This is a genomic window from Streptomyces sp. NPDC048825, from assembly GCF_043198355.1.
Lineage (GTDB): Bacteria > Actinomycetota > Actinomycetes > Streptomycetales > Streptomycetaceae > Streptomyces > Streptomyces xiangluensis.
Genome location: NZ_JBICUR010000022.1, coordinates 57,672 through 113,886, shown reverse-complemented (window position 1 = coordinate 113,886; position 56,215 = coordinate 57,672). Strand labels below are relative to the sequence as shown.

Genomic DNA, 56,215 nt, shown 5'->3' with positions numbered 1-56,215 from the left:
GGATGCTGGAGGTGAACGTCCTCGGGACGGCGCTCGGCGTCAAGCACGCGTTCCGCGCGATGCGCCCCGACGGGCCGGCCGGCAGTGGCGGTGCGGTCGTCAACATCTCGTCGGTCGCGGCGACCATCCCGTTCCCCGGCATCGCGGGCTACGCCGCGACGAAGTCGGCGGTCGACCGGCTCACCCGGGTGGCCGCGCTGGAGTCCGGAAAGCTCGGCTACGGCGTACGCGTCAACTGCGTCTATCCCGGACTGGTACCGACCGACATGGGCGCCAAGCTCGCGGCCGACATGGTGACCCTCGGCCTGTGGCCCAGCGCGGAGGCGGCCGTCGGCGACGTCATCGGCCTCACCCCGCTCGGCCGGCTCGGCGAGGTCGCCGACATGGCCGACGCGGTGGTCTTCCTCGCCTCCGACGGCGCCCGCTTCATCACCGGCGCGGGCCTGCCGGTCGACGGCGGCATGGGCATGTGACGGGCCCCTCGTCCCCTTCCTCCTCCGAAAGGACGCATGACCATGAGCAATGACAAGCCCGTCGTCGTCTACGGTGCCTCCGGCTACACCGGCCGCCTCGTCTGCGAGTACCTCCGCGAGTACAACGTCCCCTTCATCGCTGCCGGACGCGACAAGGCGCGCATCCAGGAAGTCCTCGACAAGGTCCCCGGCATCGACACCGTGGACCACGAGGTCGTCGAGGTCGAGCACGCTGTCGGACCGCTGACCGAGCTCTTCCGCGGCGCCAAGGTCGTGAGCAACATGGTCGGCCCGTTCATCAAGTACGGGCCGGAGGTCGTGGAGGCCAGCCTCGCGGCCGGCTGCCACTACCTCGACACCACAGGGGAGCAGGACTGGGTCCTCGACGCCCAGGCGCGGTGGGGCGACCAGTACGCCGAGAAGGGCCTGCTGCTCTCGCCCGGCGTCGCGCAGATGTACACCACCGGGGAGATCGCGGCCAACATCTGCCTGGAGACCCCCGGACTGGACACCCTCGACATCCTCGTGCTGTGGAAGGGATTCCCGACCTACGCCTCCACGCAGACGATCTTCACCATCCTGAAGGCCGACTGGCACTACCTGGAGGAGAACCAGTACAAGAAGTGGGACCCGCTCACCGCCGTCGAAGTCGCCGTCCCCGGACAGCACGAAACGGCGCTGACCCTGCCGTGGGGCGGCACCAGCCACCCCGTGTGGTTCAAGAACGACCCGAGGGTGGCGACCTGCAGGGTGCTCGGCGGGGTCATGGACCGCGCCGTCATGCAGGGCGTCGTCGACACGGTGAAGATGGTCGAGTCGCAGATCAAGACCCTCCCGGCCGACCAACAGGACGCCGCCCTGGCCGAGGTGGCCGCCTCGGTCCAGGCCGGCATGCCACCCCGGGAGAACCCCCGGATCAACACCTCGGTGGACTCCGTCCACGCCTCGGGCCCGCTCGGCCGCGCCCACTGCGTGATCCACGGCAACAGCAACTACAAGCAGACCGGGCTGCTCCAGGCGTACGCCGCGTACTCACTGCTCCAGCAGCCGCCCCGGCGAGCCGGCCTGGCCTCGGCCTGCCAGGCCTTCGGCCACCGCGAACTGCTCGGCGTACTCAAGAGTTTCGGGCTCGTACTCGACCCGGTGCTCACCGTCCACAGCTGAAAGGTGCTGCCGTGCGTCTGACCGACTATCTCGACAAGGGCGCCTCCCTGGGCCCCGCAGCACCCTGCCTCACCACAGGGGACCGCACCCTCACCTATGGCGAGGTCCAGGAACTGTCATGGCGGGTGGCCCGAGCCCTGGACCGGTCAGGCGTACGGCCGGGGGACAAGGTGGCGGTCCTGTCCGCCAACGATCCCACCGCCTTTTCCTGCGTCTTCGGCATCTCCCGGGCGGGCGCCGTGTGGTGCCCGGTCAACCCCCGCAACGAAGCCGCCGAGAACCGGGAGCTGCTGGACCTCTTCGACTGCACCTGCCTGATCTTCCAGGAGGCGTACGCCCCTCTGATCGCGAAGATCCTCCCGGACCTGCCGAAGCTGACCACGCTGGTCTGCCTCGACGGATCCCCGGACGGATCCCCGGCCCCGGCCACGCCCTTCGCGCGCTGGCTGGAGGGCCTGCCCGCCGAGCCGTGGGAGGCTTCGCCGGCCGACGGCACCGTCATGCTCGTCGGTACCGGCGGCACCACCGGCAGCCCCAAAGGGGTCATGCTCACCGACCGGAACATCGAGACGATGTCGGCGCTGACACTGATGAGCTACCCCTTCGGTAGCCGCCCGGTCTACCTGGCGCTGGCCCCGCTGACCCACGCGGCCGGGGTGCTGTGCTTCCCCGTCATGACCCTCGGCGGCGAGATCGTCATCATGCCGGCCCCCGATCTCACCGACTTCCTCGCGCAGATCGAACGCCACCGCGTCACCCACACGTTCCTGCCCCCGACCCTGATCTACATGCTCCTCGGCCATCCCCACCTGGCATCCACCGACCTGACGTCGCTGCGCTGCCTCTGGTACGGCGCGGCCCCCATGTCGGCGGCCCGGCTGGCGGAGGCCATCGACCGGATCGGCCCGGTGATGGCACAGCTCTTCGGCCAGTCCGAGGCGCCGATGATGATCTCGACGATGGCACCCGAGGACCACTTCCACGCCGACGGCTCGCTCGCCGCCGAGCGCTTCACCTCCGCCGGGCGGCCTGCCCCGCTGGTGAGTGTCGCCATCATGGACAGCGAGGGTCGACTGCTGCCGCCCGGTGAGCGCGGCGAGATCGTGGTGCGCGGCTCCCTGGTGATGGCGGGCTACTACAAGAACCCGTCGGCCACCGATGAGGCCTCCCGGCACGGCTGGCACCACACCGGGGACATCGGCTACCTCGACGCCGACAACTACCTCTTCATCGTCGACCGCGCGAAGGACATGATCATCAGTGGCGGCTTCAACGTCTACTCCGCCGAAGTCGAGCAGGCGCTGATGGAGCACCCGGCAGTCCAGGACTGCGCGGTCGTAGGACTACCGGACGACAAGTGGGGCGAGCGGGTGACGGCGGTCGTGCAGCTCCACCCTGAACAGAGCGTCACCGACGGCGAGATGCGCGCCTTCGTGAAGACCCGCATCGGCGGCGTCAAGGCCCCCAAGCAGGTCGAGGTGTGGCCGGACCTCCCCCGGTCGAAGGTCGGCAAGGTCCTCAAGGGCGAGGTCAGATCCCGCTTGCTGCACAGGGGTTCGCATGGCTGACAAGGTGCGGGTGGCGGGGGTCGGCATGATCCCGTTCAGCAAGCCCGGCAGAAGCGCGAGTTACCCCGTCATGGCCGAGGATGCCGCCCGGGCAGCTCTGGACGACGCCGGGATTCCGTACGAAGCCGTACAGCAGGCCTACGCCGGATACGTCTACGGGGACTCCACAGCCGGCCAGTCGGCGCTCTACTCCCTCGGCCTGTCCGGAATCCCGGTCGTGAACGTGAACAACAACTGCGCCACCGGATCCTCCGCCCTCTGGCTCGCCCGTCAGGCCGTCGCCTCCGGCGCCGCCGACTGCGTGCTGGCCCTCGGCTTCGAGCAGATGCGTCCCGGTGCCCTGGGCCGCATCTGGGACGACCGTCCCGACCCCCTGCACCGCTTCCTCGACCGCATGACCGAACTGCAGGGTTTCGACGACCGGATACCGGTCGCAGCCCAGCTCTTCGGAGGCGCAGGTGCCGCCTACGCCGACACCTACGGCACCGCACCCGCCACCTTCGCCAAGATCGCGGTCAAGGCCCGCCGCCATGCGGCAGGCAATCCGTACGCGGTCTTCCGCACCCCCATCACCGAGGACGAGGTCCTCGCCTCACCGCCCATTTACGGACCCCTGACCCGGCTGCAGTGCTGCCCGCCCACCTGCGGGGCCGCGGCAGCCGTGCTCTGCAGCCAGGACTTCGCCCGGCGGCACGGTGTGCGAAGTCCCGTCGTCATACGCGCCCAGGCCATGACCAGCGATTCGCCGACCAGTTTCGGTACCTCCGGCTCGACGGACATGATGCGGGTGGTCGGCTACGACATGACCCGCGAGGCCGCCCGGCAGGTGTACGAAGCCGGCGGCTGCGGGCCGGAGGACATCGGTGTCGTCGAACTGCACGACTGCTTCACGGCCAACGAGCTGATCACGTACGAAGCCCTCGGCCTCACCCCCGAGGGCACCGGTGAGAAGTTCGTCCTCGATGGCGACAACACCTACGGCGGCCAGGTGGTCGTCAACCCCTCCGGAGGCCTGCTCTCCAAGGGACACCCCCTGGGCGCGACCGGCCTCGCCCAGTGCGCCGAACTCGTCTGGCAGTTGCGCGGCCAGGCAGGCTCCCGCCAGGTCGAGGATGCGACGACGGCACTCCAGCACAACATAGGACTGGGCGGGGCATGCGTAGTCACTCTCTATGAGAAAGCACTCTGACTTGAGGAGACTCCGCCACCGCGCCGAGCCCCTGCCCGACTGCATGCTGGGCGGCCCCCATGCGGGCCGCCCTCACACCCATCGCCTACCGGATCGTTGGCTCACGACCTTCAGGACCTGAGGCGGGCACCAGGTCCCAGCCGGGCGGTGACTTCGCGGGGAGTGAGGGTGGAGTGCTCCGCGGAGCACTCGACGACGACGCGGACCGGGGCGTCGCAGTCGGTGTGGCGGACGTCCAGTAGAGGTCCCTCGGAGCCGAGGGCGTACGTCTCGCCCCACTGGCTCAGTGCCATCAGGACGGGCCACAGGTCCCAGCCCTTGCGGGTCAGGCGGTACTCGTTGCGGGAGCGGCTGCCGGGCTCCTGGTAGGGGACGGTCTTCAGGATGCCGGCCGAGATCAGCTTTCGGAGGCGGTCGCTGAGGACGGCTTCCGACAGGCCGATGTGGCGGTGGAAGTCGTCGAAGCGGCGGACGCCGTTGACGGCGTCACGCAGGATCAGCAGCGTCCATTTCTCTCCGACCACGTCGAGCGTGCGCTGGACGGGGCAGTTCTCCGTGCTCGCCTCAAGCCACTCCATTCCGCCATAGTACGGCCCTGGCTTCGTCATTGACAGTCAGGTGGGACAGAGACTAGCTTCACTTGCAAAAGTCAGATGGGAAGGCCTCGGTCGTGGGACGAACACGTACGTACAACTGGGAAGACCCCGCGATCCTGGCGGAAGCCGCCGGACGCATGGCCGGCATCGACTTCCTGCGCGAGCTGCATGCGGGGCAACTGCCGGGGCCGCCCATCAGCTACACCCTCGACTTCGCCCTGGACGAGGTGGAGCCCGGCAGGGCGGTCTTCTCTCTGACACCGGGCGAGGAGCACTACAACCCGATCGGCAGCGTGCACGGCGGCATCTTCGCCACCCTGCTCGACTCGGCGGCGGGCTGCGCCGTCCAGTCCACCCTCCCGCAGGGCATGGCGTACACCTCACTCGATCTGACGGTGAAGTTCCTGCGGCGGATCACGGTGGACACGGGCACGGTGCGCGCCATCGGCACGGTCGTCAGCCAGGGCCGCCAAACCGCCCTGGCCCAAGCCCAGTTGGTCGACGCGAAGGATCGTCTCCTCGCCCACGCCACCAGTAGCTGCATGCTCTTTCCGGTCCCTCCCGCAAGGCAGTGAGTCAGCCGTTCACGGTGTGTGACCGGCGCGGCGGAGGAGAACAGGACGCAGGACCTGGATGACGCCGCGTGCCAGGCCCCGCCGGTCCAGGCGCCGGGGCCCGGGGCCACGGACGGCCTGCGCTACACCCCCGCCGCCGCGCTGTGCAGATTCTTCGCAGCCAGAGCCAGCCCCTCGGTCCGGGAGTACGCCGCGTCCTCGTGCTCGATGTTGACCGCCATGTCCGGGTCGATCTCGGCGAGGGCGCGCAGGAACTCGGTCCAGTAGGGGACGTCGTTGCCGAGGCCGACCGCGACGAACTTCCACGCGGGGTTCTCCGGCCATGCGTTGCACCAGAAGCCGTAGCCGGTGGGGACCTTGCCGGGTGCGTCCGCGGGCACGCGGGTGAACGACGTGTCCAGTACGCCGCGGATGTCGGCGCCGGGACAGAGCGTCGCGTCCTTCGCGGCGGCGTGGAACACCAGCGGGCCCAGCCACTTGATGGAGGCGACAACGTCCATGCCCTGCCACATCAGGTGGGAGGGATCCATCTCGGCGCCGATGTTCGTTGCGCTCGTCTCGTCGACGAGCCGCTTGAGTGTGACGGGGGAGAACACCAGGTTGTGCGGGTGCATCTCGATGGCGACCCGGACGTCGTTCTCCCGGGCCAGCGCGTCGATCTCCTTCCAGAACTCGACGGCCACGCCCCACTGGTAGTCGAGTACGTCCATGTAGACGCCGTCCCACGGGTTCACCACCCAGGAGGGGTACTTGGCGTCGGGGTCCGAGCCCGGGGTGCCGGACATGGTGACGACGTGCTTGACGCCGAGAAGGCCCGCGAGGCGGATCGTACGGCGCAGGTCGTCGGCGTGCTTCGGGCCGACGCCGGGGAGCGGGTTGAGGGGGTTGCCGTTGCAGTTGAGGCCGGTCGGTTCCATGCCGCGGTCGGCGAAGGTCGCCAGGTACTCCTCGCGCGCGGTGGCCGAGGACAGGAGGAGGTCGACCGGGCAGTGCGGGGCGGGGATGAAACCGCCGGTGTTGACCTCGACGGAGGTCAGACCGTTCTCCTTGAGGATGTCGAGGGCTTCGGTGAGCGTGCGGTCGTGCAGGCAGGCGGTGTAGGCGCCGAGCTTGAGGGCCATGTGCGTACTCCTTGGATACGGGGCGTCAGGCGGCGGGCGGAACCGAGGTGGCCGCGCCGCCGTTGCGGGAGGACTCGACGACCGCCTGGATGATCTCCATGGTCCGCAGCGCGTCGGCGAACGTGGCGCAGGCCGGCCGCGGATCGGCGACGCCCGCGACCTGGTCGAGGAAGGCACGGGCCTGGTACGTGAAGTTGTCGGCGTTGCTGGCGCCCACCCCCGGCGCCTCCATCGGGACGCCGCCCGCGAAGTACGGCAGCTGCGGGCCGGCGATGACCTGCCGGGCGCCGCGCGTACGGGCCTCGGGCTGGGCGTCGTCGAAGAGGTACTCGGCGGGCCGGTGCTGGTCGAACGCGGCCCGGCCGCCGAGGCCCAGGACATCGAAGGCGAGCCCGTTGGGCAGGCCATAGGCGGTGCGCGACATCGAGAACGTACCGACGAGCCCGGACTCGAAGCGGGCGGTGAAGGACGCGGTGTCCTCGTTCTCGACCTCGCCGACCTCGTCGGAGACGGGTGCCGCGTTGTGCCCGACGACCGCGCCCAGCGGCAGGGGCCGCTTGGGTATCTGCGTCGACAGCGTGGCTCCGGAGACCGCGGCGATCGGCCCGGCGACGTACTCGGCGACGTCGATGACGTGCGAGCCGACGTCCCCGAGCGCACCCGAGCCGGAGCCGCCCTTGAACCGCCAGGTCAGCGGGCCGTTCGGGTCGGTCGCGTAGTCGCACCAGTACCGGCCGCTGAACAGGGTCAGATCGCCCAGCTCACCGCGCTGGACGTGCTCGCGGATCGCCGCGATGCCGGGGGAGCGGCGGAAGGTGTACCCGACGGCGGTCACGACCTCGGCGCCACGCTCCAACTCCGCCATGGCACGGGCGTCTTCGAGCGATCCGGCCAGCGGCTTCTCGCACAGCACGTGCTTGCCCGCGGCGACGAGAGCTTCCGCGATGGGACGGTGCAGGTCATTGCCGACGACGATGCTGACCGCGTCGATCGTCGGGTCCTCGACGACGGCCTCCCAGCTCGGCAGCGCCTTCTCGTACCCGTAACGACGAGCGGCATCCTCGCCGAGTACGACATTGGCGTCGGCGATCGCGGCCAGCCGGACCGGTGGCAGACCGGCACCGAAGACCGTGTTGACGTTGCGGTAACCGGCCGCGTGGCTGCGGCCGGCCATGCCGGCCCCGATGACCGCGACGGAGAGGGGCTTGGCGGATGTGGCCATGGGGGGTGCCTTTCGGAAGGGCGGGGTGATCAGGCGAAGGGCGCAGTGAGCAGGCGGGGTGTTCAGACAGAGGGATCGCGCGGATCAGCGGGTGCCCTGCGTGGCGAACTTCTCCACCGTGTCGACGTTGGACTTGTCCACGAAGGCCGGGCCGGTCAGGACCGGCTGCTCGCTGCCGCCGGAGAAGTTGCCGTTGTTCTTGTAGAGCCAGAGGGAGTCGACCGCGAGGTAGCCCTGGAGGTACGGCTGCTGGTCGACGGCGAACTCGATGTCGCCGTCCTTGACGGAGCCGACCAGGTCCTTGTTGAGGTCGAAGGTGGCGACCTTCGCCTCGCTGCCCGCATCGGCGGCGGACTGCAGGGCCGTCAGCGCGAACGGGGCGCCGAGCGTGACCACTTGGTCGATGGAGCTCTCCTGCTTGAGCTTGGCGGTGATGGTCGACTTCACGGACGGCATGTCGGCGCCGTTGACGTAGAGGTTCTCCGTCTTGCCCTTGAAGGTCTTCTTCACCCCGGCACAACGCGCCTCAAGGCCCACGTGCCCCTGGACCTGGACCACGCAGACGGCGTGCTTGGCGCCGGTCTCGTTCAGCTTCCTGCCGAAGGCCTCGCCGGCGACGGACTCGTCCTGGCCGAAGAAAGACAGCAGGTTCTGTGCCTTCCATTCGTCCATTCCGGAGTTGAAGCCGACCACCGGGATGCCCGCCTTCACCGCCTTGGCCACCACACTCTTCATGGCGTCCGGCTTGGCCAGGGTGACCGCGATGCCGTCGACCTTCTGGTCGATCGCGTTCTGGACGAGGTTGGCCTGGTTGGCGGCGTTCTCGTCGTTGGAGTAGATGAGCTTGACGTTGTCCTTGGCGGCGGCGGCCTGGGCACCCTTGCGGATGATGTCCCAGAAGGTGTCGCCGGAGGGCGCGTGGGTGACCATCGCGATCGTCATACGGGGGGTGTCGGCCTTGCCCGCGGAGATGCCGCCGGCTTCCTCTTCGGACTTCTTCCCGCCGGAGCTGCTGGAACAGCCGGCGAGGGCCAGCGCGAGCGCGGCGCCGACGGCCACGACGGGGGTGACTCTGCGGGGGCGGGGAGAGTACGTGCGGTTCATGGTTCGTGCACCTCGCTGTGCAAGGGGGGCAGGGATAGTTGGGCCGGTGACCTGCGGCTTCTGGATGGAGTGGTCTTCCCGGCGACCAATGCTTAAAGCGCTTTAAGTCTTGGTACTATCGGCTCGTTTCGAGAAGGTGTCAAGGGTGTCGCGCCACGAGATGTTGCCGGTGGCAGAAGACCGTGCCCAGTGACGCACCAGGGTGGGGCCCTCCGTGTGGAGGGCCCCACCCTGGTGCTGCTCGCCGTGTCGTGTGCCGGCGGTGTCTACGGGGTCAGCGTCTGCCCCAGGTACCCGGCTCCGGGCGTACCCAGCCCGTCGCGGCCGTAGTACACGCCCTTCGTGGTGTCGACGCCGGTGCTGCCCGAGTCCAGTTGCAGGATCGTGCCGTCGTACCCGTTCTCGCCCTCGGCGCCGATCGCGAGGTCGCCGCGGCCCCAGCCGGAGAGGTCCTGGAGTACGACCGAGGAGCCGAGCTTGTCGTTGGGTTCGGTCCAGTCGGTGATGCCGGATGTGTCCTGGCTGAACGAGAGTGCGCCGGAGCCGGTCAGGCCGGTCGAGGTGCCCTTCAGGAGCAGGGTCGCGCCCGCGTTGGTCTGGTTGGCGCCGCTGCGGGTGATGTCCTCGTTCGGGAGGCCGGTGAGGACGTCCGCGTAGCCGTCGAGGTTTTGGTCGCCGACGGAGACGGAGGTGCCCATGGCGTCGCCGGACTCGTTGGCGCCGGGGACGCCCGTGGTGTCCTGGTGGACGGTGCGCATGCCCGTGGTGGTGAAGCCGGTGGACGTCCCGGGGACCACGGTGATCTGGCCGCCCGAGACCCCGCCGGACTCGCCGGCGTACGGCTGGCCGATGACGATGTCGTCATAGCCGTTGCCGTTCACGTCGCCCGCGGCGAGGGAGCGGCCGCCCTTGACGGACAGGACACTGACCTTGACCAGGCCGGTGGGCGATCCCTTGAACCAGGTGACGCGGCCGATGCCGGACGTGTCGCGGTAGTTGAGCGCCACGTCCGCGTAACCGTCGCGGTTGAAGTCGCCCGTGGCGGCGTCCAGGTAGCCGACGGAGCCGGTCGCGGTGGTCAGCGTGCCGTACTGGGTGCCGCCGCCGGTAAGGCGTGCGTTCCAGTTGCCGCCCTTGCCGGTGCCGGCCGCGAACACGTCGGCCTTGCCGTCAGCGTTGAAGTCGCCGACCGTAACGGCCGAGCCCAGCTTGGCACCGGCCGCTGTGACGCCCGAAGTGGCGTACGAGGAGCCGGAGTTCAGGCCGGGGCCGTACAGGACGGTGACGGAACCGCGGTCGGCGTTGCCGGAGGTGTCGTCCTCGCCCGGCGCACCGATGGCGAGGTCGGCGTGGCCGTCGCCGTTGATGTCGCCCCAGGCGGTCGACGCGCCCCAGCTGTCGCCCGACTCGGAGCCGCCGGGGACGCCCGGGCTGGACTGGGTGAGCTTCACCTTGGCGCTGCCCGCAGGCCCGTCGCTGCCGCCGGGGATGACGACGACGTTTCCGACGCTGCCCGAGGCCTTCGGCACTCCGGCCACCAGGTCGGTGATGCCGTCGCGGTTGAAGTCGGCGGTCGGGATGGCTGAGTTCTTGCCGGCGCTCGACGCGTACCGGCGGATCTCGGCGAGCTTGGAGTAGAGGTTGGCACCGGGGCATTCGGTGGCGAACGCGTCACGGTGGCCGGAGATCTGGTTGAGGGTGGCCGCCTGGCCGTTCTTCCACACGCCGGTGTCGCCCTTGGCGGTCAGTGTGACGGTGCCCTTCGGGTCGCCGCCGTACTGGCCCAGCTTCCAGGCCGCGACGCGGGCCACCGACTCCTGGGTGGCGCGGGTCGGCTTGCCGGCCGGGATGCCCTTGGCCGGGTCGCCCTCGAAGTCGCCGAGCACGGCGATGCCCGTGGAGTAGCTGTTGAAGCCGTAGGTGTGTGCGCCCAGCACAGGCAGGTCGATGCCGCCGGCACGGCCCTCGAAGATCTGGCCGCACTTGTCGACCAGGAAGTTGTAGCCCAGGTCGTTCCAGCCGTTGGCGTCGATGTGGTACGCCATGATGCCGCGCACCAGCGAGGCGGACTGGGCGCAGCTGTAACTGTTCGAGCCGACCGTGTGGTGCACGAAGACGGACTGCACCTTGTCGTTGTACGCGGGCGGGTCGTCGACCTTCGACTCGTCCGCGCCCCACCCGGCCCGGCTGATGACGGGCGGCTGGGTGACGGTGGACGGCGGGGCGGTCGGCTTGGTCTCGGTGGGCGGGGGAGGAGGCGCAGTGTCGGTGGCCGTGGCCGTGGCCGAGTCGGTGGGGGACGTGGAGGCGGGGTCCGTGGCGTCGGATGTGGTTTCCGTGGAGGCGGGGTCGGTGCTCTCGGACTCACTCGGCGCGGGAGCGGTGTTGGTCTCGGTGGGCTCTGTGGTCGCGGCGCCGGGAATCTCCTCGGCCACGTACGCGGCCGGTTCGATCTCGGTGCCGGTGGACTCGGACTCCGCGGCCGTCACCACACCGGGGTCGACGAGGTTGACTTCGAGTCCCTTGGGCAGCCCGGCACTTGTCGTGCCGTTCTCGCGCACGACCTGTACCTCGACGCCGTCGGACGGGCCCACCCACAGCGGCTCCGAGGCTCCGCGCGTCTTGGCGGTGGCGTCCTCCGGCGGGTCCAGACCGAGCTCCAGGTCCTGCCAGCCGGTCCACTCGCCGGTCTCCGTGCTGCGGGTACGCACCTGGGCGGTGCCCTGGATCTTCTTCGAAACCTCGGTCCAGGAGACACCGAGCATCGAGAACAGCTCGGTCTCCGTGCGCGGCAGCTCGCGCCTGCTGTTGCCGGTGCCCTTCAGAGCCAGCTCGTAGACCTTCGCCGGCCGCTTGGACCTGCCGGTCGCGGCGGGATCGTCGCCGGGGCCGGCGACTGCGTAGGTCACCACGCCCGCACCACCCACGAGGACAGCACCAATCGTCAGCCATGCTCTTCGCTTCAAACTCAGCGGTGTGTACGCATGGGTCTTGCGTGGACTCAACTTGCCCCACCCCTAGGAAAATGCCTCACAAAAGAACCACCTGTCACTCAGGTGGCGATGAACCAAGCGAGTCCCATCTGTGAAACATCACTGCCAGTCAGCGGGAAGTGGCGCAGATCACGCCGAGAGGGCTCTGCCCAGGTCGTACGGCCTCGGCAGAGCCCTCGTTCGTGCGGTTCGGTTCCCGCGGGCCGGGCGCTCCGTCACCAAGCGGCCTTCCTGAAGTCGGTGCGGTACCGCGCCCCTTCAGGGGCGCGGGGCTGTGACATATGCGGCTCCGCCGCGATGGGGGTCCCCCCGCTCATGGGGGTCCCCCCGCTCGAGCGAAGCCGAGAGTGGGGGAGAAGCCGAGAGTGGGGGAGCGGCCAGCCACGACGAACCCGCAGTTTCGAACCGGCCTTCCAGCGGAGCGCTCAGGCGTCGCGGTTCGCGCGGGCACGGCGCCGTAGGAGGAGCAGGCCGCCCGCGACGGCGGTGAGACCGGTGGCGGCGGTCCAGGCCGGGAGGTCCGAGGAGCCGGTGGCGGCCAGGTCGCCGTCCCTGCCGCCCTGAGGGCTGGACGAGGGGGAGGGTGTGGCGGGCGCGGCGCCGGAGCCGGACGTGGGGGAGGGCGACGCCGACGGGGAGGCCGGGGACTCCGGCTTGGTGGAGCGGTCGCGGGTGAACGCCAGGGTGCCGAAGCCGAGTTGGTCGTAGCCGCCGCTGTTGGGGCCGTAGTCGCCACCGCCGCCCTCCGCTGCCGACTTCGCCGCTATCCGGGTGAGGTAGGAGGCCGACAGGCCCTGGCGCTTGGTGTAGTGGTTGGCGATCATGGCCCAGACCGGGCGCGTCATGGCCGGGTCCACCGGGGCCTCCTCGCTCACGGTCTCCCTGCCCGACCAGCCGTTGATCGCACCCTTGTCGCGGGTGTTCGGCGTGAACGGCACATCCTCGCCCAGGTTCCACTTCGCCACGTACTGGGCGGCCTTGAGGAAGCGGCTGTCGTCGTAGCCGTACAGGTCGATTCCCTGGTTCCAGGCCATCTCGCAGAAGGTGCCCATCAGGCCGATGCCCAGCAGGGCATGGCCCTGGTCGCGGCCGGCCTCGACCCACTCGGCGAGCCCGTCGGGGTGCACCACGGGGCTGGCGTTCTTGATGGAGCCCAGGCCCTCGCCGTGCTTGAAGTACTCGACCGCGGTGTCGACCTTGGCCTTGTCGTCGCAGAGGATGCCGATGGCGAGGACGCAGCACATGGCCGTCAGGTCCCAGTTGGTCCAGTAGTTGGAGACGACGGCGCCGTTGTGGTTCTTGAGGAAGTCCTGCTGAGCGGGGCGAAGACGTTCAGCATCATCTTCTGGAAGCGGGGCAGGTCGAAGTCGTCGTGGTCGCGGACGAGTTCGGCGGCGTTGGCGAACTGGTAGCCGTAGAGACCCGCCGCGAGGAAGCGGTCCGCGGAGCCCTCGACGCTGGTCAGTTTCGCGGACCAGGCGTTGAGGATGGCGACGGCGGTGTCCAAGTGCGCGTCCTCGCCGGTGACATGGCCGCGCAGGGCGTTCTGGTAGGCCGCGTGGATGTCGTTGTAGAGGATCGTGTAGTTCTGCGGCGAGCCCACGCCCCGGTAGATCGTGGCCTGCGGGTTGGGCCTCCAGTCGGTCTGCGAGTGGCGGTTGGCGGTGAGCTTGGCGAAGCCCGCCGTGTACGGGGCCGCGCCCGCCTTCACCTTGGCCGCCATGCGGTCGAGGTCGGCTCGGGTGTGCAGCTGCCCGGGGTGCGCGAACGCCGTGCCTGCCGCTGACGCGGAGGTCGCGGGGACGGCGGCGCCGATGGCTGCCGCGCCCGCGGCCGTACCGGCGATCTTCAGCATGCTCCGGCGGTTGATCTCTGCTTTCACGGCTTCGGTCCTCAGGGGTGGGGTGCGTGCCGATGCGTAGGCGTACGGACAGGAGACGCTTGGGCCCGTGGTGGATAACAAAAACTGAGCCGTCACGCCCCAGAAAGCCGTCGCGCACCGGGAAGCCGTCACGCCTCGGAAAACTGATCGAAATCAAACCCGTCGCATCCATTGACGCTCCTTCCGCCCCACCCTTACCTTCTGGTCGAAGTTACGCACAGTGTTCGTGATCTCGAACGTACTGTAGTCCGGGCGGACGCCCAACCTGCCGCCCCCAGAAGGGACTTACCGTGTTCCGCACACGCCACTGGTTCATCCTCGGGGCGGCGCTACTGGCCCTGTTGGGGGCGCTCGTCACCGCTCAGCCCGGGGCCGCCGCCGAAGGCCGGCCGTACACCAACCCCGTCAAGGCGCAGAAAGGCGCCGATCCCTGGCTGGAGTACTACAACGGCAACTACTACCTGGTGACGACCTCGTTCACGGGTGAGCTGACCATGCGCAAGTCGCCGACGCTGGCGGGGCTGAGCACCGCCCCGAGCGTCCAGATCTGGTCGGACAGCACCTCCAGCCGCAACTGGAACATGTGGGCGCCGGAGATCCACTTCTTTGACGGCAAGTGGTACCTGTACTACTCCGCCGGGCCGCGCGGCTCCGCCTGCTGCGACGACCAGCGCACCCATGTGCTGGAGAGCGCGGGATCGGACCCGATGGGGCCGTACACGCACAAGAACACCCTCACCGGTTCCAACCTCAACCCCAACGGCTGGCTCATCGACGCCAGCGTGCTCAAGCACAACAACAAGCTGTATCTGGTGGGAAGCGGTTCGGCAGGCGGCAGCAAGCAGAGCCTTGTCATCGCGCCGCTCAGCAACCCGTACACACTCGCCAGCTCCACCTTCACCGTCATCTCCAGCCCGACGCTCAGCTGGGAGACGCAGAGCGGTGAGGTCAACGAAGGTCCCGAGCCGCTCTACCGCAACGGACGGACCTTCCTCGTCTACTCCGCCAGCGCCTGCTGGGGCCCCGACTACAAGCTCGGCCAGCTGGAGCTGACCGGTTCCGACCCGCTCCTCGCCTCCTCCTGGACGAAGAAGCAGACCCCGGTCTTCCAGCGCAGCGACGCGAACAGCGTGTACGCGCCGGGGCACAACGGGTTCTTCACCTCGCCCGACGGCACGGAGAACTGGATCGTCTACCACGCCAACGACGCGGCGGGCGACGGCTGCGACAACGGCCGTACGACCCGCGCCCAGAAGTTCACCTGGAACGCCGACGGCACCCCGAACTTCGGCACCCCGGTCGCCCTCGGTACGACGATGGCCGGCCCCTCCGGTGAGACGGCCACGACCCCGACCGCCTACACCCTCGTCAACCGCAACAGCGGCAAATGCCTCGACGTCAACGGTGGCAGCACCGCCGACGGCGCCAACATCTTCCAGTGGACCTGCAACGGCGGGGCCAACCAGAAGTGGCGCATCGAGGACCGCGCCGACGACACCAGCCGTCTCGTCAACGTCACCACCGGCAAGGTCGCCGACATCGCCGACTGCAGCACCGCCGACGGCGCCGACGTCCGGCAGTGGTCCTGGCTGAACAACAACTGCCAGAAGTTCCGCATGGTCTACCTCGGCGGTGACTACGTGCGGATCGTCAGCGCCGCCACCGGCAAGGTCATGGACGTCGCCAACTGCGGCACGGCCAACGGCACCGACGTACGCCAGTGGACCTGGCTCAACAACAACTGCCAGCAGTGGCGCATCCAGCCCACCACCGCCTGACCACCGCCTGACCACCGACTGATCGGGAGATCCTCATGAGACGCAGAACCTTCCTTGCCGGGGCGGCCACCGCGATGGCCGCCGGGCCGGCCGTACTCGCCGCGGGCGGACCCGCCCACGCCGCCGCCCCCGCCTCGCCCTCCGTGACCTTCACCAACCCGATCGCCCTCCAGCGCGCCGACCCGCACATCCACAAACACACCGACGGCTACTACTACTTCACCGCCACCGTGCCCGCGTACGACCGCATCGTGATGCGCCGCGCCACCACCCTCCAGGGCCTTTCCACCGCCCCGGAGACCACCATCTGGACCAAGCACTCGAGCGGTGAGATGGGCGCCCATATCTGGGCGCCGGAGATCCACTTCATCGACGGCAAGTGGTACGTCTACTTCGCCGCCGGTGCCTCCAACGACATCTGGAAGATCCGGCCGTACGTCCTGGAGAGCAGCTCCGCCAACCCGCTGACCGGGACCTGGACCGAGAAGGGGCGTATCGCCCTGCCGCTGGACACCTTCTCGCTCGACGCGACCACCTTCGTCGTCGGCGGCAGCCGCTATCTGAGCTGGGCGCAGAACGATCCGGCCGTGGGCAGCGGGACCAATCTCTATCTCGCGAAGCTGTCCAACCCGTGGACCATCTCCGGCACTCCGGTACGGATCTCCACGCCGACACACGCATGGGAGACCGTGGGCCACCGCGTCAACGAGGGCCCTGCCGTCATCCAGCGGGGCGGCAAGGTCTTCATGGCCTTCTCCGCCGCCGCCACCGACGCCAACTACTGCCTCGGCCTGCTGACCGCCTCCGCCTCGGCCGATCTGCTCAACCCGGCGTCCTGGACGAAGAGTTCGCAGCCTGTCTTCAGGAGCAACGACGCCACCGGGCAGTACGGGCCCGGCCACAACACCTTCACCGTCTCCGAGGACGGCAAGTCGGACGTACTCGTCTACCACGCCCGCAACTACAAGGACATCAGCGGCGATCCGCTCAACGACCCCAACCGGCGCACCCGTTACCAGAAGCTGTACTGGAACGCCGACGGCACACCCAACTTCGGCATCCCGGTCGCCGACGGTGTGACCCCGGTCCGCTTCTCCTCGTACAACTTCCCCGACCGCTTCATCCGCCACTGGGAGTACCGGGCGAAGCTCGAACCGAACGTCACCAACCTCGCCGACTCCCAGTTCCGCGTCGTCGCCGGCCTGTCCGGCAGCGGCACCGTCTCCCTGGAGTCGGCGAACTTCCCCGGCTACTACCTGCGCCACAAGAACTACGAGCTGTGGGTGGAGAAGAACGACGGCTCGACCACCTTCAGGAACGACGCCACCTTCTCGCGGCGCGCGGGCCTCGCCGACTCCGCGAGCGGTGTCTCCTTCGAGTCGTACAACTTCCCGGGCCGCTACATCCGCCATTACGAGAACCTGCTGTACATCCAGCCGATGAGCACCAGCCTCGACCGGCAGGACGCGACGTACTACGCCGAGTAGCTCCGCTGGAAGCACGGTGATGAACCTGCGGGCCGGTGGGGGCTGGTCGCTCTGCGGACCCGCAAATGTCACAGCCCCGCGCCCCTACGGGGCGCCATACGCCCCCCATGGGATCCAGCCCCGCCCGGAAGTCAAGAGCCGGGCGGGGCGAAGCCCGTCGTCGTGAAGGACGTCTGGTCCCGGGGCGTCGTGCCGTCGGTGATCCACCAGTGTGTGGGGTGCTCACCGTACGTCCCGAAGAGGCCGCCGGCCGCCCAGTTGAGGATCAGCTCGTCCTTGCCGTCGCCGTCGAAGTCGGCGGCTCCCGCGGGCCGGGCATGGCGCCACTTCGCCGGGATCTTCTTGCCGTCCGCCTTCGCCGGTCCTTCGCGCAGGACCGGGGTGCGCCGGTCGCCGTCGATGAGCGTGGCGTTCTCGTACGTGGCGACGAGGATGCCGTCGCGGCCGTCGCCGTCGGGGTCGGCGGCTGCGAAGTCTCCGGGGCCGTAGTCGGTCTTCCGGTCCTTGGGTGCCTCGGGCAGCCGGTGGGTGACCGGTGCGGCGCCGCTGCCGGGGTACACGGCGAGCGAGCCGTCGACCTCGGGGGCTTCCGTCTCGTAGCCGGGCTCGTCGTTGCGGCCGCCGTCGTCTCCGATGACCACATCACGCTGCCCGTCGCCGTCGAAGTCGCCGAAGGCGTGGGCGTTTCCGAGGCGCAGCTGCCTGCCGTTCGCGGACACGCCCTCGCCGCGGCGGGCGGGGTGGAGGGTGTTGGCGGACTGCTCACCGTCGTTTGCCCCCTGGATGAGCAGAGAGGTCGCGCGCGGCTTGCCCGTCGGGTCGATGTCGTCCGCGATGAGCCAGCCTTCCGACCAGGGCAGGCTGGTGTCGGTGCGCGCGGGCACCCCCGACCGGGTGAACGGGCCGTACAGCACCACGAGCGACGACTGGTTCCGCGCGAGTGCCGCGAGGTCGTGGTGCCCGTCGCCGTCGAAGTCGCCGCGCACCTCGGATTCCACGCCCTGTTCGGACACGCTCGGGGGCAGCCGCACCTCGGTTGCCCCGGCACCCGTCCTGGGCCCGGCAGGTCCGCCCCACGCCACGTACGGGAGGGAGCTGGGGGCGGAGACCTGCCCGTCCGTCACCCGCTCGCCCGCGACGCTGGTGACGAAGTCCGGGAAGCCGTCGCCGTCCAGATCGGCGGTGACCATGGCCTCCGCGAGGACACTGTCGGGACCCGCCCACCCCGGCGGCGGAGCGGGCAGGCCCAGATCGGCGCGGTCGTAGACCGTGCGGGTCGCCGGGTCGAGTCCCTTGGCCGATCCGTAGACCACACCGATCCGCTGCTCGCGGCCGGGGGCTTCCGGATTGCCGCGGACCTGGACGGGAACCAAGAGATCGCGATGCCCGTCGCCGTTGATGTCGTCGGGGTCCTTCGTTCCCTTCCCCGGCGTCGGCGCCCGGCTCTCGGCAGGCGCGCTGGGAACCGGCGCAGCCGACGTCCCACCGCCCGAGGGGGACGGCTCGCGGCCCGTTCCGTCGCTGCCGCATCCGGTGAGCGAGGCGAGCACGACGCTCACGGCGACGGCTGACAAGGCGATACGAGGCTTCATGCGCCTCACCGTCACATCCCGTGCCGAGCCGGCTCCAGCGGATGCGAGGACCGTTGCCCAGTCGTCGCTCAGCCGTTCTGGGAACGGGACCGGACAGCCGGAGAGGACCCGTCGCCGTCAGGCCAACAGCCCAGCCAGGCGGCGCCATTCGGGGCGAGGAAGGGCTGACCGATCCTGGTCGGTGACCAGTTGGAAGGCCACATGGTCGGCGCCGGCGGTGTAAAAGGCGTCGATCCGCTCGCGGATGCGATCGTCGTCGCCCCAGGCGAAGAGCGTGTCGATCAGTCGGTTACTGCCGCCGTCCGCGAAGTCGTCCTCGGAGAAGCCGAACCGCAGGAAGCTGTTCGTGTAGTTCGGCAGGGTGAGATACATGGCGAGAGTGTCGCGGGCGAGCGAGCGCGCGCGGTCCGGGTCCGTCTCCAGGACGACCTTCAACTCCGGCGCGAGCAGCGGGCCTTCGCCGAGGATCTCGCGGGCGTCCGCGGTGTGCTCGGGAGTGACCAGGTACGGGTGCGAGCCGGCGGCGCGATCGCGGGACAGCTTCAGCATCTTGGGTCCGAGGGCGGCCAGGACCCGGCGCTCGGCGGGCACTCCGGCGGCGTCCAAGGCGTCCAGATAGCCGACCATGGACGCATACGGGCGCCGGTACTGGTCCGCCAGCTTGGCGTGACTCACCCCGAGGCCCAGCAGGAACCGGCCGGGGTGAGCCGCGTCCAGCTCGGCGAAACGCGCGGCGGTGTCGGGGGCCTCGTACTGCCAGATGCTCTGGATGCCGGTCGCCACGGTCAGCCGCGAGGTCGCCTCGATGAGCGGCACGGCATGCTGCGTCGCGCTGTTGCCGCCCAACCAGACGGCGCCGAAGCCGAGTTGTTCGAGCTCGGCGGCGGTCTCGGCAAGCTCACCCCGTTGTGCCGGATCCTCCGAACGCAGCCCGACACTCCAGATGCCGTACCGTCCGACTGCCTCCTTGGGTGAACTGTGGCGAACCCCAGTCGTGACGTCGTCCGTCATCGGCTCCGACTCCTTCCGAAGGTTGTGCACTGTCGTACGAACCTGTCGCAGCAGCCCCAACCGGCGGCTCCTTCGGGATATTCCGTCGATCGGGAGCGCGACGACCAACTCCCGTCAGGCGGCGGACCGTTCGAAGATCCTCGGCGGCTACGCGAGCGCGGAGGTCACTTCCCGCGACGGCCCGCCGACCGGTCCCGCCAGTACAGGAACGTGCGCTTCGGATCCGCCAGCAGGTCCCACGGGTGGTTCGTCATATGGCGGCCGATGCGGTGGAAGACGGCGGCTGCCTCGGCCGGGCGGTAGGTGCGGGTCAGGGCGAAGGCAAGGAAGTTGAGGTCGGTGACCGCTTCCGCGTGTGGTGCGGCGGCGGTGTGGAACCAGCCGGTCAGGGCCCCGTCGATCTCCTTGGCCGCCCGTGGTTCGTTCCAGGACCCGCTCGCCCCCAGCGCGGCGAGCGGGTCCTGCCGCAGCCGGTGGGCGACGAGTTCCACGCGGGCCGCCACGGGCAGCAGGGCCAGGGGTGAGCCGTATGGTGCGTGGGCTGCGCACTGCTCGGCGAAGTCCAGCATGTCGGGGACGGTTCCGTGTGCGCGCGGGGACAGATAGTGCAGGAGCCGGTGATGGGCGGTTCTGTTCCACGGGGCGCGGTTGACGGCCTCCCTCCACACGGGCACGACGTCCCGGGCGGGAGCTGCGAAGGAGTGCAGGAGTGACAGCAACGCCAGCCAGGGGGTGGGGTCCTCGGGACAGGCTTGCGCGGCGTGCAGACACGCCTGCTCGGCCCGCCGGGCGGCGGCCGGCCCTTCGGCCGGGGCCCGCCCGGACAGGGTGAACGCCTGCAGGACCAAGGCGTCGCCGTCGCCCGGCCGGTCACCGATCCACCGTTGCGCCACCGCCGCCGGCAGGCTTCCCGCCAGTACGGAGATCCGGTGTACCCGGCGGTCCCAGTCGCGCCCGGTGGTGTGCAGCAGCTCGGCGACCGGCTCCCAGAACGGGCGGGTGCGGCCCGCGCCGAGGCCGTGGAGCTGCTGGGCGGGGCGGAGTTCGGCCAGGACGGCGTGCAGTGCGTCGTCGTCGAGTTCGGGCCGGATCAGCAGGGCGGGGCGGCGTCTCAGCATCTCGAATCTCGAGTCGAGTTGAATCTTGGGGTGCTACGTGGTGCGCGGGGCGGGCGTCGCGTCAGGGCTGATGGCGTGCCCGCCCCGCGGTCTGTTGGTGCGTGCCGTGCGTCAGCAGCAGCGGCTCTGCGGATGGTTCTCCCGGTGGTGCGTCCGCAGGACCTCGTACTCCCGTCGGCTGGGCAGCGGAGCGCCCGGGTGCAGGCGTCGGTGGTGCGCGCAGTAGCGGTCGTACTCCGCCTCGCCGGTCAGCTCGCGCAGATACCAGTGCACCCAGCGCACGCCCCTGGTCCAGCGCCGGACGTTCATGGACGGCATGCTCATGGACGGGCTCCCACCAGCGGTTCGCCCGCCTGCTCGGGGATGTCGATACGGGACTCGACGTACGGCGCCTCCGTCGTCGGCAGCGACCCCGGCGCGCGGATGGCCCGTACGCACACCACCGCCGCGTTGACGATCACCACGGCGACCAGCAGCAGGAACAGGGCGATCAGGACTCCGTCGACCGTGGAGTTGGTGACCACGGTGTGCATGTCGTCGAGGTTCTTGGCGGGCGCGATGACCTCGCCGGCGTCGATGCCGTCGGCGTACCGGTCGCGCTGGGCGAAGAAGCCGATGCGCGGGTCGTCGGAGAAGATCTTCTGCCAGCCGGCGGTGAAGGTGACCGCGACCACCCAGGCCAGCGGGATCGCGGTGACCCAGGCCCAGCGCAGCCGCCCGGACTTGACCAGCACGGTGGTGCAGACGGTGAGGGCGATGGCGGCGAGCAGCTGGTTGGCGATGCCGAAGAGCGGGAAGAGCTGGTTGATTCCGCCGAGGGGGTCGGTGGCGCCGGTGTAGAGGAAGTAGCCCCAGGCGGCCACGACGATTCCGCTGCACAGCCAGATGCCCGGCTTCCAGGTGACCCGGCCGATCGGCTTCCAGACGTTGCCGAGCATGTCCTGGAGCATGAAGCGTCCGACCCGGGTGCCCGCGTCGACCGTCGTCAGGATGAACAGTGCCTCGAACATGATCGCGAAGTGGTACCAGAAGGCCTTCATCCCGGCGCCGCCGAACACCCCGGAGAAGATCTCCGACATACCGACCGCGAGGGTGGGCGCACCGCCGGTGCGGGCGATGAGCGTCTGCTCCTCCACGGCCTTCGCCGCCTGAGTCAACTGGTCGGGGCTGATGGTGAAGCCGAGGCCCGCCACCGCCTGCGAGGCGGACTCGGCGGTCGTACCGAGGAGCCCTGCGGGCGCGTTCATCGCGTAGTACAGGCCGGGTTCGAGAGTGGCCGCGGCGATCAGCGCCATGATCGCGACGAACGACTCCATCAGCATGGCGCCGTAGCCGATCATCCGGACCTGCGACTCCTTCTGGATCAGCTTCGGAGTCGTACCGGAGGCGACCAGCGCATGGAAGCCGGACAGCGCGCCGCAGGCGATGGTGATGAACAGGAAGGGGAAGAGGGAACCCGCGAAGACCGGGCCCGCGCCCGAGGAGGCGAAGTCACTGACCGCCTCCGCACGCATGACGGGCGCGGCCATGACGACTCCGACCGCGAGCAGCGCGATGGTGCCGATCTTCATGAAGGTGGACAGGTAGTCGCGGGGCGCGAGCAGCATCCACACGGGGAGTACGGAGGCGACGAAGCCGTATCCGACCAGGCAGAAGACGAGGGTCGTCGGGCTCAGGGTGAAGGTGTCGGCCAGCGAGGAGTCCTGGATCCAGCTGCCGCCGATGATCGCGAGCAGCAGCAGCGCCACACCGATCAGGCTGGTCTCGACGACCCGGCCCGGCCGGATCCGGTGCAGCCAGAAGCCCATGAACAGCGCGATGGGGATGGTCATGGCGACGGAGAAAGTGCCCCAGGGGGAGTGGGCGAGGGCGTTGACGACGACGAGGGCCAGCACACCGAGCAGGATGATCATGATGGCGAAGACCGCGATCAGGGCCGCCGCCCCGCCCGCCCGGCCGATCTCGTCACGGGCCATCTGCCCGAGCGACTTCCCGTCCCGCCGCATCGACAGGAACAGCACCACCATGTCCTGCACCGCTCCGGCGAAGATCACGCCGGCCACGATCCAGATCGTGCCGGGCAGATACCCCATCTGCGCCGCGAGTACGGGCCCCACCAGCGGTCCGGCCCCGGCGATCGCCGCGAAGTGGTGGCCGAGCAGCACCCGGCGGTCGGTGGGCTGGAAGTCGACGCCGTCCTCGAGCCGTTCGGCGGGGGTGGCCCGGCGGTCGTCCGGCTTCAGTACGCGCCGGGCGACGAAGCGGCCGTAGAAGCGGTAGGCGATGGCGTACGAGCCGAGGGCGGCCAGCACCAGCCAGACCGCGGAGATCTCCTCGCCCCGGGAGAGCGCGAGGACACCCCAGCAGACGGCGCCCACCAGGGCGACGGTGGTCCACAGGAGGACGGACCGGGGGGTCATACGGGGCCGGGCGGATCCGGAGGGGGGCGGGCTTTCCGGTGCCGGGGGAGCGGATTCGGGCATGGCTGACGTAGGCATGGCGGCTCCTGGCCGTGGTGCTGGGTGATGGTGTGCGGCGCTACGGGGTGATCGTGTGCGGCGCTACTGGGTGGTGGTACCGGGCGGTACGCCGGTGGGGAAGTGGCGGGAAAGTGGCTCAGGGATCGGGCCGGTCGTGCCGGTCGTCGCGGTCATGCCTGGTCAGCGCGTACGCGGCGAGCAGGCACAGTGCGCATCCCGGCACCCAGGCGAGCTGGTACCAGTAGAAGAACGGCGTCCCGGCGAGCCGCGGGCCGGCGCCGGCGTACCAGGGGACCCACAGCAGTCCTGCGGCGGGCGCGAGAAGCAGTACGGCGACCGCGAGGCGCCGTAGCCGGTGGTGACCAGTGTCAGTCGATGTCATGACCTGCGCTCCCCTCCCGTTCCCTCTCCCGCTCTGTGTCGGTCTGTGCAAGAGTTGCCCGCCGGGCGGAACTGGTTGACAGGGAATTTCCAGAAGATTTCCCGCCGGTTTTCCATCAACCGTGTCAACCGGACGGTCTGCCCGCGCAACTCTCCGGCAAGGGCTCGGGCTGTGGCCTGTCCGGCGGACAGGCCACAGGACCTCAGGCACACCAAGGACGGTGACCCATGGCGGACGGCGCCATGACCGCGACGTTCCTCGCCGTGACCGGCGGAGCGTCGCTCCTCGCCGTCACCGCGCGCCGGCTGCGGCCCAGCGACCGGCTGCCGTCCCTGGAGGGCTGGGCACTGGCCGACCGCAGCCTCGGCCCCGTCTGGACCTGGATGCTGCTCGGCGGCACGATCTTCACCGCGTACACCTTCACCGCCGTACCGGGACTGGCGTACGGGAACGGGGCGCCCGCCTTCTTCGCCGTGCCGTACACGGTGATCGTCTGTCCGCTCGCCTTCGTCCTGCTGACCCGGCTGTGGACGGTGGCGCGCCGGCACGGCTACATCACCGTCGCCGACTTCGTGCGCGGGCGGTACGGTTCACCACCGCTCGCCCTGGTGGTGGCGCTGACCGGGATCCTCGCGACGATGCCCTACCTCGCGCTGCAACTGCTGGGCATCCGCGCGGTGCTCACCGCCGGGGGCGTCTACCCGCGGGGCGCGAGCGGCGATCTGGTGCTGATCGCGCTGTTCGCGGGCCTCGCGGCGGCGACGTACCGCCACGGGCTGCGGGCACCGACCGTCATCTCGGCGTTCAAGGCGGTGGCCGTCTTCGTCTCCCTCACCGCCGTGTGCTGGCTGGTCCTGGCCCGGCTCGGCGGACCCGGCGCGGTCTTCGACGGCGCGGCGCGACGGCTCGGCGGCACCGGAGTCGCGGACTCCGCCCTGCTGCTGTCCCCCGAGCAGCAGCCCGCCTACGCCACGCTCGCCCTGGGCTCGGCCCTGGCCCTGCTGATGTATCCGCACGTGCTCACCGCAGGGTTCGCCGCCGACGGCCCGCGCACCCTGCGCAAGGTCTCCGTGGCGCTGCCCGCCTGGACAGGACTGCTCGCCCTCTTCGGCCTCCTCGGCATCGCGGCACTCGCGGCGGGGGTACGGGCACCCGAGGGCGGCGCCGAGACCGCCGTGCCGATGCTGGTCGACCGGCTGATGCCGGGCCCGCTCGCCGGACTCGTCTTCGGAGCGATCACCGTGGGGGCGCTGGTCCCGGCAGCCGTGATGTCGATCGCGGCCGCCACCTGCTTCGTACGCAATGTGTACGTCGAGTACTTTCACCCCACCGCCACGCCCAAACGACAGGTCCGCATCGCCAAGGCGGTCTCGCTGACCGCGAAGGTGGGGGCGGTGGCGTTCGTGTTCGGGCTGCGCGACCAGGACGCCATCAACCTCCAGCTCCTCGGCGGCGTATGGATCCTGCAGATCTTCCCGGCGGTGGCCATAGGGCTCTTCACGGGCCGGCTGCATCCGCGGGCGCTGCTGGCCGGGTGGGCCGTGGGCATGGCGGCCGGCACCTTCCTGGTGGTCCGCGAGGGGTTCTCGTCCATCGTGCCGTTCGGCGGCGGCGACCAGCCGCTGGAGATCTACGCCGGGCTCGTCGCCCTGCTGCTCAACCTGACCGTCGCGGTGTCCGGCACCGCGGCCCTCGAACGCTTCGGCGTCCCGCGGGGCGCCGACCTCACCGACCTACCGTCCCGCCTGACCGTCAGGCGGCGCCCCGAGACGGGAGCGAGCAACCCGTGAGACGCAGACAGCACACGCGACTGCCGGTGCCGCAGGCCGCTCCGGCCGCCGTCACCGATCCCCGTATCCCACGGCCCGCCGTGACCGATCACATCCCGCGGCCCGCCGCCTCCGGCGAGTCGGCGATGCCCCCGCCGGCCGGTGACCCGACCGGGGACGAGGTGCTGTCCCCGCCCGTGAGTGATCCGGCCGACCTCGAGCGGGAGGCCGCCCTGGCCCGGCTCTTCGAGCTGCACTACGCCTCGATGCTGCGCCTGGCCGTCCTCCTCGGCGCGGACGACCCGGAGAACGTGGTGGCCGAGGCGTACTACCAGATCTACCGGAAGTGGCGGCGCCTCAGGGACGCCGAGGCGGCGGAGGCGTATCTGCGTTCCACGGTGTGCAATCTGACCCGTATGCGCATCCGTCACCTTCAGGTCGCCCGCAAGCACGTCCAGCAGCCGCCGAGCGAGGTCGTCGCCTCCGCCGAGAGCACGGCGCTGCTCCGCGACGACCAGCGCGTACTGATCGACGCCCTGCAGCAACTGCCCGCCCGCCAGCGGGAAGCGCTGGTGCTGCGGCACTGGCTCGGCCTGAAGGAGAGTGAGATAGCCGCCGCGATGGGAATCTCCCCCGGATCGGTCAAGACCCACACCTCGCGCGGTATCGCCGCCCTGACCCAGGCGATGGAGGCCCGGCGATGAACGAAGTGGATCGTACGGAGCAGGCGCTGCGCGAAGCGCTCGGAACGCTGGCCGGCGGTGTCCAGGCCGCCCCCGACGCCTACCGCACGGCCCGCGGCGACTGGCTCCGCCGCGAACGCCGCCGCCGCGTGGTCCTGGCCGTCCTGATAGCGGTGGTCTTCACCCTCGCCACCCTGATCGGCCTCTGGGTCCTGAACCAGGCCCCGTCGGACCCGGGGGTGATCTTTTCTCACGGCGTGAGTGTGCCTCCGGCGGGGGCGGGTTTGTAGATGACTGCGGCCGGGCGTGGCCGTACGGAGGCGTGAGCCCCTGGTGGGGTTTCGGGCGAAGCCCCGAGGAGAGACGGCTGTTGCGCCGTCCGGGTGACCAGGGTGACGGGCCGTCGCCCCTGATGGCGCATGCTGTTCGAGGCCGAGGGCGGTCGCGGCAAGGCGCCGGGTCGCCACCTCTCATCGGAAGGACACCCCATGGACGAGCAGGGTGAGCGCTTTGACGTCGTCGTACTCGGAGCGGGCCCCGGCGGCTACGTCGCCGCCGTCCGGGCCGCCCAACTGGGCAAGAGCGTCGCGGTCGTCGAGGAGAAGTACTGGGGCGGCGTCTGCCTGAACGTGGGCTGCATCCCCAGCAAGGCGCTGCTGCGCAACGCCGAACTCGCGCACATCTTCACGCGCGAGGCGAAGACCTTCGGCATCAAGGTCGACGGGCAGGTCTCCTTCGACTACGGCGAGGCTTACCGGCGCAGCCGCAAGGTCGCGGACGGCCGGGTCAAGGGCGTCCACTACCTGATGAAAAAGAACAAGATCACGGAGCTCAGCGGTCGCGGCACGTTCCTCGACCCGAACACGCTCCAGGTGGCCGACTACGACGGCAACACCCGCACCATCGGCTTCGACCACTGCATCATCGCCGCCGGCGCCACCCCCAAGCTGCTGCCCCGCACCCGCCGCACCTCCCGCGTGGTGACGTACGAGGAGCAGATCCTCGCCGAGGACCTGCCGCAGTCGATCGTGATCGCCGGCGCCGGGGCCATCGGCGTCGAGTTCGCCTACGTGCTGCACAACTACGGCGTGAAGGTCACGATCGTCGAGTTCCTGGACCGTATGACGCCGCTGGAGGACGCCGAGGTCTCCACCGAACTCGCCAAGCAATACCGCAAGTTGGGCATCGACGTGCTCACCTCCACCCGCGTCGACGCGATCGACGAGTCCGGCCCGCAGGTCCGTGTCACGGTGACGGCCAAGGACGGAACCCAGCAGGTGCTGGAGGCCGACAAGGTGCTCCAGGCGATCGGCTTCGCCCCGAACATCGAGGGCTACGGCCTGGACAAGACGGGCGTACGGGTCACGGACCGCGGCGCCATCGACGTCGACGGACGCTGCCGCACCTCCGTTCCGCACATCTACGCCATCGGCGATGTCACCGCCAAGCTGATGCTCGCGCACGCCGCCGAGGCGATGGGCATCGTCGCCGCCGAGACCATCGCGGACGCGGAGACCATGGAGCTGGAGTACGTGATGATCCCGCGGGCCACCTACTGCCAGCCGCAGATCGCCAGCTTCGGCTACACCGAGGCCCAGGCCCGCGAGCAGGGCTACGACGTCCAGGTGGCCAAGTTCCCCTTCACCGCGAACGGCAAGTCGCATGGCCTGGGTGACGCCACCGGCTTCGTGAAACTGATCAGCGACGGGAAGTACGGCGAACTCCTCGGCGGCCACCTCATCGGCCCCGACGTCACCGAACTCCTTCCCGAACTGACCCTCGCCCAGCAGTGGGACCTGACCGTCCATGAGGTGGCCCGCAACGTCCACGCCCACCCGACGCTCGGCGAGGCGGTCAAGGAGGCGGTCCACGGACTCGCCGGACACATGATCAACATGTAAGGGCGGGCGTCAGGGGAGCTGACCCGAGCCGAGCGAACGCTTCCGCACCTGCTCCAAGTGGCTCGTGAAGACCTCACGAGCATCGGGTGTCAGTGTGCGCAGGGCGACGGCTGCCGTGATGATCACGTCGCACAGCTCCGACTGGACGTCGTCCCAGGTGTGGCTCGTACCTTTGCGCGGGTTCTGTCCGGTGGCGCCGATGACCGCCTCGGCGACCTCACCGACCTCCTCCGAGAGCTTCAGCATCCGTAGGAGCAGAGCCTCTTGAGGGGGACGCGAGGGCTGCGCACGTACGAGCCACTCCTGGAGGCGTCCCACCGTTTCCCACATTTCGTCGTACGTGGCCGAGGTCGCCGCTGCGTCGTGATCGCTCATGCCGGCCAGCGTGCCATGCGAGGGCGGCAGCTCCCGCGCTCACCCTTGTCTTCGCCTGCGCTCCAACTCCTAGCGTTCGCAGGCATGGAGAGCATCAAGCACAGGAACGGGCACAGAACACTGGGCCGAAGCAACATCGAGATCAGTGCCCTTGGTTTCGGGTGCTGGGCCATCGGCGGGGAGTGGCAGTCCGTCGACGGGCAGCCCCTGGGCTGGGGCAAGGTCGACGACGAGGAGTCCGTACGGGCGATTCACCGCGCGCTCGAACTCGGCGTGACCTTCTTCGACACGGCGGACGATGGGGGTCCCCCCGCTCGAGCGAAGCCGAGAGTGGGGGAGGCACCGGGCACAGCGAGCGGCTGCTCGGCAGGGCCCTCGGCAAGCGTCGTACGGACGTCGTCGTCGCCACGAAGTGAGGCAACGTCTTCGACGAGGCGACCCGCACGCGGATCGGCCAGGACGACACGCCCGCGTACGCCCGCCGGGCCCTGACGGCGTCTCTGAAGCGCCTCGGCACCGACTACGTCGACCTCTACCAACTGCACATCTCCGACGCCGACTTGGAGCGGGCGGGCCAACTCCGTGAAGTCTGCGAGGAGTTCGTACGCGAGGGGCTCATCCGCGCGTACGCCTGGAGCACCGACGATCCGGAACGGGCCGCCGTGTTCGCTCGGGGGCCGCACTGCACGGCCGTGCAGCACTGCCTCAACGTGCTCCAGGACGCGCCCGAAATGCTCGCGCTCTGCGAGGAGTCGGGGCTTGCGAGCATCAACCGCAGCCCCCTCGCGATGGGGTTGCTGACGGGGTAGCGGGCGGCTGGACAGCCCCTGGAAGCCGGGGACATCCGCAGTGCGCCGCCCGCCTGGCTGCCCGGTTTCCAGCGGGGCGAGGGGGCCGACGCGCAGTGGCTGCGCCGCGTCGACGCCCTGCGTTCCGTCCTCACCAGCGAGGGTCGTACGCTCGCACAGGGCGCCCTCGCCTGGCTGTGGGCCCGCAGTCCGCGCACGATCCCCATCCCGGGCTTCCGCTCGGTCGCACAGGCCGAGGACAACGCCGGGGCGCTTCGCTGCGGCCCGCTCACCGCGGACCAGTTGACCGAGATCGAGGAAATCCTGGCTCGCTGACCGGTCCAGCCACGGCGGTCACCGACGTTGATAACGGGGCAGCCGTTCCGTCGCCCGGGTCCTTCCCGCGGTCCCGCGCGGGAGCCCACCCCATCCGTGTGGCCCGGAACGGCTGCCCACCCCCGTCCCCCTTGAATGTGGATCAGGAAGTTTCGTGCTCCAAATGTGAAGCTCTGGTGGAGGAGAGTCGAGCATAAGCCTGTCACCGGTCCGAATGCGCCGGATGTTTCCATTCCGATTGTGCAGGTTCCGGTTACGGCGTGCTCATCCGCGACCGATGAACGGCATCGTCGTCGCGAGAACCGTCGCGAACTGCACGTTCGCCTCCAGCGGCAGCTCCGCCATGTGCCGCACCGTCAGGGCCACATCCGCGACGTCCATCACGGGTTCCGGAACCACCTCGCCGTTCGCCTGCAGGGCTCCCGTCTGCATGCGCTCGGTCATGTCGGTCGCCGCATTGCCGATGTCGATCTGACCGCAGGCGATCCGGTACGGGCGGCCGTCCAGCGACAGCGACTTGGTGAGACCCGTCAGCGCGTGCTTGGTTGCCGTGTACGCAGCCGAGTGCGGGCGGGGCGTATGCGCCGAGATCGAACCGTTGTTGATGATCCGTCCGCCCTGCGGATCCTGCTCCTTCATCTGCCGGTACGCCGCCTGCGCGCACAGGAACGCGCCGTCGAGGTTGGTGGCGACGACGTGGCGCCAGGCGTCATAGGGCAGTTCCTCGAACGGGACGCCGCCCGGCCCGAACGTGCCGGCGTTGTTGAAGAGCAGATCGAGCCGCCCGAAGCGCTCCCGTACGGCGGCGAAGAGTCCGGCCACGTCATCGGGCTGTGAGACGTCGGCGCGTACGCAGAGGGAGGCGCTGTTTCCCGCCCGGGTGTCCGCCAGGGCCGCCGTCGCCTCCAGTGTCTGAGGGCGGCGGCCCGCGAGCGTCACGGACCAGCCGGTGCGCAGGAGTTCCAGGGCCACGGCGCGGCCGATGCCGGAGCCCGCCCCGGTGACCAGCGCGATCTTCGTTTCCTTGTCGTTCATGGGCCCGCAGCGTACGGGAGGGCCCGGCATCCGGAACTCATCCTCCCGACACCCGTCTGTTGTGTACACGACGGGCTGCCGTCGACCCTGGCCACTCCAATGCGTCGTACAACAACCGTCAGGGGAGGGCCAGATGACACCCGCAGCCCGTCAACTACCGCCGCAGGAAAGCGTTTCACGGCACGCCCCCGAGCTCCGCGCCGCAGCCCGTCACCTCGGCCGGCGCCGCTTCCTCACCGTCACCGGTGCCGCCGCCGCGCTCGCTTTCGCCACCAACCTGCCGACCGCGGGCGTGGCCGGCGCCGCCGAGCTCGACGCGGCGAAGATCACCGACGATCCCTTCACCCTCGGCGTCGGCTCCGGCGACCCGCAGCCGGGCTCCGTACTGCTGTGGACCCGCCTCGCGCCGGCCCCGTTCGAAGCCGGCTCCGGACTGCCCCGGCAGCGCGTCCCCGTGCAGTGGGAACTGGCGCACGACGCGAATTTCCGGCGGATCGCCAGACGCGGAACCACCGACGCGCACCCCGAGTTCCACCACGCCGTGCATGTCGAGGTGGCCGGCCTCGACCCCGACCGCACCTTCTACTACCGCTTCCGTACGGGCCGTTGGGTCAGCGAGACAGGCCGTACGCGCACCGCGCCCGCGACCGGCGCACGCGTCGCCGAACTGACGCTGGCCGCCGTCTCCTGCCAGGCGTACCACGACGGCTACTTCACCGCGTACCAGCACCTGGCCGAGGACGACGTCGACATCGTTATCCACCTCGGCGACTACCTCTACGAGTACGCCGTCAACTCCGTCGGCGGCGCCCGCAATTACACGGACCGCACGCTGCCCGACGTCTTCAACCGCGAGACGGTCACGCTGGAGGACTACCGGCTGCGGTACTCCCTCTACAAGTCCGACCCGGATCTGCGGGCCGCGCACGCCGCGCACCCCTTCGTGGTCACCTGGGACGACCACGAGACCGAGAACAACTACGCGGACGACATCCCCGAGAACGACGTCCCGCCGGAGGAGTTCCTGCTGCGCCGCGCCGCCGCCTACCGCGCGTACTGGGAGAACCAGCCGCTGCGCCGTCCGCAGCAGCCGCAGGGTCCCGACATGCGGCTCTACCGGCGGCTGAGCTGGGGCCGGCTCGCGCAGTTCGACATCCTCGACACCCGGCAGTACCGCACCAACCAGGCCAACGGCGACGGCTGGAAGACGCCGACGCCCGAGTCCGAGGCCGAGTCGCAGACCCTGCCCGGCCTGGAGCAGGAGCGCTGGCTGACCGACGGCTGGCAGCAGTCGAACGCGCTGTGGAACGTCCTCCCGCAGCAGGTCGTCTTCGCCCGCCGCAACCACGCGACGCCCGGCAACACCACCCGCAGCATGGACTCCTGGGACGGTTACCCGGCCTCCCGCGAGCGTCTCCTCAAGGGCGCCGAGGCGGCCGGCGTGGAGAACCTGATGGTGCTCACCGGTGACGTCCATGTGTCGTACGGCTTCGACATCAAGCGCGACTTCGACAACCAGAACTCCCGCACGGTGGGTACGGAGATCGTCACCACGTCGATCAGCAGCGGGCAGAACGGGGCCGCGCAGCCGCCGAACTGGGCGGGGTACCTGGCCGCCAACCCGCACATGAAGCACTACAACGGGCAGCGCGGTTATACGACCGTCGCGCTTGGCCTGGATGCCGCGAACGTGGACTTCAAGACGGTGAACGCCGTGACGACGCCGGGGGCGCCGATCACCACCGCGGCGTCGTTTGTCACCGAGGTGGGGGAGCAGGGGCTCAAGCCGGTGTGAGGTCCTGCTGACCGAGTTCTCCGGGATAGCGGACGCCGATGCGGTCCCGTACCGCGTCGAGCGTCCGCATCACCGCCAGGGTGCCGTCCAGCGGGACCAAGGGAGACTCCGTCTCGCCCGCGCGCAGGCAGCGCATGACCTCGATGGCCTCGTGTTTGAGGCTGGCCCGCGTTGCGTCGGCCGCGGTGAACTCCTCCGGTTCGCGGCCGTCGCGGTGCAGTACGAAGCGGTCGGCGTGGAAGAAGCCGTAAGGGATGTCGATACGGCCCTGCGATCCGGTGACCGAGGCGGAGGTGGACGTGCCGCCGACGAGAGAGCAGTGCAACGAAGCGAGAGCGCCGCTCTCCCAGGAGAGCAGCATTCCCGTCTGGAGATCGACGCTCTCGTCGGAGAGCGCCGCTCTCGCGGTCACCTCCGCGGGCTCCCCGAGCAGCAGGTGCGCGAACGACACCGGATACACGCCCAGATCGAGCAGCGCGCCACCACCCTGCGCCGGGTCGCGCAGCCGGTGAGTGGGCGGGAAGGGGCCGGACAGACCGAAGTCGGCCTGGACCGTGCGGACTTCACCGATGACGCCGTCGTCGACGAGTTCCTTGAGGCGCCGGATCAGCGGATTGCAGTACATCCACATGGCCTCCATCAGGAAGCTGCCGCGCTCCTTCGCGAGGGCGACCAGTTCCTCGGCCTCACGCGCGTTGAGCGTGAACGCCTTCTCGCACAGCACATTGCGCCCCGCCTCCAGGCACAGCCCGGCCGCGGCCCGGTGCGCGGAGTGCGGCGTGGCGACGTACACCACATCCACGTCCTCGTCCGCCGCGAGGGCGCTCCAGTCGCCGTACGCCCTGGGTATCCCGAACCGGTCCGCGAACGCCTTCGCCGACTCCTCGGTCCGCGAGGCCACCGCCACGACCTCCGCGTCCGGCAGATCCACCAGGTCCGCCGTGAACGCCGCAGCGATCCCTCCGGTCGCCAGCACACCCCAGCGCACCCGTTCTGCCGCCACTTCCGCCATCCTCGAACCCTCGCTCCATGGATCTGTGATTCGCCACCGTGTCCGAGCTGAGAGCATAGGTCCAGCGTTCAACCGGCAGGGAGGGGCACATGCCCGAGCAGGGCGGTACAAGACGGGACGAGGACGGGCAGAGCAGCCAGGAGGGCGGAAAGGGCCACATGCCGGGCGCGGCGATCGCTTCAGTCACGGGAGCGACCGCCGCGGACGCGACGCCCGTACCCGCATTGGCGGACGCAACGCCCATACCGCCATCGGGCGTGCAGCGCGGCGTGCCGTCGCCGGGCGCCCGCCGCTCCGTGGGCCTGCTCGTCACGCTCATCCTCGGTGGCCTCACCGCCGTACCGCCGCTGTCCATCGACATGTACCTCCCGGCCCTCCCGGAGGTCACCGCCTCGCTGCACGCGCCCGCGGCCACCGTGCAGCTGACGCTCACCGCGTGCCTCGCGGGGATGGCGCTCGGGCAGCTGGTCGTCGGGCCGATGAGCGACAAGTGGGGGCGCAGGCGGCCGTTGATCGCGGGACTGCTGGTCTACATCGTCGCCACCGCCGTCTGCGCGTTCGCACCCACCGTCGAACTGCTCGTCGCCTTCCGGCTGCTCCAGGGGCTCGCGGGCGCGGCCGGAATCGTGATCGCGCGGGCCGTCGTACGTGATCTGTACGACGGCGTGGACATGGCGCGGTTCTTCTCCACGCTCATGCTGATCTCCGGAGTCGCGCCGATCATCGCGCCGCTCATCGGCGGGCAGGTACTGCGGATCACCGACTGGCGGGGCGTCTTCTACGTCCTGACGGCCGTCGGCGTCGTGCTGACCGTCGTCGTCTGGCGTCTGCTGCCCGAGACACTCGCGCCGGAACAACGGCACGGCGGCGGCGTGCTGGAGGCTCTGCGCACCATGCGCGGACTGCTCGCGGACCGCGTCTTCACCGGCTACCTGCTCGCCGGCGGCTTCGCCTTCGCCGCACTCTTCGCATACGTCTCGGCCTCGCCGTTCGTGATCCAGGAGCTCTACGGCGCCTCACCGCAGACGTACAGCATCCTCTTCGGCGTCAACTCCGTCGGACTCGTACTCGTCGGCCAGATCAACGGCAAGGTCCTCGTCGGCCGGGTCAGCCTCGACAAGGTGCTCACGGTCGGACTCGCGATCGTCACCGCCGCGTCTTTCGCGCTGCTGCTGATGGCGGCGGGAGTCTTCGGCGAGGTGGGCCTCGTACCGATCGCCGTCGGCCTGTTCGTCCTGATGTCCGCGATGAGCCTGTGCCTGCCCAACACGAACGCGCTCGCCCTGATGCGCACCCCGCACTCCGCGGGCTCCGCCTCCGCCCTGCTCGGCACCTCCTCCTTCCTCGTCGGTGCGATCGCCACACCCCTCGTGGGCATCGCCGGCGAACACACCGCCGTCCCGATGGCCGTCGTCCAACTGGCCTGCGCACTGGTGGCCCTGGGCTGCTTCATGGGACTGTGCCGTCCCTGGCAGCGACGCGCGGACCTGAAGGGAGAAGGCAGCTGAGCGCACCGCGACTGCGCCCCGGCACACCGGAACGTGCCGGGCTCGATCCCGATGAACTGGCTCAACTCGTACGGGAGGTCCGCGAACTCACCAGCGGGGATCCGCCCTGGGCCGCCGGCGCGGTGGTGATCGCCGGACGCGGCCCCGTGATCGCCGTCGAGGAGGCGGCGGGCTGGGCGGTGCGCTACTCCGCCTACGACGAGGACACCGGCCGCGGCCTCGAACTGCCGCGCAGCGCCTGGGTGCCGGCGAGTGTGCACACGCCCTTCGACCTCGCGTCCCTCACGAAACTCTTCACGAGCGTCGCCGCCGTCCAGCAAATCGAACGCGGCACGCTCGGCATCGACGCGCGCGTGGCGGCGTACCTCCCGGACTTCACGGCCGCGGCCGAACACGGCATCACCGTACGGCAGTTGCTCACCCACACCTCCGGGCTGCGCCCGGAACTCCCGCTGTACGACTGCCGAAGCGACGCGGCACGGCTCGCGCTGCTGAGGGCGGAGGCACCGGTGTCGGAGCCGGGCGGGCCGTACGCGTACTCCGACCTCAACATGCTCCTCCTCCAGCACGTCCTGGAACGGATCACCGGGCTCCCGCTCGACGTCCTCGTGCGGGAGGGGATCACCCGGCCGCTCGGGATGACAGCGACCGGTTTCGGGCCGTGCCCGGGTGCAGCGGCCACCGAGGACCAGCGAAGACCCTGGGCCAAGGCGGACCGCGGCATGCTGCGCGGCGTGGTCCACGACGAGAATGCCTGGGCCGTCGGCGGCGTCGCGGGCCACGCCGGCCTCTTCTCGACGGCCCGCGACCTGGCGGTCTTCTGCCGCACGCTCCTCGCGGGCGGCTCGTACGGCACGGCCCGCGTCCTCGGCCCCGACTACGTCGAGCTGCTGTTCATCCCGCCGGGCCTGGGCTTCGCTCTCGACCAGCCTTGGTTCATGGGGGAGTTGGCGGGGCGGGGGGCGGCGGGGCATACGGGCTTCACCGGTACGTCACTGGTGCTGGACCCGGCGACGGACACGTTCCTGGTGCTGCTGACGAACGCGGTGCATCCGCGCCGACGACCCGTCCCGGACAACGGCCCGCGAGCCGCGGCGGGGACGCGGCTGGCGGGGGCGGTCCGGGGGATGTGAGCGGTGCTCTTTGCGGTGAGCGGTGCTCCTTGCGGTGAGCGGTGCTCTCAGGACTGGTACGGCTGCTGCTGCTGAGGCTGCCCCTGTCCGTATGCCTGGCCGCCGGGGCCGTTCGTGCCCTGTGCCTGCAGTTGCTCCGCCTGCTCCTTGGTGATGCGCTGCTCCGTGCCGCAGAAGGTGCACTGCGTCATGTACTTCGTCGAGAACGGGAACAGCGGCACGAAGAACAGCGTGAACTTCGTGACACGCTTCTTGAGGGTGTGCGCCGCGGGGTTGCCGCAGCTGCCGCACATAAACGTCAGTATCGCGAGCTGGTAGAGGTATCCCTTGGTGCCAAAGATGATCATGTGTCGGTCCTTCCCGGACTGCTCTCGGTCGTCGTGGTGGCCTCAACCCTAGAATCACCATGTGAACGTCCCACGGTCCCCTGATGACTCCCTGCGCACCGCCCTGGCCGGGCTGGTCGACGGATTGCCGCCGAAGGTGGCCGCGCAGGCGGTCGAGCGGCTGATCACGAACTATCGAGGACGGACGCCGACGGATGCGCCGGTGCTGCGGGATCGTTCGGATGTTGTCGCGTATGCGGCGTACCGGATGCCGGCGACGTACGAGGCGGTGTGCTCGGCGCTTGAGGCCTTCGCGGCGGCGGTGCCCGGGTGGGTGCCCGGCGGTCATGTGGACATCGGGGGCGGGACCGGGGCGGCGACCTGGGCCGTCAGTGCCACCTGGGAGGGGGAGCGGGCGGTCACCGTGCTCGACTGGGCCGAGCCCGCGCTGGCGCTCGGGCGCGAAATCGCCACCGCCAACCCGGAGTTGAAGGCCGCCGAGTGGCAGCGCTCTCGTATTGGAGCGGCGCTCACGATCGAGAGCACTGATCTCGTGACCATCTCGTACGTCCTCGGCGAGCTGACCGAGGGCGACCGTGTCGCCGTCGTCGACGCCGCCGCGGCCTCCGGCCAGGCCGTCGTGGTCGTCGAGCCCGGCACCCCCGACGGCTACGCCCGCGTCATCGAAGCCCGCGACCGCCTGATCCACGCCGGCTTCCACGTCGCGGCCCCCTGCCCCCACAGCGCGACCTGCCCCATCGTCCCCGGCGAGGACTGGTGCCACTTCTCCGCCCGGGTCAGCCGTTCCTCCCTGCACCGGCAGGTCAAGGGCGGCTCCCTGCCGTACGAGGACGAGAAGTTCAGCTACGTCGCCGCTGCTCGCTTTCCGGTGACGCCGGCCCCCGCCCGCGTGGTCCGGCGGCCGCAGATCCGCAAGGGGCAGGTACTCCTCGACCTGTGCGAGACCGAGGAGCATCTGCGGCGCGAGACGGTGACAAAGCGCCATGGTCCGCTCTACCGGGCAGCTCGCAACGCGGACTGGGGCGACGCGTGGCCCCCTGCGGGCGCATAGCTCCTGCCTCGCGGCGGCACGTGTTCACGCAGTCGGGTCCCGGGGACTCGGAGTGGTGCTCGACGGCGAGTTCGCTTCCTGCTCGGAGGCGTCGCGTGCCGCGCGTTCTTCCTGGAGCTTGCGCAGCAGCTCCCGTTTCTGGGCCTGCGGGTCGAGTCGTCCGCCGGTTCGGGCGCCACGGTCGCCGCCGCGCAGTGCCTTGCGGCCCAGCTTGTTGCGGGTTCCGCCTACTCCGAGCATGTTTCCGGATCCGGATCGGGTCATCTTGGGCTCCTTGGTCACGGGTGCGGGATGATTTGTCGAGACGGTACGAGCCGTCTCGCGAAAGCTTGCCCACTCTCAGGCGAGACGAACCGTCTTGTCAACCTGATAAATTGCGCCCATGGTCCAGAAATCCACCCAGCAGCACCAGAGCCTGCCCCCGGCCCCGTCCCCGACGAAGCCCGCCCCCAACTCCACCCGCCGCAGCGAGAAGTCCCGTCGCGCGATCTACGAGGCCGCCCTCGAACTCGTCGTCGAGCTCGGCTACCCCAAGACCACGATCGAGGGCATCGCCGCCCGCGCGGGGGTCGGCAAGCAGACGATCTACCGGTGGTGGTCGTCGAAGGCGGACGTACTGCTGGAGGCGTTCCTCGACCTCTTCGCGCAGGCGTCGCGGGAGGCGGGTGCGGAACCGTACGTCATCCCGGACACCGGTGACCTCGCCGCCGACATCAAGACCGTCCTGCGGGCCACCGTCGACCAGCTGAAGGACCCCCGGTATGCGGCGCCGTCGCGGGCCTTGGCCGCCGAGGGGCTGGTCGACGAAGCGCTCGGCCGAAGGTGCGCGGCCACGCTCATGGAACCGTCACTCCAGCTCTACGTCGAGCGGCTGCACGCCGCGCAGGAGGCCGGTGAGGTGCGCCCCGACATCGACCCGCGCATCGCCCTGGAGTTCTTCATCTCCCCGCTGGCCCAGCGCTGGCTCCAATACACGGGCCCGATCTCCTACGAGTACGTCGACACCCTCGTCGACTACGCACTCCACGGCCTCGCCCCGCGCTGAGCGCCGACCTTCGCGCCGCGGAGCCCCCAATGTGACCAGGGCGACACCGGAGGCAAGCAAATGAGGCTGTCAAATCCCCTCAAAATGCGCGATAGCGCCTGATCCCTGTGTCGCGTATGCATCGCCCCACCCACCCCGGGACGGGCGCTTCGGCACCCCGTGCCGCCGGATCGTGGGACCATGAGGCATGCTGTCCGCAACACGCTGTCCGCACAACAGCGAGGCGAGGGGATAGATGAGCGCAGAGTTCGGCCGCCGTTCAGGCGGGCAGGGCAGGATCTCCCAGTGGCTGCGCGGCCGCCGACGTCCCTTGATGGCAGAAGCCGCCGACGACACCAGCCGTGAGGAACTGCTCCTCGCCGCCGCCGGAGCCGGGCTGCCGCTCGCGCCCGCCGCCTACCCCTCCGGCTACCGGTGCTCCTGCGACCGCGTCGGCTGTCCCACTCCCGCCCGGCATCCCGTTTCGTTCGCCTGGCAGACCCAGTCCACGACCGACAGCGCGCAGATCGAGCGGTGGGCCCGGCACCAGCCGCAGGCCAACTTCATCACCGCGACGGGCATGGTCCACGACGTACTCGACGTGCCCCTCGAAGCCGGCCGCGAGGCCCTGGAGCGGCTGCTCGCCTCCGGCATCGACGTCGGGCCCGTCGCCGAGTCCGGCGGTGACCGGATGCTCTTCTTCACGGCGACTCGCGGCACGCCCGAGGAAGAAGACGAGTGGTGGCCCTGCGAGCTGGACTGTCATCCCGAGACGATGGATGAGCATCCTGGGCTGCGGTGGCACTGCCGCGGCTCCTACGTCCTCGTCCCGCCCGCGCAGCTTCCCGGTGACCTGGCGGTCACCTGGCTTCGCGGCCCCGAGCATCCGCTTCCGGACCCGCTGACCCTCCTCGAGATCCTGACGGACGAGTGCGCCCGGTACATGGGGACGCAGCCAGAGCACCTGGCTTGGCCCATGCGGAGCTGACGCCAAGCGCTCCGCGGGGCTGCGATTCGTCTGCGGGTCCGTTGTGGCTGGTCGCGCACGCCTGAGCCGCAAAACGTCACAGCCCCGCGCCCCTGAAAGGCGCCCCCGTTCCCAAGCGAGGCCTTACTCCCCCTTCGCCCCCGTAAGCCCCTGAATCCTCGCCAAGAACTCCACCTTCTGGTCCGCCGCGCCCGGCCCCGGATCCAGTACCGCCTGGTTGGACACCGACTCCAGCGTGATCGACTGCTTGGCCTCGCCTGTCATCAGGGCCTTCACGTTCGCGTCGGAGACGTTCAGCGGCACGCCCTGGGCCGCCGTCTGCTTCTCGTAGTGGCGGGTGGTGAAGAAGACCAGGGCGCTGCCGTCCGTGGTGCGCAGGCCCAGGGGGGCGTAGTCGCCGGAGGTCAGCGGCTCGTCCAGGTACTGGCGGACCAGGCCCGGTTTCTCGGCGTTCTTCTGGCGGGCGTCCCGCCATGCGGAGGTGTGCGTGCCCGGAGCGAAGGCGTCGCCGCCTTCTTGCAGGTATGTCGCGTACGTCTCGGCCAGATCCTGCGGCGGTACGGCCAGGTCCCCGGCGTTCGCGGTGACCGGCTCGGCCCAGCCGTCCTTGTCCTTCTTGAACTCCGGTACGTCGTCGGCGGCGAGGATCGTCAGATACGACACCTCCCACACCTCGTCCGCGCCACCCCGTGTGAAGACCAGCAGCCAACGGGTGTTGTCGGAGCCCTTGTTGGCCTGCGAGTCGGCGACGAACCAGCGCGGCCAGCCCGCCTTCTTCGGGATGGTGAACTCGGTGTCGGTCAGCTTCAGCGGCGCATAGTCGGGATTGCCGCCCGGCTGGTTCTTCGCGCCCGCCCTGAGCTTGGCGCCGTCGATGTCGGCGAGCGGGCCGGTGACCCGGCCGGCGTCCAGGGCCTGGTCGTTGGCCGCGTTCGCCTCGTTGTAGGCGGCCGTGAAGTCCTTGAGGGCACGTGCGGCCTCGGTCTTCGTGGCCCCCGGGAGGATCTCCCGCTCCCCGTGCACCACCATGCACCCGCTCGCCGTCACCGACAGCACGGTGACCGCTGCCGCCGACGTGCTCAGCCGGCCCCACCTGCGAAGTGTCTGCGGCGTCTTCATCGGTTCGTCTTCACCTTCCCCTTCCCGGAGGCGAACCCTATCGGGGCAGGGAAACGCGCCGCACCGTGGGATCACGTACGAGGGTGACCACGGGCCTCCGCTCAGGCCTCCTCGACCTTTTCGCGAACCGGGGCGGGCGTCTTCTCCGTCCCGCCGCCGAGCCGCGTCGGCCACAGGAAGAGGGCGAGCGTCGGTACCAAGTACAGCGCCCACACGGTGACTTGGAGCACGGTCGGGTCCGGCTGGAAGTTGAAGATGCCCTTCAGGAGCGTGCCGTACCAGCTGTCCGGCGGAATGGCGGTGCTGATGTCGAAGGCCTTGTTCGTCAGGCCGGGCAGGAAGTCGGCCTCCTGCAGATCGTGGAAGCCGTACGCGAGAACGCCCGCGGCCACGATCACCAGCATGCCGCCGGTCCAGGTGAAGAACTTGGAGAGGTTGATCCGCAGGGCGCCGCGGTAGAAGAGGTAGCCGAGGACGACCGCGGTCACAATGCCCAACAGGGCGCCGATCAGGGGCTCTTGGCTGCCGTCGCCCGAGGCGCGCACGGACGTCCAGACGAACAGGGACGTCTCCAGGCCCTCGCGTCCCACGGCCAGGAACGCCGTCGCGACCAGCGCGCCCGTGCCCAACTGCAGTGCCGCATCCAGCTTCCCGTGCAACTCGGCCTTCAGATGGCGGGCCGTACGCCGCATCCAGAAGACCATCCACGTCACCAGGCCCACCGCGAGGATCGACAGCGAACCACCGAGCGCCTCCTGCGCCTTGAACGTCAGCTCCTGGGAGCCGAATTCGAGCGCGAAGCCGAAGCCGAGGGAGATGCCGACGGCGACGCCGATGCCGATCCAGATGGGCTTCAGCGCGTCCCGCCGGTCCGTCTTCACCAGGTAGGCGACGAGGATGCAGACGACGAGACTGGCCTCGAGGCCCTCGCGCAGGCCGATCAGATAGTTGCTGAACACGGTCTACGCCTCCTCGGAGAACAGCGCCCGGCCCCACCAGTCGCCCTTGTCCCGGACGCCCGGTGGGATCGCGAAGATCGCCGAACCCACGTGCTGGATGTACTCGTTGAGCGGGTCGATCGCGAGGCTGCGCTGCACCGGGATGAAGCCCTTGCGTACGTCACGCTGGTACGCGAGGAAGAACAGCCCCGCGTCCAGGCGGCCGAGCCCGTCCGTGCCGTCGGTGAAGGAGTAGCCGCGGCGCAGGAGCGTCGCCCCGTTGTTGGAGTCGGGGTGCGCGAGCCGGACGTGCGCGTCGGGCTTCATCGCCTTCAGAAACGGCTCGTCGCGCTCCTTGGCCTTGCCCACCGGAGCACCCTCGCCCTTGTCGCGGCCGAAGATGTCCTCCTGCTCCTGAAGTGAAGTACGGTCCCAGGTCTCGATGTTCATGCGGATGCGCCGTGCCACGAGGTACGAGCCGCCGGTCATCCAGGACGGCCCCTCCGAGTCCACCCACACGAACTTCCCCAGCCGGTCCGTCTCCGTCCCCGCGATATTGCGGGTGCCGTCCTTGAACCCCATGAGGTTGCGCGGGGTCTGTTCCTCCGGAGTCGTCGACGAGGTCTTGCCGAACCCCAGTTGGGACCAGCGGACGACAACCTTGCCGAAGCCGATCCGGGCGAGGTTGCGGACCGCGTGCACGGCGACCTGCGGATCGTCCGCGCAGGCCTGGACGCACAGATCGCCGCCGCTGCGGTTCTTGTCGAGGTTGTCGCCGGCGAACTTCGGCAGGTCCACGAGGGCTTCGGGCCGCTCACCCTCCAGCCCGAACTTCCCGAACAGGGACGGCCCGAAGCCGATCGTCAGCGTCAGCCGCGACGGCTTGAGGCCCAGCGCCTCACCGGTGTCGTCCGGCGGCGCCTCGGCCAGACCGCCGTACGCGCCCTCGCCGACCGTGTGCCCGGCCGTCATCCGGCGCGCCGCGGCCGTCCAGTCCTTCAGCAGCTGGACGAACTCGGCCCGGTCCTCGGTCTTCACATCGAAGGCGGCGAAGTGCAGCCGGTCCTGCACCGGTGTGGCGATGCCCGCCTGGTGTGCGCCGTGGAAGGCGACCGCGGCGCCCGTCTCGGCGGCGGTCGGCTCGGCGTCGTCGCCCGTACGGGCCATCGCCACCGCACCGCCGGCCGCGGCGGCCCCGAGCGCGAGCCCGGCGCCGCCCCAGCCGATCAGTGAACGGCGGGACGGAGTACGGGAGTTGGAGCGCTGCGTCCCATCGGGCTTATCGGCCCCATCGGCGCCGTCGGGCCGGCCGCTCTCGTCGGTCTGGTCCGTGGTGTTCGTGGTGTCCGTCATGGCGGCAGGCCCTCTTACTTCACGACGGCGGCGGCGAGCTTGGACAGCGGCTCGGCGAGCGCGTTCACCGCGTCCGAGAGCTCCTTGCGGTCGGCCTTGCCGACCTTGTCGTACGAGGTGAACTCGTAGGAGTTCTTGTCCGCGCGGTACTTGTCGAGCAGCGTGTTCAGTGCCGCGAACTGTGTGTCGAGCTCCTTGGCCAGCGCCGCGTCGTTCTCCGAGGCGACCGGCTTCAGCAGCTCGTACGACTTCTCGGCGCCCTCGACGTTCGCCTTGAAGTCGACCAGGTCGGTGTGCGAGTAGCGCTCCTCCTCGCCGGTGACCTTGCCGGTGGCGACCTCGTCGAGGAGTTCCTTGGCGCCGTTGCCCATCGAGGTCGGGGTGATCTCGGCCCTGCCGACCCGCTTCTGCCAGTCCGTCAGATCCGTGATCAGCTGGTCGGCGAGCTCGGAGTCGCGGTCGGTGAGCTTCTTGTCCTGCCACAGCGACCGCTCCAGGCGGTGCCAGCCGGTCCAGTCCTTCTCCAGGTCCTGGCCTTCCTCGAGACCGTCCTCGCGCAGGTCGACCTTCGGGTCGATGTCACCGAAGGACTCTGCGACCGGCTCGGTGCGCTCCCAGCCGATGCGCGAGTCGGCGTACGCCTTCTTCGCGGCCTCGATATCGCCGGCCTTGACCGCCTCGGCGAAGACCTTCGCCTTGGGCAGCGTCTCGTCGGCCTGCTGCTGGGCGTAGGCGCGGTAGTCGGCGACGGCCTTGTCCAGGCGCGGATCACGCTTGGCGACCTTGCCGCCGCCCGTGGCCGTGACGTCCTGGCGTATGCCCTTGCCCTTCATGCCAGGCTTGCAGGCGATCCGGTAGTCGCCCGCCTTCACCTCGGCGGTGACCTTCTGACTGGTGCCGGGACCGATGTTCTCCCGCTCGGTGACGATCCGGTCGTCCGGGAAGAGCAGATAGACCTCGGTGACCTTGGAGCCCTTGTTCTCCACGTCGATCTCGACGTGCCCCGCCGGGAACTCCTTTTTGGACACCTCGCACTTGGTGTCGGTGGCCGTCACCGCGATGACGCCGTCGCCGCCCGCGGCGTCGCTCTTCTCGGTGCAGCCGGTGACGGCGGTCAGCGCCGCCGCGGTGGCGGCGGCAGTGACGACGGAGAGGCGGACGGCTCGCATACGGGCTCCAAGGAAGCTCAAGGGAAGTACATCGAGGAGCCGAAGACTCCAAGTGAGGCCGCCCTAACTTATCTGAGGCTTACCTCAGTTCCGCCTGCCCGTCCAGTGATTCAGCTCTCATGAATGGCGTACGAGCACGGCCTGATCACGGTGGCTCAATCCGCACCCCACGAAACGGTCAAAGGGGGGTCAAGAACCCCGTCGAGGAGTAATGAGCGCCTCCCCGCTGCGCGGATGCGGGAAGACCTCGACGGGCTGCCGGTAGACGTCCGGCAGCAGCCGGTCGGGTGTGGTCTTCGCGGTACGTCGGCGGAGGGCCGGGGGCAGGGCTGATCCGTAGCCGGCCGCAGGTTGGTGTTTGATGCCCGCGTGACTGATTACGACGTGCTGCGTGTGTTCTGCGGGCCAGGTGGAGGACACGGGAACACCCTGGCGGTCGTGCGCGACGGCACCCGGATGCCGGAACGCGACGACCGCCAGGCCTTCGCGGCCAAACTCGGCTTCAGCGAGACGGTGTTCGTCGATGACCCCGAGCGCGGGATCATCGACATCTACACACCCAGCGCGCGACTGCCCTTCGCCGGCCACCCCTGTGTCGGCACGGCCTGGCTCCTCGACGTGCCCGAACTCGTCACTCCGGCGGGCGTGGTGGGCACACGCCTCGACGGCGAGTTCAGCTGGATCGAGGCGCGTCCGGAGTGGCCGGAGCCGCGCACACTGCGTCGGTACGGGTCGGTAGCGGAGGTCGACGCGCTGGAGGTGCCTCCGCCGGGGGAGTGGATTTATGCCTGGGCCTGGCAGGACGAGGCGGCGGGCCGTGTCCGTGCTCGTGCCTTCCCGGGGCGTGGCGACGGCATAGAGGAGGACGAGGCAACAGGCGCGGCGGCCCTCCAGCTCACGGCCCAACTGGGCCGCGCCCTGAACATCACCCAGGGCGCGGGTTCACAGATCCTCACGGCACCACAGCCGGAGGGATGGGTCGAGGTGGGCGGCAGGGTGTCCCTGGAACGCTGAGGGCTACGGGCGCCCCGTACGGGATACGCCCGTACGGGGGGCGCGCCCCGGAAGGAGCGTAGCCCCTTAGGGGCGCGGGGAACTGCGCGACCAGCCACAACGAACCCGCAGCTTCAAACCGCGCCCCCAGCGGAGCGTTCACGCGCTGACGCGGAACTCTTCACTCAGTGCACGAAGAACGGCGATGTTCAATGTGAACGCCCGCTTGCACTCCCCGATGATCCGCTGCTTCTCCAGATCGTCGGCGAGAACTCCGTCGAGGAGTTCGCGGTAATCCCGCTTGAACGCGGCCGGGTTGCTGATGTCCTCGAACACATAGAACCGCACCCCGTCCCCCTTGCGCGCGAACCCCCACGTCGTCTCCGCCCTGCTCCTCAGGACCTGCCCACCGGAGAGGTCGCCGAGGTAGCGGGTGTAGTGATGCGCGACGTACCCACCCGGCCACGTACGCGCGCACTCCTTGATGCGGGCCGTGTACTCCTCCGTGGCGGGCAGTGCGGTGATGCTCTCGCGCCACCCCGCGCCCCGCAGATGCGCGAGGTCCCGCTCCAGGGCGGCCTGTCGCATCAGCTCGGGCCGGATGAACGGTCCCGCCACGGGGTCGTCGGCCAGCTCGCGCCCGCTCTCCTCGATCGCCCGGTAGACGAACCACAGCTGCTCGGTGTACCGCGTGTACGCATCCACGCCGAGCCTGCCGCCCAGCAGGTCACTCATGAACGTCGAGTCGTGCGCTTCCCCGTGCAGCTCGTGCGACGCCGTGCGGATGAGCGTCGAGAACGGTGTACTCGACGAGTTCATGTGGACCTCCGAGGCCGAAGGGGAGACGAGAGCCGGGCTCATCTTCTATGGTTAGGCTTACCTAAGTCAATGAGGTTCCCGACGCCCTGTCGGTAAAACCCTACCCCGAAACACCACCACACCCACATGTCAGGCCCACATGAAATAGCCGCCCGCTCCCGGGGGAGGGAGCGGGCGGCTCTGATGCTGTGACGCGGCGCGGCTAGGGCAACGTAAGGACCTCGGCCCCGCTGTCGGTGACGACCAGCGTGTGCTCGAACTGAGCCGTCCGCTTGCGGTCCTTCGTCACGACCGTCCACCCGTCGTCCCACATGTCGTACTCGTACGAGCCCAGCGTGAGCATCGGCTCGATGGTGAAGGTCATCCCGGGCTGGATGACAGTGGTCGCGTTCGGGTTGTCGTAGTGCGGAATGATCAGCCCGGAGTGGAACGACGAGTTGATCCCGTGCCCCGTGAAGTCCCGTACGACCCCGTAGCCGAACCTCTTCGCGTACGACTCGATGACCCGCCCGATGACGTTGATCTGCCGGCCGGGCTTGACGGCCTTGATGGCGCGGTTCAGGGACTCACGGGTGCGCTCGACGAGCAGCCGCGACTCCTCGTCCACCTCGCCCACGAGGTAGGTGGCGTTGTTGTCGCCGTGCACCCCGCCGATGTACGCCGTCACATCGAGGTTGATGATGTCGCCGTCCCGCAGGACCGTGGAGTCCGGAATGCCGTGGCAGATGACCTCGTTGACCGAGGTGCACAACGACTTGGGGAAACCGCGGTAACCGAGCGTGGACGGATAGGCTCCGTGGTCGCACATGTACTCATGGGCGACCCGGTCCAGCTCGTCCGTCGTGACCCCGGGCGCGATCAGCTTCGCGGCCTCGGCCAGCGCTCGCGCGGCGATCCGCCCGGCGGTCCGCATGGCCTCGACCGTCTCGGGGGTCTGCACCTCCGGACCCTTGTACGGCGTGGGGGCGGGCTTGCCCACGTACTCCGGACGCCTGATGTTTCCCGGGACGGGACGGGTGGGAGAGAGCTCCCCTGGTACGAGCAGCGACTGGCCAGACATGCCAGCGAGTCTAACCAGCGGCCGCTGGGGGACGATGACCGTGGCGAAAGGAGCCCCAGCCATGGCCCTGTTCAAGAAGCGCACGGTCGGTAAACCGGGTGAGTGGTACTACTGCCTGGAGCACAAGAAGGTCGAAGAGGGCCCCGAATGCCCCGGCAAGGACCGCTTCGGCCCGTACGCGACCCGAGCCGAGGCTTCCCACGCGATGGAGCTCGCTCGCGAGCGGAATCTGGAATGGGAGACGGACCCCCGCTGGCAGGATGGCACTCCGCGCGGCGGGGAGGACGACTGATCACCTGCGCCAGTCGCCTCCGGCGGTTGGGCGGTTGGGTTCGTTTTTGGGTGCGGGTTGAGTGTGGCTGGTCGCGCCCACGCGGCGGAGCCGCAGATTGATACAGCCCCGCGCCCCTTGGGTGCGTGGTGGGTCGGGGCCGTGGGCCGGTGCGTCAGCCCGTCGCAGGGTGGGCATACGGCCCTGCGTCTCATACAGGGTGCGGGTTTCCTGAGACAGAACCTACGCGACGGGCATACGACGCACCGGCCCACGTCCCCTCCCGCCGGTGGGAGAGTGCGGGGTTCGTCGGGGCGCAGGCTTTTGTCTTTCAGGGGCGCGGGGAACTGCGCGACCAGCCACGACGGACTGGCAGCCGCGACACTACGTGTCACCCCACCCCCGGCGGGGGCCTGGGGCGCAGCCCCCAGTTTCGGGAAGGGGCGGGGCTGGGGAAAAGAACTCCTCCCGATCCCAACCGCCCACTCGTAACGTCGCGTTCACCCCGAATTGGCCCGCCGCGGGCAAGGGGGCCCAACACCCCCACACGTGGAGGCCCCGATGGCAGAAACGTCCGTACCCTTCCGCGCAGGCCAGGAAGGCTACGCAAGCTTCCGGATCCCGGCCGTCGTCGTCACGGCGGCCGGGACCCTGCTCGCCATGTGCGAGGGCCGCGTCGGATCCCACGACGACTTCGGCAACATCGACATCGTGCTGAAGCGGTCCACGGACGGCGGCCGGACCTGGGGCCCCCTGGAGGTCGCCGCCAAGCACGGCGACAACCTGGCCGGCAACCCCGCCCCGGTCGTCCTGGACACCGGCCGCCTCCTCCTCGTCCACGTACGTAACGCGGCCCTCGCCACCGAGGACGCCATCCGAAGGGGCAAGGTGAGCGCCGCCGACGGCCGTCGTGTCTGGGTCCAGCACAGTGACGACGACGGGGTCACCTGGTCGACGCCACGCGACATCACCGCACAGACGAAGCAGGCGAGTTGGCGGTGGTACGCCACCACACCGGGCCACGCCGTCCAGCTCGCCGGCGGCCGCGTGGTCGTGCCCGCCAACCACTCCCTCCCGCCGGCAGGCCGGGACAACGGCACCGAGGGAAAGTACAACGGCGGCCACTGTCTGCTCAGCGACGACCGCGGCGAGACCTGGCGCATCGGCTACCTCGACGACAACACCGACGGCTACATCAATGTGAACGAGACGACCGCCGCCGAACTCCCCGACGGCCGCGTCTACTTCAACACCCGTAACGACGCGACAGCACCAGGCACCCGCGCCGACGCCTACTCGACGGACGGCGGCGAGACCCTGGTGAAGCCCTTCCGGCCGCAGGCGGGACTGACCGCCCCGGTCTGCGAGGGCAGCGTTCTCCAGCTCCGCGACCCCGACGTGCTGCTCTTCTCCGGCCCAGCCGTCCCCGGCTACCGCGCACTCATGACGATCCGCGCCAGTACCGACGCCGGCATCACCTGGCGGCCCGCGCACACGGTGGACGGACTGCCCGCCGCGTACTCCGATCTCGTACGCCTCGACGCGTCGACCGTCGGCCTCCTCTACGAGACGGGCGACTTCAGCGCGTACGAGACGATCACCTTCCGCCGAGTCCCCGTGACGGACCTCACGTGAGCGGTGGGGCGATTCCCCACGGACGTACGGACGTAAAGTCGGCCCATGACCTCTACCGACAACAGTGCACAGCAAGCCGCCAAGGCCCCGGCCAAGGACCCCTGGGACCTGCCCGACGTGTCAGGGCTCGTCGTGGGCGTGCTCGGCGGCACCGGCCCGCAGGGCAAGGGCCTCGCCTACCGGCTGGCCCGGGCCGGGCAGAAGGTGATCATCGGGTCGCGGGCCGCGGAGCGGGCCCAGTCCGCCGCGGACGAACTCGGGCACGGCGTCGAGGGCGCCGACAACGCCGAGTGCGCGCGGCGCAGCGACATCGTGATCGTGGCGGTGCCGTGGGACGGGCACGGCAAGACGTTGGAGTCGCTCAGGGAGGAGTTGAGCGGGAAACTCGTCGTCGACTGCGTCAACCCGCTCGGTTTCGACAAGAAGGGTGCGTACGCGCTGAAGCCGGAGGAGGGCAGCGCCGCCGAGCAGGCCGCCGCGCTGCTCCCGGACTCGCGCGTCACCGCCGCCTTCCACCATCTGTCCGCGGTACTGCTCCAGGACCCGGAGGTCGAGGAGATCGACACCGATGTGATGGTGCTCGGCGAGGACCGCGCGGACGTCGAGATGGTGCAGGCGCTGGCCGGCCGTATCCCCGGCATGCGCGGCATCTTCTCCGGACGGCTGCGCAACGCCCACCAGGTCGAGTCGCTGGTCGCGAACCTGATCTCGGTGAACCGCCGCTACAAGGCCCATGCGGGCCTGCGCATCACCGACGTATGAGTGGGTGGGGGACACTGGTGGCAAGGAAAGCAGTGTCCCCCCGACAGGAGTCCGTCCGATGCCCCGCCTCGCCCTCTACGCCCTCGTCGTCTGCGTCCTGTCCGTCGCCGCGGCCGTCGTCTCCTTCGCCAAGGGCTACTGGCTGGGCATCGTGTGGGTGCTGCTCGCGGGCCTGGCTTCCAACATGGCCTGGTACTACCTGAGGCGCGGCAAAGCGCGGGACGGCTCCGTCACGAACTGACGGTCACGAACTGACGCCGCAGAACTGGTCGGTCTCCGTCCAGAAGCGGTAGAGGTTCTGACCGCAGTACGTACTGATCTCGTCGATCCCCAGGCCGCGCAGGAGCGCGTCGATCACGTCGAAGAACACACCGTTCACCGCCGGTATCCACAGGATGGCGATCACGAGGAGCAGCCCGAAGGGCGCGAGCGGCTCCACCTGGCGGCGGATCTTGTACGACAGCCAGGGTTCGAGCACGCCGTAGCCGTCCAGTCCCGGCACCGGCAGGAAGTTCAGCAGCGCGGCCGTGACCTGGAGCAGCGCCAGGAACGCCAGGGCGAACCGGAAGTCGGCCGGCACGCCGTCGAGCGCGTCCAGCCAGAACGGGGCCGTGCAGACCACCGCGAACAGCACGTTCGTCAGGGGGCCCGCCGCCGAGATCAGGCTGTGCTTCCAGCGGCCCTGGATGCGGCTCCGCTCGATCCAGACGGCACCTCCGGGCAGACCGATACCGCCCATGATCACGAAGATGACGGGCAGGACGATGCTCAGCAGGGCGTGCGTGTACTTCAGCGGGTTGAGGGTCAAGTAACCCTTCGCGCCTATCGAGATGTCGCCGCTGTGCAGGGCCGTACGCGCGTGTGCGTACTCGTGCAGACAGAGCGAGACGACCCAGGCCGCGGTCACGAACAGGAACACGGCGATGCCGGGCTGTTCCGCGAAACCGGTCCAGGTGGCCCAGCCCGTGACCGCCATGACGGCCACGATCCCGAGAAAGACCGGGCTGATCCGCCGGTCGCTGTGGCGGTTGGTGGCGGTGGTCATGGGGTCGGGCTCCCTGGGTTTCATACAAGCGGGCGTGCCCGACCGTACCGGGCGTATGTGGAAAACGTCTCGCGATCGGCTGTGAGTTCCGTACAGGGTGGGGGCATGGTGCTACGCCTCGCCGCCGTAACCCTGTGACCTCTGCCGAACCCACCAGAGACAATGGACCCCGTGCGCTATCGCATCCTCGGTACCACCCAGGCAATTCGCCCCGACGGCAGCCCCGTTCCTCTCGGCGGGGCGCGGCTGCGTGCTCTTCTGACCGTGCTGGCGTTGCGGGGTGGCCGTACCGTGCCCGCGGGGCTGCTGGTCGACGAGGTGTGGGACGGGGATCCGCCCGCCGATGCCACAGGGGCGTTGCAGGCACTGGTCGGGCGGTTGAGGCGGGTGCTCGGAGCGGATGCCGTCGTGTCGGAGGAGGGCGGGTACCGGCTCGCCGCCTCGGCCGACGACATCGACCTGCACCGGTTCGAGCGGCTCGTCGGCGAGGGTACGCGCGCGTTGGGCGACCGCGACCCCGCCAAAGCGGCCGTGGCCCTCGACGACGCCCTCGCCCTGTGGCGCGAGCCCGCCCTCGCCGATCTTCCCGACCGCACCGCCGAGTCGGCCCGCTGTGATGCCCGGCGGCTCGACGCCCTCCGTGCCCGGCACACCGCCGCCCTCGCCCTCGGCCACGCCGAGCAGTCCCTGCCCGAGCTGACCGCCCTGTGCGACACCCATCCCCTGGACGAACCCCTCCAGGCCCTGCGCCTGCGCGCCCTGCGCTACGCGGGCCGCACGGCACAGGCGCTGGCCGCCTACGAGGACGTACGACAGCTCCTGGCGGACCGGCTGGGATCGGACCCGGGACCGGAACTGCGGGCGCTGCACGGGGAGTTGTTGAGCGCGGGAGACAGCCCCGCCGCGGCCGCATCCGCCCCTGCCGCCGACGGCGCCCGTACCTCCGGGCTCCGTGCCCGTGGCAACCTCCGCGCCCGCCTCACCTCCTTCGTCGGTCGTGAGTGGGACATCGAAGCCATCCGTGGCGACCTCGCGACCGCCCGGCTCGTCACCCTGCTCGGGCCCGGTGGGGCGGGGAAGACGCGGCTGTCGCAGGAGGCCGCCGAGAGCGTGCGGGATGTCGTCCGGGACGGGGTGTGGCTGGCCGAGCTCGCGCCCGTCGACGACCCGGACGCCGTGCCGGAGGCCGTGCTCACCGCCGTCGGGGCCCGCGAGACCGTGCTGTACGGCGCCGGGGCCGAGGCGATGCGGGCCGGATCCGAGCGGCATGACGACCCTGTCGAGCGGCTCGCCGAGCACTGCGGCAAGCGGCGGATGCTGCTGATCCTCGACAACTGCGAGCACGTCGTCGACGCCGCCGCCCGGCTCGTCGAGGAACTGCTGGAACGCTGCCCGGAGCTGACGGTGCTCGCCACCAGCCGCGAACCCCTCGGCGTACCGGGGGAGTTGCTGCGGCCCGTGGAGCCGCTGCCGGAGCCGTACGCGCTGCGGCTGCTCGCCGACCGGGGCGCCGCCGCCCGGCCCGGGTTCCGGATCGAGGACGATCCGGAGGCCGCCGCGGAGATCTGCCGGCGCCTCGACGGTCTCCCCCTCGCCATCGAACTCGCCGCCGCCCGGCTGCGGATGCTCACGCCCCGGCAGATCGCCGACCGGCTCGACGACCGTTTCCTCCTCCTCACCTCCGGCAGCCGTACCGTCCTGCCCCGCCAGCAGACGCTCCGGGCCGTCGTCGACTGGTCCTGGGAGCTGCTGGACGCGGACGAACGGGACGTGCTGCGGCGGCTGTCCGTCTTCGCCGGCGGCTGCGACCTCGCCGCCGCGGAGGCGGTCTGCGGGCCGAAAGCGCTCGAAGCGCTCGGCTCGCTCGTCGACAAGTCCCTTGTCGTGGCGGCCCCTTCGCCCGACGGCGACATGCGCTACCGGCTCCTGGAGACGGTCGCCGAGTACGCGGGCGAGCGGCTCGACGAGTCCGGGCGGCGGGCGGAGGCCGAGCGCGCGCATCTGACGTACTTCCGTGAACTCGCCCGCACCACCGAGCCGTTGCTGCGGGGCTCCGGTCAACGCGACGCCATCCAGCGGTTCGAGCGCGAGAGCGAGAACATTCGCGCCGCCCTGCACCACGCCGTCGCCGCACGCGAGGAGCAGGAGGCGCTGTGCCTCATCATGTCGATGGCCTGGTACTGGCAGATGCGTGACCTGCGGATCGTCGCCCGCAACTGGTGCCGCGAGGTCCAGGTTTTCGGCCCCGACCCCTTCACCGAGCCCGTGCGGCCCGCCGCCCCGCTGTGGGAGCGCTGCACGGACACCCCGCCGCCGTGGAACGGCGAGGTCCTCGACGAGGCCAGGCGCCAGCTGCACCTGATCCATCTCGCCTGCATAGACACCGAGTTGCCTGCCTGGCAGACACCCGAGGCGCAGACGAAGCTGCGGGTCATCTCCGAGACGTACGAGCCCGGGCTTCCGCAGGTGAGCCGTTTCCCCGGCACGGTGTGGTTCTTCGCCGTCATGCTCACCGGTGATATGGAGCGGGTACGGACGATCGTCAACGCGGCCGTCGACACCTGCCGTGGCATGCCCGGATACGAGTGGGATCTGGGCGCCAATCTGCAGATGCGCGCCAACCTCCTCGCCAACCGCACCGAATGGGAGGGCGACGCCACCCGCGACGCCGACGAGTCGCTGGAGATCTACCGCCGCCTCGGCGACCTGTGGGGCACCGCAGAGGCACTCGCAGCGCGCGCAGAGGCGCATGAGCGCAAGGGCGAGTACGGCAGGGCCGCCGCCGACTTCGAGGCGGCCATCGAACGCGCCGAACGCCTCGGTGCCCGCGCCCAGATGGCCGTGCTCACCGCCCGGCTCGGCGGCGCGCTGATCCAGGGGGGTGAGGCGGAGCGGGGAGAGCGCCTCCTGCGCGACGTCATCGAGCAGGGGCGCGGCACGACCGACCAGGCGATGCCCTTCGCCCGGCTGTTCCTGGCCGGCTGGCTCAGCCTGACCGACCGGATCCCCGAGGCGCGTGAGCAACTCCGGTTGTTGCGCGAGGAGTTCACGATCGCCTACTTCATCATCTTCGACGCGTACATCCTCGGCTCCGAGGCCTGGGTGGACGCGGCCGACGGCCGCTACGCGGAGTCCCTGGACACGATCGGGCGGGCGCTGGAACTCGCCGAGGACCCGCTGGCCGAGGCCATCGCCCCGCAGATGCGCTCCGGGTATCTGACCACCGCCGCGTTCGCCCTCGCCCACGTCGACGGCGGCAGCCGCGCCCGCGACGCCGCCCGCTGCCTCGGAGCCGCCGACGCGCTGCTGCCGCCCAGGCACTGCGCGTCGCCCCAGGAGCGTGAGGTGCACCAGCGGGCGGTGGAGCGAACGCGCGCCGTGCTCGGCGACGAGGCGTACGAGGCGGCGTACGCGGAGGGCGGCGGCCTCTCCTCCGTAGAGGCCGCCGCCCTGATCTGACGCGCACCGGCGCGGGGCCGGGTGCGTCGACGTCAGGTCTTCGTACGGAACTTGTGGATGGCGATCGGTGCCATGACCGCCGTGAGCCCCACCGACCAGGCGACCGTCACCCACAGGTCCTGAGTGACCGGACCGCCCACCATCAGCCCGCGCGCGGCGTCCGCGAGCGAGGACAGCGGGTTGACGTCGGTGAAGGACTGCAGCCAGCCCGGCATCGAGTCGGTCGGGGCGAAGATCGACGAGCCGAACTGGAGCGGCATCAGCACCAGGAAGCCCAGCCCCTGCACGGACTGCGCGCTCTTCAGCACCACGCCGAGGGTGAGGAACACCCACATCAGGGCCGAGCCGAACAGCGCGGCCAGCGCCACGGCCGCGAGCAGCCCGCCCCAGTTGGTGATGTCGAAGCCGACCAGGACACCGACGATCAGCATGATCGTGGTGGCGAGCATCATCCGCAGCAGCTCCACCGCGATCTTGGCGAAGAGCACCGAGCCACGTCCGATCGGCAGGGACCGGAAACGGTCCATGACACCGGAGTTGAAGTCCGTGTTGAAGCCGGTCCCGACCGACATGGCCATGCTCATGCCCATCATGGCCATCATTCCGGGCACGACGTACTGCACGTAGTCGTCCTGGCCGCCGCCGAGGGCCTGCCCGATCGAGCCGCCGAAGACGTACACGAACAGCAGCGTGAAGACGATCGGCATCAGGATGGCGTCGAACATCGACTCCGGGTCCTGCCGGATCCACAGCAGATTGCGGCGGATCAGGGCGCCGGTGTGCCTCAGGTGGGCGCGCGGACTGATCCGCGCATCGCCCTTTACGTCTTTTACGGCGTCGGTAGTGGTGAGGGTGGTGGCACTCATACGGTGACCTCTTCGCGGGCGTCGGTGGGCACGGCGTCCTGCGGGGCGCTCGCGCGGTGGCCGGTGAGGGACAGGAACACCTCGTCCAGGCTGGGCAGTTCGGTGGTGATCGAGGCGATCGTGATCCCGTGTGCGGTGACCGCGCCGACCACGGCGGTGAGCTGCTCGTCACTGAGAATCGGCACGAGGAGGGTGCCGTTCGCGCTGTCCACCGTCGTGGTGGCGAGCCCGGTGATGCCCAGCTCGTCGAGCGCGCCGGCGAGCGGGCGCAGCTCGATCGGGTCGGCCGGGCGAATGCGCAGGGACCGGCCGCCGACCTTCGACTTCAGCTCGTCGATGGCGCCGTTCGCGATGACCTTGCCGCGGTCCACGACGGTCAGCTCGGAGGCGAGCTGCTCGGCCTCCTCCATGTACTGGGTGGTGAGCAGCACGGTCACGCCGTCGCCGACCATGCGCTTGACCTCCGTCCACACCTCGTTACGGGTGCGGGGGTCGAGGCCGGTGGTCGGTTCGTCGAGATACAGCACCGTCGGCTGCCCTGTCATCGACGCGGCCAGGTCCAGGCGCCGCCGCATCCCGCCGGAGTACGTGTTCACCGGGCGCTTCGCCGCCTCGGTGAGCGAGAAGCGCTCCAGCAGCTCGTCCGCACGGGTCCTTGCCTCCTTGCGGGGCAGGTCGAGCAGGCGGCCGATCATGTAGAGGTTCTCCCAGCCGGGGAGCTTCTCGTCGACGGAGGCGTACTGGCCGGTGAGGCCGATCACCCGGCGCAGCTGGCGGGGCTGTCGTACGACGTCGTAGCCGGCGACGGTCGCCTGGCCGGCGTCGGGCTGGATCAGGGTGGACAGGATCCGTACGAGGGTGGTCTTGCCCGCTCCGTTCGGCCCGAGCACGCCCATCACTGAGCCCTCGCGTACGTCCAGGTCCACGCCGTCCAGTGCCTTGGTCTCGCCGTAGTGCTTGACCAGTCCCCTAACGGTGACCGCACTCCGTGCGCGGGTGTCGGGGTCGTTGTCGATTCGTGTCATGCCGCAAACGGTGTCAGCACCCACTGACAAACCGCCGACAGCCCGCCTACAGGGGGCTGTCGGCGGCTTGTCGACTACGGGGGAGGCGGGTTGAGGTGCGTATCTCGACTGCGGGCCCGTCGTGGGTGGGGTTTCTTTCCCCAGCCCCGCCCCTTCCCGAAACTGGGGCTACGCCCCAGACCCCCCGCAAGGGGGTGGGGAGTGACACGGCGTGTCGCGGC

48 protein-coding genes and 2 pseudogenes (1 of these 50 running past the window's edge) are annotated in these 56,215 nt (G+C 69.8%); 24 read left to right on the top strand and 26 right to left on the bottom strand.

Going from position 1 to position 56,215, the window contains the following annotated elements:
- The 4 genes in view from ACGFNK_RS38820 to ACGFNK_RS38805 are tightly spaced (at most 42 nt apart) and all read left to right on the top strand, a layout consistent with a single transcriptional unit that may run on beyond the window.
- Positions 1 to 473 carry the 3' portion of an SDR family NAD(P)-dependent oxidoreductase gene (locus tag ACGFNK_RS38820; RefSeq protein ID WP_393423795.1) on the top strand. Its footprint begins 331 nt before the window's first position, so only the last 473 of its 804 coding nucleotides appear in the window; the start codon falls outside the window, past its left edge; it ends in the stop codon at positions 471 to 473.
- A gap of 42 nt (positions 474 to 515) precedes the next feature.
- Complete coding sequence (locus tag ACGFNK_RS38815) at positions 516 to 1,637, top strand: DUF5938 domain-containing protein (RefSeq protein ID WP_386346232.1); 1,122 nt, start codon at positions 516 to 518, stop codon at positions 1,635 to 1,637.
- A gap of 11 nt (positions 1,638 to 1,648) precedes the next feature.
- Positions 1,649 to 3,205: a long-chain fatty acid--CoA ligase gene (locus ACGFNK_RS38810; protein WP_393423790.1), complete on the top strand. Its 1,557-nt coding sequence runs from the start codon at positions 1,649 to 1,651 to the stop codon at positions 3,203 to 3,205.
- The gene (locus tag ACGFNK_RS38805) at positions 3,198 to 4,394 is read left to right on the top strand and encodes a lipid-transfer protein (RefSeq protein WP_393423787.1); all 1,197 of its coding nucleotides are present in this window, start codon (positions 3,198 to 3,200) and stop codon (positions 4,392 to 4,394) included. The genes ACGFNK_RS38810 and ACGFNK_RS38805 overlap by 8 nt, the downstream gene beginning before the upstream one ends.
- A gap of 110 nt (positions 4,395 to 4,504) precedes the next feature.
- Here ACGFNK_RS38805 and ACGFNK_RS38800 read toward each other — a convergent pair whose 3' ends face one another.
- Positions 4,505 to 4,972 carry a winged helix-turn-helix transcriptional regulator gene (locus ACGFNK_RS38800; RefSeq protein WP_388678507.1) on the bottom strand — a complete coding sequence of 156 codons (468 nt, stop codon included), beginning with the start codon at positions 4,970 to 4,972 and terminating at the stop codon, positions 4,505 to 4,507.
- Positions 4,973 to 5,064: 92 nt separating this feature from the next.
- Here ACGFNK_RS38800 and ACGFNK_RS38795 point away from each other — a divergent pair, with 92 nt between their 5' ends.
- Positions 5,065 to 5,565 (top strand): PaaI family thioesterase, encoded by a 501-nt coding sequence (locus ACGFNK_RS38795; RefSeq protein WP_386346227.1) that lies wholly within the window; start codon positions 5,065 to 5,067, stop codon positions 5,563 to 5,565.
- Between the two features lie 122 nt (positions 5,566 to 5,687).
- Here ACGFNK_RS38795 and ACGFNK_RS38790 read toward each other — a convergent pair whose 3' ends face one another.
- The 5 genes and pseudogenes from ACGFNK_RS38790 to ACGFNK_RS38770 form a co-directional block, all read right to left on the bottom strand.
- Positions 5,688 to 6,686, bottom strand: coding sequence for a sugar phosphate isomerase/epimerase family protein (locus tag ACGFNK_RS38790; RefSeq protein WP_393423783.1), 999 nt, complete (start codon positions 6,684 to 6,686; stop codon positions 5,688 to 5,690).
- 25 nt (positions 6,687 to 6,711) lie between these two features.
- Positions 6,712 to 7,908: a Gfo/Idh/MocA family protein gene (locus ACGFNK_RS38785; protein ID WP_393423780.1), complete on the bottom strand. Its 1,197-nt coding sequence runs from the start codon at positions 7,906 to 7,908 to the stop codon at positions 6,712 to 6,714.
- 84 nt (positions 7,909 to 7,992) lie between these two features.
- Positions 7,993 to 9,012: a sugar ABC transporter substrate-binding protein gene (locus ACGFNK_RS38780; protein WP_393423777.1), complete on the bottom strand. Its 1,020-nt coding sequence runs from the start codon at positions 9,010 to 9,012 to the stop codon at positions 7,993 to 7,995.
- A gap of 266 nt (positions 9,013 to 9,278) precedes the next feature.
- Positions 9,279 to 11,777 (bottom strand): FG-GAP-like repeat-containing protein, encoded by a 2,499-nt coding sequence (locus ACGFNK_RS38775; RefSeq protein WP_393423938.1) that lies wholly within the window; start codon positions 11,775 to 11,777, stop codon positions 9,279 to 9,281.
- Between the two features lie 653 nt (positions 11,778 to 12,430).
- Positions 12,431 to 13,860 (bottom strand): annotated as a pseudogene (locus ACGFNK_RS38770) (alginate lyase family protein).
- Positions 13,861 to 14,177: 317 nt separating this feature from the next.
- Here ACGFNK_RS38770 and ACGFNK_RS38765 point away from each other — a divergent pair.
- Positions 14,178 to 15,665, top strand: a complete 1,488-nt coding sequence (locus tag ACGFNK_RS38765; RefSeq protein ID WP_393423774.1) for a family 43 glycosylhydrolase — start codon at positions 14,178 to 14,180, stop codon at positions 15,663 to 15,665.
- A gap of 74 nt (positions 15,666 to 15,739) precedes the next feature.
- Entirely contained in the window at positions 15,740 to 17,152 is a 1,413-nt protein-coding gene (locus tag ACGFNK_RS38760; RefSeq protein WP_393423935.1) for a family 43 glycosylhydrolase, read from the top strand.
- 131 nt (positions 17,153 to 17,283) lie between these two features.
- On the opposite strand, the gene ACGFNK_RS38755 is transcribed toward ACGFNK_RS38760, so the two are convergent.
- From ACGFNK_RS38755 to ACGFNK_RS38730, 6 genes are all read right to left on the bottom strand, one after another.
- The gene (locus ACGFNK_RS38755; RefSeq protein WP_393423771.1) at positions 17,284 to 18,744 is read right to left on the bottom strand and encodes a hypothetical protein; all 1,461 of its coding nucleotides are present in this window, start codon (positions 18,742 to 18,744) and stop codon (positions 17,284 to 17,286) included.
- A 117-nt stretch (positions 18,745 to 18,861) separates the two neighbouring features.
- Positions 18,862 to 19,755: an LLM class F420-dependent oxidoreductase gene (locus tag ACGFNK_RS38750; protein ID WP_393423768.1), complete on the bottom strand. Its 894-nt coding sequence runs from the start codon at positions 19,753 to 19,755 to the stop codon at positions 18,862 to 18,864.
- 164 nt (positions 19,756 to 19,919) lie between these two features.
- A complete protein-coding gene (locus ACGFNK_RS38745) occupies positions 19,920 to 20,873 on the bottom strand; it encodes a hypothetical protein (protein WP_393423765.1) in 954 nt (317 codons plus the stop codon).
- Between the two features lie 111 nt (positions 20,874 to 20,984).
- Positions 20,985 to 21,182: a YbdD/YjiX family protein gene (locus ACGFNK_RS38740; protein WP_393423932.1), complete on the bottom strand. Its 198-nt coding sequence runs from the start codon at positions 21,180 to 21,182 to the stop codon at positions 20,985 to 20,987.
- 11 nt (positions 21,183 to 21,193) lie between these two features.
- Positions 21,194 to 23,371, bottom strand: coding sequence for a carbon starvation CstA family protein (locus tag ACGFNK_RS38735; RefSeq protein ID WP_393423762.1), 2,178 nt, complete (start codon positions 23,369 to 23,371; stop codon positions 21,194 to 21,196).
- Positions 23,372 to 23,489: 118 nt separating this feature from the next.
- Complete coding sequence (locus ACGFNK_RS38730) at positions 23,490 to 23,735, bottom strand: DUF3311 domain-containing protein (RefSeq protein WP_393423759.1); 246 nt, start codon at positions 23,733 to 23,735, stop codon at positions 23,490 to 23,492.
- 227 nt (positions 23,736 to 23,962) lie between these two features.
- On the opposite strand from ACGFNK_RS38730, the gene ACGFNK_RS38725 reads away from it, so the two are divergent.
- From ACGFNK_RS38725 to lpdA, 4 genes are all read left to right on the top strand, one after another.
- Complete coding sequence (locus ACGFNK_RS38725) at positions 23,963 to 25,525, top strand: sodium:solute symporter (RefSeq protein ID WP_393423756.1); 1,563 nt, start codon at positions 23,963 to 23,965, stop codon at positions 25,523 to 25,525.
- On the top strand, positions 25,522 to 26,208 hold the full coding sequence (locus tag ACGFNK_RS38720) for a SigE family RNA polymerase sigma factor (protein WP_386346214.1): 687 nt from the start codon (positions 25,522 to 25,524) through the stop codon (positions 26,206 to 26,208). The genes ACGFNK_RS38725 and ACGFNK_RS38720 overlap by 4 nt, the downstream gene beginning before the upstream one ends.
- Positions 26,205 to 26,477 (top strand): hypothetical protein, encoded by a 273-nt coding sequence (locus tag ACGFNK_RS38715; protein ID WP_386346212.1) that lies wholly within the window; start codon positions 26,205 to 26,207, stop codon positions 26,475 to 26,477. The genes ACGFNK_RS38720 and ACGFNK_RS38715 overlap by 4 nt, the downstream gene beginning before the upstream one ends.
- 198 nt (positions 26,478 to 26,675) lie before the next feature.
- A complete protein-coding gene (gene lpdA / locus ACGFNK_RS38710; RefSeq protein ID WP_393423751.1) occupies positions 26,676 to 28,088 on the top strand; it encodes a dihydrolipoyl dehydrogenase in 1,413 nt (470 codons plus the stop codon).
- A 9-nt stretch (positions 28,089 to 28,097) separates the two neighbouring features.
- On the opposite strand, the gene ACGFNK_RS38705 is transcribed toward lpdA, so the two are convergent.
- A complete protein-coding gene (locus tag ACGFNK_RS38705; protein ID WP_393423748.1) occupies positions 28,098 to 28,463 on the bottom strand; it encodes a MazG-like family protein in 366 nt (121 codons plus the stop codon).
- Positions 28,464 to 28,547: 84 nt separating this feature from the next.
- On the opposite strand from ACGFNK_RS38705, the pseudogene ACGFNK_RS38700 reads away from it, so the two are divergent.
- Positions 28,548 to 29,587: pseudogene (locus ACGFNK_RS38700) on the top strand (aldo/keto reductase).
- Between the two features lie 264 nt (positions 29,588 to 29,851).
- Here the strand turns inward: ACGFNK_RS38700 and ACGFNK_RS38695 are convergent.
- A complete protein-coding gene (locus ACGFNK_RS38695) occupies positions 29,852 to 30,622 on the bottom strand; it encodes an SDR family oxidoreductase (protein WP_393423745.1) in 771 nt (256 codons plus the stop codon).
- 133 nt (positions 30,623 to 30,755) lie between these two features.
- Here ACGFNK_RS38695 and ACGFNK_RS38690 point away from each other — a divergent pair, with 133 nt between their 5' ends.
- Positions 30,756 to 32,417 (top strand): alkaline phosphatase D family protein, encoded by a 1,662-nt coding sequence (locus tag ACGFNK_RS38690; protein ID WP_393423742.1) that lies wholly within the window; start codon positions 30,756 to 30,758, stop codon positions 32,415 to 32,417.
- On the opposite strand, the gene ACGFNK_RS38685 is transcribed toward ACGFNK_RS38690, so the two are convergent.
- Complete coding sequence (locus ACGFNK_RS38685) at positions 32,404 to 33,429, bottom strand: Gfo/Idh/MocA family protein (RefSeq protein WP_393423739.1); 1,026 nt, start codon at positions 33,427 to 33,429, stop codon at positions 32,404 to 32,406. The two genes, ACGFNK_RS38690 and ACGFNK_RS38685, sit on opposite strands and share 14 nt — an antisense overlap.
- An 89-nt stretch (positions 33,430 to 33,518) precedes the next feature.
- Here ACGFNK_RS38685 and ACGFNK_RS38680 point away from each other — a divergent pair, with 89 nt between their 5' ends.
- Positions 33,519 to 34,937: a Bcr/CflA family multidrug efflux MFS transporter gene (locus ACGFNK_RS38680; RefSeq protein ID WP_393423736.1), complete on the top strand. Its 1,419-nt coding sequence runs from the start codon at positions 33,519 to 33,521 to the stop codon at positions 34,935 to 34,937.
- Positions 34,889 to 36,070, top strand: coding sequence for a serine hydrolase domain-containing protein (locus ACGFNK_RS38675; protein ID WP_393423733.1), 1,182 nt, complete (start codon positions 34,889 to 34,891; stop codon positions 36,068 to 36,070). Before ACGFNK_RS38680 ends, ACGFNK_RS38675 begins: the two co-directional genes overlap by 49 nt.
- Before the next feature lie 47 nt (positions 36,071 to 36,117).
- Here the strand turns inward: ACGFNK_RS38675 and ACGFNK_RS38670 are convergent, their stop codons facing one another.
- Positions 36,118 to 36,417 (bottom strand): zinc-ribbon domain-containing protein, encoded by a 300-nt coding sequence (locus ACGFNK_RS38670; protein WP_393423730.1) that lies wholly within the window; start codon positions 36,415 to 36,417, stop codon positions 36,118 to 36,120.
- 61 nt (positions 36,418 to 36,478) lie between these two features.
- Here ACGFNK_RS38670 and ACGFNK_RS38665 point away from each other — a divergent pair, with 61 nt between their 5' ends.
- Positions 36,479 to 37,468, top strand: coding sequence for a small ribosomal subunit Rsm22 family protein (locus tag ACGFNK_RS38665; protein ID WP_393423727.1), 990 nt, complete (start codon positions 36,479 to 36,481; stop codon positions 37,466 to 37,468).
- 24 nt (positions 37,469 to 37,492) lie between these two features.
- Here ACGFNK_RS38665 and ACGFNK_RS38660 read toward each other — a convergent pair whose 3' ends face one another.
- Complete coding sequence (locus ACGFNK_RS38660; protein ID WP_393423724.1) at positions 37,493 to 37,732, bottom strand: DUF6243 family protein; 240 nt, start codon at positions 37,730 to 37,732, stop codon at positions 37,493 to 37,495.
- A gap of 118 nt (positions 37,733 to 37,850) precedes the next feature.
- Between ACGFNK_RS38660 and ACGFNK_RS38655 the strand changes: the two genes are divergently transcribed.
- Both ACGFNK_RS38655 and ACGFNK_RS38650 read left to right on the top strand, forming a co-directional pair.
- Positions 37,851 to 38,513, top strand: a complete 663-nt coding sequence (locus tag ACGFNK_RS38655; RefSeq protein ID WP_393423721.1) for a TetR/AcrR family transcriptional regulator — start codon at positions 37,851 to 37,853, stop codon at positions 38,511 to 38,513.
- Between the two features lie 235 nt (positions 38,514 to 38,748).
- Positions 38,749 to 39,480, top strand: a complete 732-nt coding sequence (locus ACGFNK_RS38650) for a bifunctional DNA primase/polymerase (RefSeq protein ID WP_393423719.1) — start codon at positions 38,749 to 38,751, stop codon at positions 39,478 to 39,480.
- 123 nt (positions 39,481 to 39,603) lie between these two features.
- On the opposite strand, the gene ACGFNK_RS38645 is transcribed toward ACGFNK_RS38650, so the two are convergent.
- From ACGFNK_RS38645 to efeO, 4 genes are all read right to left on the bottom strand, one after another.
- Positions 39,604 to 40,599 carry a hypothetical protein gene (locus tag ACGFNK_RS38645; RefSeq protein WP_393423717.1) on the bottom strand — a complete coding sequence of 332 codons (996 nt, stop codon included), beginning with the start codon at positions 40,597 to 40,599 and terminating at the stop codon, positions 39,604 to 39,606.
- Positions 40,600 to 40,700: 101 nt separating this feature from the next.
- A complete protein-coding gene (gene efeU / locus ACGFNK_RS38640; protein WP_393423715.1) occupies positions 40,701 to 41,558 on the bottom strand; it encodes an iron uptake transporter permease EfeU in 858 nt (285 codons plus the stop codon).
- Positions 41,559 to 41,561: 3 nt separating this feature from the next.
- Positions 41,562 to 42,890 carry an iron uptake transporter deferrochelatase/peroxidase subunit gene (efeB, locus tag ACGFNK_RS38635; protein ID WP_393423713.1) on the bottom strand — a complete coding sequence of 443 codons (1,329 nt, stop codon included), beginning with the start codon at positions 42,888 to 42,890 and terminating at the stop codon, positions 41,562 to 41,564.
- Between the two features lie 14 nt (positions 42,891 to 42,904).
- Positions 42,905 to 44,059, bottom strand: a complete 1,155-nt coding sequence (gene efeO, locus ACGFNK_RS38630) for an iron uptake system protein EfeO (protein WP_386346186.1) — start codon at positions 44,057 to 44,059, stop codon at positions 42,905 to 42,907.
- 369 nt (positions 44,060 to 44,428) lie between these two features.
- On the opposite strand from efeO, the gene ACGFNK_RS38625 reads away from it, so the two are divergent.
- The gene (locus ACGFNK_RS38625; protein WP_393423711.1) at positions 44,429 to 45,073 is read left to right on the top strand and encodes a PhzF family phenazine biosynthesis protein; all 645 of its coding nucleotides are present in this window, start codon (positions 44,429 to 44,431) and stop codon (positions 45,071 to 45,073) included.
- A 138-nt stretch (positions 45,074 to 45,211) separates the two neighbouring features.
- On the opposite strand, the gene ACGFNK_RS38620 is transcribed toward ACGFNK_RS38625, so the two are convergent.
- Positions 45,212 to 45,871, bottom strand: a complete 660-nt coding sequence (locus ACGFNK_RS38620; RefSeq protein ID WP_393423709.1) for a heme oxygenase (biliverdin-producing) — start codon at positions 45,869 to 45,871, stop codon at positions 45,212 to 45,214.
- A 202-nt stretch (positions 45,872 to 46,073) separates the two neighbouring features.
- On the bottom strand, positions 46,074 to 46,931 hold the full coding sequence (gene map, locus ACGFNK_RS38615; protein WP_393423707.1) for a type I methionyl aminopeptidase: 858 nt from the start codon (positions 46,929 to 46,931) through the stop codon (positions 46,074 to 46,076).
- Positions 46,932 to 46,992: 61 nt separating this feature from the next.
- On the opposite strand from map, the gene ACGFNK_RS38610 reads away from it, so the two are divergent.
- From ACGFNK_RS38610 to ACGFNK_RS38595, 4 genes are all read left to right on the top strand, one after another.
- Positions 46,993 to 47,223, top strand: a complete 231-nt coding sequence (locus ACGFNK_RS38610; protein WP_393423705.1) for a hypothetical protein — start codon at positions 46,993 to 46,995, stop codon at positions 47,221 to 47,223.
- A 540-nt stretch (positions 47,224 to 47,763) separates the two neighbouring features.
- Positions 47,764 to 48,837 (top strand): exo-alpha-sialidase, encoded by a 1,074-nt coding sequence (locus tag ACGFNK_RS38605; protein WP_393423703.1) that lies wholly within the window; start codon positions 47,764 to 47,766, stop codon positions 48,835 to 48,837.
- 45 nt (positions 48,838 to 48,882) lie between these two features.
- Positions 48,883 to 49,599 (top strand): NADPH-dependent F420 reductase, encoded by a 717-nt coding sequence (npdG, locus tag ACGFNK_RS38600; RefSeq protein ID WP_393423701.1) that lies wholly within the window; start codon positions 48,883 to 48,885, stop codon positions 49,597 to 49,599.
- A gap of 58 nt (positions 49,600 to 49,657) precedes the next feature.
- Positions 49,658 to 49,840, top strand: coding sequence for a hypothetical protein (locus ACGFNK_RS38595; protein ID WP_344396158.1), 183 nt, complete (start codon positions 49,658 to 49,660; stop codon positions 49,838 to 49,840).
- 3 nt (positions 49,841 to 49,843) lie between these two features.
- Here ACGFNK_RS38595 and ACGFNK_RS38590 read toward each other — a convergent pair whose 3' ends face one another.
- Complete coding sequence (locus ACGFNK_RS38590) at positions 49,844 to 50,644, bottom strand: site-2 protease family protein (RefSeq protein ID WP_393423699.1); 801 nt, start codon at positions 50,642 to 50,644, stop codon at positions 49,844 to 49,846.
- A 162-nt stretch (positions 50,645 to 50,806) separates the two neighbouring features.
- Here ACGFNK_RS38590 and ACGFNK_RS38585 point away from each other — a divergent pair, with 162 nt between their 5' ends.
- Positions 50,807 to 54,103: a BTAD domain-containing putative transcriptional regulator gene (locus ACGFNK_RS38585; protein ID WP_393423697.1), complete on the top strand. Its 3,297-nt coding sequence runs from the start codon at positions 50,807 to 50,809 to the stop codon at positions 54,101 to 54,103.
- 32 nt (positions 54,104 to 54,135) lie between these two features.
- Here the strand turns inward: ACGFNK_RS38585 and ACGFNK_RS38580 are convergent, their stop codons facing one another.
- Positions 54,136 to 54,969 carry an ABC transporter permease gene (locus ACGFNK_RS38580; RefSeq protein ID WP_393423695.1) on the bottom strand — a complete coding sequence of 278 codons (834 nt, stop codon included), beginning with the start codon at positions 54,967 to 54,969 and terminating at the stop codon, positions 54,136 to 54,138.
- Positions 54,966 to 55,994 carry an ATP-binding cassette domain-containing protein gene (locus ACGFNK_RS38575; protein ID WP_393423693.1) on the bottom strand — a complete coding sequence of 343 codons (1,029 nt, stop codon included), beginning with the start codon at positions 55,992 to 55,994 and terminating at the stop codon, positions 54,966 to 54,968. The genes ACGFNK_RS38580 and ACGFNK_RS38575 overlap by 4 nt, the downstream gene beginning before the upstream one ends.
- Between the last annotated feature and the right edge of the window lie 221 nt (positions 55,995 to 56,215).

Excerpts from the sequence above, each read along its gene's own strand:
- ACGFNK_RS38595 (WP_344396158.1), top strand. The coding sequence starts at position 49,658 with ATGCCCCGCCTCGCCCTCTACGCCCTCGTCGTCTGCGTCCTGTCCGTC.
- ACGFNK_RS38745 (WP_393423765.1), bottom strand. The coding sequence starts at position 20,873 with ATGCTGAGACGCCGCCCCGCCCTGCTGATCCGGCCCGAACTCGACGAC.
- ACGFNK_RS38690 (WP_393423742.1), top strand. The coding sequence starts at position 30,756 with ATGACACCCGCAGCCCGTCAACTACCGCCGCAGGAAAGCGTTTCACGG.
- ACGFNK_RS38655 (WP_393423721.1), top strand. The coding sequence starts at position 37,851 with ATGGTCCAGAAATCCACCCAGCAGCACCAGAGCCTGCCCCCGGCCCCG.
- ACGFNK_RS38715 (WP_386346212.1), top strand. The coding sequence starts at position 26,205 with ATGAACGAAGTGGATCGTACGGAGCAGGCGCTGCGCGAAGCGCTCGGA.
- ACGFNK_RS38815 (WP_386346232.1), top strand. The coding sequence starts at position 516 with ATGAGCAATGACAAGCCCGTCGTCGTCTACGGTGCCTCCGGCTACACC.
- ACGFNK_RS38610 (WP_393423705.1), top strand. The coding sequence starts at position 46,993 with ATGGCCCTGTTCAAGAAGCGCACGGTCGGTAAACCGGGTGAGTGGTAC.
- ACGFNK_RS38670 (WP_393423730.1), bottom strand. The coding sequence starts at position 36,417 with ATGATCATCTTTGGCACCAAGGGATACCTCTACCAGCTCGCGATACTG.
- efeO (WP_386346186.1), bottom strand. The coding sequence starts at position 44,059 with ATGCGAGCCGTCCGCCTCTCCGTCGTCACTGCCGCCGCCACCGCGGCG.
- lpdA (WP_393423751.1), top strand. The coding sequence starts at position 26,676 with ATGGACGAGCAGGGTGAGCGCTTTGACGTCGTCGTACTCGGAGCGGGC.
- ACGFNK_RS38760 (WP_393423935.1), top strand. The coding sequence starts at position 15,740 with ATGGCCGCCGGGCCGGCCGTACTCGCCGCGGGCGGACCCGCCCACGCC.
- ACGFNK_RS38740 (WP_393423932.1), bottom strand. The coding sequence starts at position 21,182 with ATGAACGTCCGGCGCTGGACCAGGGGCGTGCGCTGGGTGCACTGGTAT.
- ACGFNK_RS38580 (WP_393423695.1), bottom strand. The coding sequence starts at position 54,969 with ATGAGTGCCACCACCCTCACCACTACCGACGCCGTAAAAGACGTAAAG.
- ACGFNK_RS38590 (WP_393423699.1), bottom strand. The coding sequence starts at position 50,644 with ATGACCACCGCCACCAACCGCCACAGCGACCGGCGGATCAGCCCGGTC.
- ACGFNK_RS38680 (WP_393423736.1), top strand. The coding sequence starts at position 33,519 with ATGCCCGAGCAGGGCGGTACAAGACGGGACGAGGACGGGCAGAGCAGC.
- ACGFNK_RS38730 (WP_393423759.1), bottom strand. The coding sequence starts at position 23,735 with ATGACATCGACTGACACTGGTCACCACCGGCTACGGCGCCTCGCGGTC.
- ACGFNK_RS38775 (WP_393423938.1), bottom strand. The coding sequence starts at position 11,777 with ATGCTCGGTGTCTCCTGGACCGAGGTTTCGAAGAAGATCCAGGGCACC.
- map (WP_393423707.1), bottom strand. The coding sequence starts at position 46,931 with ATGTCTGGCCAGTCGCTGCTCGTACCAGGGGAGCTCTCTCCCACCCGT.
- ACGFNK_RS38685 (WP_393423739.1), bottom strand. The coding sequence starts at position 33,429 with ATGGCGGAAGTGGCGGCAGAACGGGTGCGCTGGGGTGTGCTGGCGACC.
- ACGFNK_RS38750 (WP_393423768.1), bottom strand. The coding sequence starts at position 19,755 with ATGACGGACGACGTCACGACTGGGGTTCGCCACAGTTCACCCAAGGAG.
- ACGFNK_RS38780 (WP_393423777.1), bottom strand. The coding sequence starts at position 9,012 with ATGAACCGCACGTACTCTCCCCGCCCCCGCAGAGTCACCCCCGTCGTG.
- ACGFNK_RS38645 (WP_393423717.1), bottom strand. The coding sequence starts at position 40,599 with ATGAAGACGCCGCAGACACTTCGCAGGTGGGGCCGGCTGAGCACGTCG.
- ACGFNK_RS38605 (WP_393423703.1), top strand. The coding sequence starts at position 47,764 with ATGGCAGAAACGTCCGTACCCTTCCGCGCAGGCCAGGAAGGCTACGCA.
- ACGFNK_RS38575 (WP_393423693.1), bottom strand. The coding sequence starts at position 55,994 with ATGACACGAATCGACAACGACCCCGACACCCGCGCACGGAGTGCGGTC.
- ACGFNK_RS38620 (WP_393423709.1), bottom strand. The coding sequence starts at position 45,871 with ATGAACTCGTCGAGTACACCGTTCTCGACGCTCATCCGCACGGCGTCG.
- ACGFNK_RS38755 (WP_393423771.1), bottom strand. The coding sequence starts at position 18,744 with ATGAAGCCTCGTATCGCCTTGTCAGCCGTCGCCGTGAGCGTCGTGCTC.
- ACGFNK_RS38695 (WP_393423745.1), bottom strand. The coding sequence starts at position 30,622 with ATGAACGACAAGGAAACGAAGATCGCGCTGGTCACCGGGGCGGGCTCC.
- ACGFNK_RS38585 (WP_393423697.1), top strand. The coding sequence starts at position 50,807 with ATGGACCCCGTGCGCTATCGCATCCTCGGTACCACCCAGGCAATTCGC.
- efeB (WP_393423713.1), bottom strand. The coding sequence starts at position 42,890 with ATGACGGACACCACGAACACCACGGACCAGACCGACGAGAGCGGCCGG.
- ACGFNK_RS38800 (WP_388678507.1), bottom strand. The coding sequence starts at position 4,972 with ATGGAGTGGCTTGAGGCGAGCACGGAGAACTGCCCCGTCCAGCGCACG.
- ACGFNK_RS38785 (WP_393423780.1), bottom strand. The coding sequence starts at position 7,908 with ATGGCCACATCCGCCAAGCCCCTCTCCGTCGCGGTCATCGGGGCCGGC.
- ACGFNK_RS38790 (WP_393423783.1), bottom strand. The coding sequence starts at position 6,686 with ATGGCCCTCAAGCTCGGCGCCTACACCGCCTGCCTGCACGACCGCACG.
- ACGFNK_RS38650 (WP_393423719.1), top strand. The coding sequence starts at position 38,749 with ATGAGCGCAGAGTTCGGCCGCCGTTCAGGCGGGCAGGGCAGGATCTCC.
- npdG (WP_393423701.1), top strand. The coding sequence starts at position 48,883 with ATGACCTCTACCGACAACAGTGCACAGCAAGCCGCCAAGGCCCCGGCC.
- ACGFNK_RS38805 (WP_393423787.1), top strand. The coding sequence starts at position 3,198 with ATGGCTGACAAGGTGCGGGTGGCGGGGGTCGGCATGATCCCGTTCAGC.
- ACGFNK_RS38705 (WP_393423748.1), bottom strand. The coding sequence starts at position 28,463 with ATGAGCGATCACGACGCAGCGGCGACCTCGGCCACGTACGACGAAATG.
- ACGFNK_RS38660 (WP_393423724.1), bottom strand. The coding sequence starts at position 37,732 with ATGACCCGATCCGGATCCGGAAACATGCTCGGAGTAGGCGGAACCCGC.
- ACGFNK_RS38725 (WP_393423756.1), top strand. The coding sequence starts at position 23,963 with ATGGCGGACGGCGCCATGACCGCGACGTTCCTCGCCGTGACCGGCGGA.
- ACGFNK_RS38735 (WP_393423762.1), bottom strand. The coding sequence starts at position 23,371 with ATGCCTACGTCAGCCATGCCCGAATCCGCTCCCCCGGCACCGGAAAGC.